This window comes from Cellulophaga sp. RHA19 (assembly GCF_002813425.1).
GTDB lineage: Bacteria > Bacteroidota > Bacteroidia > Flavobacteriales > Flavobacteriaceae > Cellulophaga.
In genome coordinates, this window is sequence record NZ_PHUL01000001.1 from 2,402,923 (window position 1) to 2,459,386 (window position 56,464).

Genomic DNA, 56,464 nt, shown 5'->3' on the forward strand with positions numbered 1-56,464 from the left:
GTGAATTACAAGTACCCATAAATTCTACATAAAATCTGGGTTGTATTAAAGCACTTTGGTCACGATCTACATAACCTGGACCAGGAGTAATTGTTATTTGTCCGTTACTTTCTGATACAATAAACTGGCCGCCAAGACTTGAGTAAGCACCATTAAATTGAATAGAAGAAACATTACCTGTAAACCTAGCGCCTTCTGGTATATCTACAACGGTAGATTTCCACAATGTCATAGGTCTATATTCATCTCCGTGCATATCACTAGGAGCCATATTATGTTGGTAATACAATACTCCATTAGAAGGGGTACAGCCATTAGTAGACCTTGTTTGGTTACTACCATATATTCTAGGTCTAGAATAGTAAGCTCTATCTCCCCAAGTATCGCAACCAACTTTGTTAGGTTGTGTGTTAGCAGGGTAATCTGTAAAAGCAAAAAACTCTCCTCTTAAGCCACCAAGTTCAAAGTAGTCAATGTCTTTAAAATCTTTACTAAATTCAAAAGTTAATTCTATTTCTACTCTGTCCTTTTCTATAGCGTCACCTTCATAATTGTAAGAACCACTAATTAAACTTTTGTAAGAACTAAGATCAAAAGTTAATCTATGTTCAGTAGTTCCATTTGTAGTTAGTACAGGAGTAACAGTAATAGTTCCAGTTTGAGATGTTGTAGGTGAGTCATTAATTGTAATTTCTCCTTCTATAAAAGAAATAATATCCGGACCACCTGCAGCTAAACTTGCAGTATTGTATGTTAAATCAAAATATAAATTATCTAAAGAAATATTATTGATAGAAGCAGAAGTAGAAATTTTCATTCTGTCTCCAGCAAGATATTTATTAATACCATCTGTATTATCATCTAATACTACTTTGGTATCCATTGATGCGTCTGTCCAACCAGCAGTAATTCTGTTAGCATTAAACCCTTCAATAGCAGGGCCAACGCAGTTTCCTGGACAGTGAGTATAAATATCTACAGTACCACAATGTATATCTTGACTCCAGCAAACACCGCTAGTACCAGTTGCAGTATAATTAGTTTTGTAAGGAATAGATTGTACACCGTTAGGCCCACATGTAAAAGTTAAAGGAAACTCTACCCATTCTTTATATTCAGCTCCACTTATATTTGTAGTACTATATGTAATTTCATTTCCAGACTGCGTAAACTCTGAAGAGGCACCTGGTCTTAAAGACATACCTGCTGGAGCAGTAATAGTAATACTCCAAACAGAGTTAGCGTTATTAGATAACATAGGTTGGCCATTTACTAATGGAGTACCAACACCATTGGCTTGTGTAGACGGAGCTATTCTAATTTCAAAATCTTGATTATTTACAAGATCTGTAGGAGCTTCAACTTCTGTAACGCTTCTATAATCTCTAATAATATTAAAGTAATTTAAATCTATACGCTCTGGTAATCTTTCACCTTTACATTGATCTTTAAAATAAACATCAAAATAAGTATGTTCCCAACCCATGTATTCTAATCTTCCTGTTCCACAATTGTCTTTAGGTGTAATAGCAAAATCAAAAGATATTTCTGTAGAAGCACCTGGAGCTAAATCATCAAAAAAACCATCGTTATCTAAATCTTCCAGCCCAACACCAGGACCATCAGGATCTGAGGTAAAGAAGTTAGGAGGTAAAGAAAGAGTATTACCAGAACCTCGAGAAGAGTAACTGTCACTAGGCCTACTGGTAGGCGAAAAACTTGTTGTTCCTACTTTAAAGTTAGAAACATTTCTGGTATCATGATAATCAAAATCCCATAAAGGATTATTATTTGCAGTAGATATAGGGGTAGAGTTTGCGCCCATTCCTAAGTTAACACCAACGTCTAAAGCCATAGAGCCAGCTGTAAGTTTTGTGTTTTCTAGTTTAACAGTATAGGTTACCGCCTCACAAAAATCTGGTGTTGTGGTTCCTATTTTAGTTAATGTAATATCTGGCACGTTTGCACCAAAATTTAAAGATCCTGTTTGCGGTGCAGCAGCTTGGCAAGTTTCGCCAACATTACATCCCCAGTATGCGTTATGAACAATTGCAGTATCTATACAATCATCTACTCTAAAGGCTTCTTGTAAAACAATTACTTCGCCGTTATCAAAACAATTATCATTATTGCCAACATCTCCAACAAAAGGAGCTATGTTTAAATCTATATTATATGTTAAAATTTGACCAACTTTAGATATAGGAGTTAAAGGCGTGCCTTTGTATGATAATGTATAAATATCATCTACATCTTCACCTAAATCTACATAGTAAGTAAAAGTTTCTGTACAACCATTACCACCTTGTGCTATTGTAATATCTCTGGTATATGATTCTCCTACGTTTGAATTTATAGTTGAAATTGGAGAAATATTTAAGGAAGCAGCTAATAAAGCATATGAAGATATGTTGTTGTCATTATCTGTAGCAGAATTTGCACCTCCAGCATCATTAAAATTTATAGTATGCGCATCCTTAAAAAGTCCACCAGAATTTAAAAGCGTAACAGCATCACAATTTGCACTACGTTTAAATTCAAAGTATACTTCATCACCAACATTCCAGTTAAGATTTGGATTTCCATTTCTGTGTAATGTAAAAACAGGATTATTTGCTGTACCAGCAACACCTATTTCATAAGGATTTACAGTAATGGGAATTCCATTAGAGTCTACCTGAGATGTTATTACAACAGTACCGGTTTCGTACAAGACGCCGTTTGGTAAGTTAAACGTAATACTAAAATTATTACAAGATGCATTTTTACCTTGTACTAGTACACGCTCCAAAGAATTGTTTACGCCACCGCAAGTGGCCAAGTCTTCAGGAGTTAGGGAAACTTTATACCTGTTATCATCTATTTGAGCATTAAGATTTACAGCACTTAATGTTAATAAAATAATGAACAGTAAAAAGTTTTTGAATACTTTTTTCATAAAATAATGATTAGATTTTTTTCCTAAAAAGAAAGGAAATGGTTTAGTGTTTTTGTGATTAACTTATTTTTATAAGCAAAATCACGTGTTATTACTCTTTTTTTTAAAGGTATCTATGAAAAAGTTTATAAATAATAATATGTTGCCGGTTAAGACAAAAGTGTAGGTGAATGGTAGAAAAGTGTATACGAAAGAAAATTAAAAATATACTGTTTATGTTTTTATGAACTTTGTTAAGTGTTGTGTTTACTTAAAAAAATGTAATTTTTGGTTTTTTGTAAACCTGCTTTTTCACTTTTTAACATAAAATTATAAATAGCATATTAGCTATTAGGTATTTTGTTTAATGAAATTGCTCCTTTTAAGTATATTAATCATATTAAAAGGCTCTAAATTGGAGCTATTACAATTGGGTTATTAGTCTTTTTTGCTTATAAGTTTATGCAAAAACTGTATAACTATATGTTATACATGTAGGTGTATGCAACGTTGGGTAATTATTTGTAAATGGTTTAGTGCTATTTTTAATTAGGTTAAACCTAACTCTTTTCCTTTTTGAAGCATAAAATTATAAGCAGCATCATATTCATTAGGAATTGTGCCATCTAAAATAGCTTCTTTTATAGCTTCTTTTAATATACCAATCTCTTTAGAAGGCTTTAGATTAAAGGTTTTCATAATTTCTTCACCACTGACTGGAGGCTGAAAATTACGTATTTGATCTCTTTCTTCTACTTCAACAATTTTTTGTCTTACTAATTTAAAATTGTTACGGTATTTACGTTGCTTTTTAGTGTTTTTTGTAGTGATATCAGCTTCGCATAAAATCATAAGATCTTCTATGTTTTCACCAGCGTCAAAAATTAAACGACGTACAGCAGAGTCTGTAACAAAGTCTTCAGAAAGTACAATAGGTCTAGAACTCATTAAAACCATTTTTTGTACGTACTTCATTTTGTCATTTAAAGGCATACGTAAACGCTTAAATAACTTGTAAACCATTTTAGAGCCAATAAACTCATGTCCTCTAAACGTCCATCCCTTTTTTTTATGAAACTTTTTTGTTGGCGCTTTACCAATATCATGTAGTAATGCTGCCCAACGTAGCCATAAATTATTTGTATTTTCAGATATATTATCTACAACTTCTAAAGTATGCCAAAAGTTATCTTTGTGTTTGTGCCCTTCAATTTCTTCTATACCTTGCAAGGCACTTAACTCTGGTAAAATATAAGATAATAATTGTGATTTATGAAGCAGAGCAAACCCTATAGACGGTTTTGGGCTATTCATAATTTTATTTAACTCGTCAACAATACGTTCTTTAGATATAATTTTGATTCTATCTTTATTTTCTAATATTGATGCAAAAGAGTTATCTTCAATATTAAATTGAAGTTGAGTAGCAAAACGTATAGCTCTCATCATTCTTAACGGATCATCAGAATATGTAATACCAGGTTCTAAAGGTGTTTTTATGACTTTGCTTTGCAAATCATTAACTCCATTAAATGGATCTAGTAACTTGCCATATGAGCCTTTATTTAAAGAAATAGCCATTGCATTAATGGTAAAATCTCTTCTATTTTGATCATCTTCTAGCGTACCATCTTCTACAATAGGATTTCTGCTATCTGTATGGTAACTTTCTTTACGCGCACCAACAAACTCAAGTTCTAAGTCGTTATGCTTTAGCATAGCAGTACCAAAGTTTTTAAAAACAGAAACCTTTGGGGTTGTAGGTAGTTTAGAGGCTACTTTTTGAGCTAACTCTATACCGCTACCAACAGCAACAACATCTATATCTTTTGGAGTTCCTCTTTTTAATAAAAAATCTCGTACAAAGCCACCAATAACATAGCTATCTACATTAAGTTCTGCAGCAGCTTCTGCTATTACTAAAAAAATTGGGTCTTTAATTGCGTCTTTGTAGTTGTCTTGCGTCATTCCTATTTCCGAATCACCTTTACTTTACCATCATTACTTAATTTAATAATTGATGAAGGGGTGACTTTTTGTATGTTTCGCTGCAAATTTACGGCATAGTCTACACCTTTTAAAATATCAGAACTTATTTCTTTAAAACTTTTAGCTGTTGGTTCTCCAGAAAGGTTAGCAGAAGTAGAAACAATAGGTTTTTTAAACTTACTTATTAAGTATTGACAAAATTTATCTGTTGCAACTCTAATTGCTAAGCTATTGTCCTTAGCGATAAGATTTTGAGCTACATTTTTTGGATTATCATATACAATTGTTGTTGGTTTGTCTGCAATATCTATAATGTCAAAGGCTACTTCAGGTACTTTTTCTACGTGCTTTTCTAACATAAAGTCATTTGCAACCAAGCAAATCATTGTTTTAGTATTTACTCTTTTTTTAAGCTGATATATTTTTTTTACGGCATCTTCATTAGTTGCATCACAACCAATGCCCCAAACAGTATCTGTAGGATATAAAATAACACCACCATTTTGTAAAACAGTAATACATGTATTTATTTCATCAATAAAGTTCTGATCTGGTTTATTTTTGTGTGCCATTATATAATTTTTTTAGAAATTTATATCTATTTTTTGTAGAGATGGCATATAAATAACTAATAGTTATACCTTTAATACCATCTAAAATACCAAATTTTACTATGTAGTGTTCTACAAATTTTCCTATTGGTTTTATATAAAGATGAAAAGGAGTAGCTTTTTTGTTTTTAACAAAATCTTCTTGAGCTTTCATTTCTCCATAGCGAAGCATTTTAATTTTAAAAGCTTTGTAACTATTAAAAGAATAATGTAATAATTTATTTTTTAAAATACTTACAATACCATTTACAATAAGAGTTTCATGAACAATTAAACTAGGGTCAAATTTTACCTTGTTTTTTTGAAATAGCCTGTAATTTTTATCTCTTTGGGTACCACTAAAATTAATTTTTTTTCCTTTGTACATAAAAATGCGATACATAAAATATGCAGCAGCAGGATTGGAGCTATTTACTGTTGAAATAATTTCATTTTTTAATGATAAAGATATTCTTTCATCAGCATCAACAAATAAAATCCAATTGTTTTTAGCTAAAGATAAAGCATAGGACTTTTGATCTGTATAGTTTTTAAATTCTCTTTTTATAAAAGTTATGTTGTTATATTTTTTTGCAAGTTCTTCAGTTTTATCAGTACTAAAAGAATCTATAACTATAATCTCATCAGCGAAACTTATATTTTCTATAACTTCACATATATTATTTTCTTCATTATAAGTTATTAGTAATGCTGAGATTTTATTTTTTTTATTTTTTGGAGCTAAATACTCTTCCATTTGCTTGTAAATAAAAGAGTTGTTAAAGGTTGAGTTAATATAATTAAACCCATAAGTTCCTAATTCATCTCTTAATTTACTATTAGATGCAAGAAGTTCTACTTTGTTAGCAACTTTATTTACATTATTTAGTTCTACTATGTAACCACTTTTATTATTTATTACTATTTCTGGTATACTTGTAGTATTAAAAGCAATAACAGGTTTATGGCAGAGAGAAGCTTCAGCAAGTACATACCCAAAACCTTCCCATAGTGAAGGGTGTATAAATATATGGCTAGATTTTATAAACTTTTTTATATCATCTATAAAGCCTAAAAAAATAACTTCGTTATGCACATTAAGTTCTTTAGATAATTTCACTAATTTTTCTTTTAGAGACCCATCACCTCCTATATAAATTTTATGTTTAATGTTTCTGTCTTTTAATTCTTTAGATAAATGAATTAAAAACTGATGATTTTTTTCATACTCTAACCTTCCCAAACTTGTTATTATAAGTTCATCGTTAGAATTATTATTATGTAGAATTTCTTTAGAATTATTAGAACAATCAATGGCGTTGTAAATAATCTTAATTTTCTCTTCAGGAAATAATTTTTTGTTATTTGCTAACACAGATAGTTTTGTAGCATTAGAGTTGGTAAGTACATCCGTAATTACATTTTTAAAATAATATCGATTTAAAAAACTATTTTTTATTGGAGTTGCGCTTCCTCTTCTATAAACAATTCTTTTAACACCAGCTTTTTTTGCTGCCAAGCCACCTATTTTTAAATCTTCTGAAATATTGATAACAATACAGTCTATGTTATTTTCTTTAAGAACCTTATTTAATTTCCTTATTTTAAAAGGGTTTAAAAAGCTAAGATTATTTATGTCAAGATTTACATATTGAATATCTGTTTTTTTTATTTTTTTATATAGTTCTGATTGATTATTAGTAACTAGTATAACATTATGACCTTTGCTGTGCATATGTAAACAGGCTTCATAATGCCATTTTTCTCCACCACCCCAAGTCTTTGTACTGTTTAAAAAACAAATATTTGCCATTATAATATAGATTTATAAACACTATACATATTGCTAGCCGTGACATCATCATTAAAATTTTGGGCATAGTCTAACCCTTTTTTAGCTATATTTTGTCTTATTTCTGGATTAGAGAATAGGGTATTTATTTTTAATTTCAAATCTTTATCATCATTAGGCTTAATATAAAAAGAATTAGGTCCGCCAGCTTCAGGAAAGCAGTTGCCCATTGTAGTTATAACAGGTGTTTTGCTATATAAAGCTTCAATAATAGGTATTCCAAAACCTTCACATAATGATGGGTAGCAAAATACTGTTGCCAATTGGTATATAATAGCTAATTCTTTTAACTCTACATTTTTTAAAAAATAAACTTGATCTTCAAGATTATGTTCTGTGATAAACTCTCTTATTTTTTTTGCGTGTGCTTCTTCGTTTCCTATTAATACTAATTTGTTTTTAGTACCATTTATAGCTTTAACTATTAATAACGCATTTTTTCTTTCTTGTATAGTACCTACGTTTAATATAAACTGGTTAGGTAAATTATATTTTACTTTAACCTTTTCTTTTTCACTAGTGCTATATTCTTTTTTAAAAACAGAATTACAACCTTGATAAACAACAGTTATTTTGTCAGAACTTACATTTGAGTACTTTATAATATCTTTTTTAGTTTGTTCACTTATTGCAACAATCTTAGTAGAATTTTTTACAGCATATTTAAATTTAAGTGTATAAATAAATTTATTTATGGTAGAGTAGTATTGCGGATGTGTGATAAAAATTAAATCATGAATGGTTACAATACTTTTAACACCTGTTTTATTTAATCCTAAAGGAATTTCTCCTGTTATTCCGTGGTAAATATTTGGGTTATCATTAATAATACTATTTTTAAGAGCAAAAACCCTCCATATTGATGAAAATTTTTTCCAAAGCCAAGAATTAGGATAAACAACAGATATGATAGGAGATTTAAAAACTCTATCTTTATTAGAGGGTTTAGTATTGTATAATATTAATTTATTAATATTAGTGTGTTGACAAATAATTCTTACTAAATCCCTTCCATAATTCCCTAAACCAGTATTGTTGTGAAAAATTCTTTTTGCGTCAAAACCTACAATCATTATAAATGTTAATTTAGCTTTCAAAGATAAATTAAAAAAAAGGATTAAATATTAATTAGGCTTAGGTATTGTTCTTTTTGAGTTTTATAATTCCATTTCACATCTTTATATGTATGATCTTTTTTTACTAATATACCATCATTGATATTTGATATAGTTTCTTTAAAATTTGTCTTTGTGTAAAAAATAGAATTTTCCATTAAATCCGGAATTTTGGTGTAAAAATCATCACTTATAATTGTTTTTTTATATGAAAAAGCAAGATTAAAAGTTCCTGTTATTTTGTATTTTAAATAATCATCACTTTCTTTTAATAAAGGCAGAATATAGTCTGACTTTTTTAAATAATTATGAAAAGTATTATTGTCAATAAAATTAGAAAATAAAATAAAGTTATTTTCAATATTAAAATCTTTAAGCTTTTTTAAGATTTTTAGTCCATTACTGGTATTAATTTTGCCAAGCAGTATAATTTTGATATTATCAGTGTTTTTAAGATCTCTTATTGTTTCAAATAAAAAATCATAATCTCTTCTATTATAATCCAATCTACCTGGAACTGTAATCCATATTTTATTTTTTTTATCTAGAGTAATATCTTTTTTAATGTTAGGAAAAAAAATAGGGTAAAAACTTACTATTTTTATTTTTTTTATATCTCTAGACGGTATAATAAAGTCGTTAAGGACAAAGTATTTTTTTATTTTCAGAGTAATAAGACTTTGAGTAAAACTTTTTTCAATTTTTTTTACATTATGTAATATGCCAATACACTCAACTTTTGAAAATTTTAATAATAAACATAAGTTTCTAACTATTTTAGAAGAGCTAGCAGTATTAAAAATTATTTTGTCATAATTATTTAATTTTTTTAGTAGTTTTTTTTGCTGGTAAATTCTCTTTAAAAATGAAGTGTTTTCAAAATCTATAATGACTATATCATTAAATAAATGTCTGTAATTTTCAATTTGAGAATTTATTTTAGGGTGAATATATAAATCAACATTATAGCCGGTACTTGTTAAAAAGGATACTTGGCTATATATACACTCTTCATGAGATTCTGATACTTCAACTATTGCAATGAGCATAAATAATATTTTTATCAAAAATAAACAATAGTACTATTGTTTGTAGTAAAGTTAATACATTTGTTTTTTAATCATAATATATGAAGCCTCTTAAATACTACTTTTACACTTTGTTTAAAAGTAAAGACGATAGTAATTTAATACGCACAAAAAGTATTACAGATTCTTTTAATTATTTAACATCAATGCTAAAAAATAATAGAAAGTTATTTTTTGTTAGATTTGGTGATGGTGAGTTTTTAACGCTTATGAAACTGAATCATAGAAATTATAATTATAATGAAGGGCTTGAGTATGAGTTGCAAAAATCTTTTAAAATAAAGGATGAAAAGTACTTAATAGCCTGTCCTATAAATTATCCTTATGATGAGTTTCATGCGAGTGGAATTTATAAAAATTTTTCATGGCAAGAAAAAATGATATCAGTAATGAACGATAATAATTTGACCAGAGATGTTGTTTTTGAAAATCCATGTATTTTTCAGTGTATGGCAGTTTTTAAACCCAAAAAGCTTAAGTTTTTTTTAGATGAAGAAATAAGACCTTTAAAAAAAATGTTTATTGGGTCTACTAGTAAAGAAATTGCAGAGAAATTATATGGTAAAATAGATTTTTATGTTAAAATCCCAGTAAAACACGCGTATGAGACAATAGACTTATGGTGGCCTAATATTGAGGAAAATGCAAAAAAAGTAGATTTGATAATTCCATCTGCGGGTAGTTCATCAAATGCTATAGCCTTGCGTCTTTGGAATAACGGAATAGATTGTAAGGTAATAGATTTTGGTTCTATTATCGATGCTGTAGATAATAGAGTATCTAGAACATGGATAAGATTACAAGGTCATAAAGTTCAAAAAGTATTAAATATTAATCATCGTGATAAACTATCATTTAAAAAAAAGTTTTTATTTTTTAGAAAAGATATTAAGTTCTATTTTAGAAATCAGATAATGTAAATATTTAAAAAAAGTAAACACAAAAGGAAGCCCACAATTGTAATTGTGGGCTTTTTGTTTCTCTAACAGACATATACTATACAGCAACATCATACTCTCTTAAAGCATCATTTAAAGATGTTTTTTTGTTGGTACTTTCTTTACGTTTACCAATAATTAAAGCACAAGGTACGTTGTATTCACCAGCAGCAAACTTTTTAGTATAGCTACCAGGTATAACTACAGAACGTGCAGGTACTCTACCTTTCATTTCTACTGGAGTATCACCAGTAACATCTATAATTTTAGTACTCATTGTTAAAACAACATTAGCACCTAAAACAGCTTCTTTTTCTACTCTAACACCTTCTACAACTATACATCTAGACCCAATAAAAGCACCATCTTCTATAATTACAGGAGATGCTTGTAAAGGCTCTAAAACACCACCAATACCAACACCACCACTAAGGTGTACGTTTTTACCAATTTGAGCACAACTACCAACTGTAGCCCAAGTATCTACCATTGTACCTTCATCTACATAAGCGCCAATGTTTACATAACTAGGCATTAAAATAGTGCCAGGAGATATGTAAGCTCCGTGCCTTGCAACTGCATTAGGTACAACACGAATTCCTTTTTCTTTATAACCTCTTTTTAAAGGCATTTTATCATGGTATTCAAAAATACCAGCTTCTAATGTTTCCATTTTCTGAATAGGAAAATAAAGAACAACAGCTTTTTTTACCCACTCATTAATTTGCCAATCGCCTTCAACAGGCTCTGCACATCTAAGTTTTCCATTATCTATTAGGTCTATAACTTCTCTAATAGCATCTTGTGTAGCTGTTTCTTTTAGTAATTCTCGGTTATCCCAAGCAGCTTCTATAGTTTTCTGTAATTCTGTCATTTTTGTAAAAATCAATTTTAGCAAAGATAATAGGTGAGGCTTAATAATTTAATCAAATGTAAACATATAACAATTTATATATTATTTTTGCCAAAAAAAACAGTTTGGGTAGATTACTAGCTTTAGATTTTGGAAAAGTACGTACAGGTATAGCTGTAACAGATGAAATGCAAATAATAGCATCTGGGCTAACAACAGTTGAAACCAAAGATCTTTTAACATTTTTAAAGGATTATATTGCTAAAGAAAAGGTAGACAAAATTATAGTAGGAGAACCTAAACAGATGAATAATACCGCTTCTGAGTCCGAAGTGTTAATTGTACCTTTTTTAGTAAAACTTAAAACTATTTTTCCTAATATGCCAGTAGAAAGAGAAGATGAACGTTTTACATCTAAATTGGCATTTAAGACAATGATAGATAGTGGGTTAAATAAAAAACAGCGTAAAAATAAGGCACTGGTAGATGAAATTAGTGCTACAATTATTTTACAGTCTTATTTAAATAGAAATTAAAATTTTAATTGTTTTATTAAAACAATGTATAAAAATTAAGTAGTAATATGATTTTACCAATAACAGCATATGGCGACCCTGTGCTAAGAAAAAAAGCAAAAGATATAAACCAAGATCATCCTAAGTTAAAGGAGCTTTTAGAAAATATGTGGGAGACTATGTATAACGCTAGTGGCGTAGGTTTGGCTGCACCACAAATTGGTTTGCCGGTACGTATCTTTTTGGTTGACACAACTCCTTTTTCAGACGATGAAGATTTGTCTAAAGAAGAACAAAAAGCTTTAAGTGGCTTTAAAAAAGTATTTATTAATGCAAAAATTACTGAAGAAACAGGGGATGAGTGGTCTTTTAATGAAGGTTGCTTAAGTATACCAGATATTAGAGAAGATGTATCTAGAAAAGAAAATATTAAAATTACTTATTTAGATGAAAATTTCAAGGAGCACACAGAAGAGTATAACGGTTTATTAGCAAGGGTTATACAACACGAGTATGACCATATAGAAGGTATATTGTTTACAGACAAACTATCATCATTAAAGAAAAGGTTGTTAAAGAGTAAGTTAAGTAACATTTCTAAAGGAAAAATTAGAGTAGAATACAGAATGCGTTTTCCTGAAATGAAAAAAGGAAGATAGATTCCTTTTTTATCGATATAAAAAATATAATATTTGTAGAAGATTTATAAAGTAAAATATGAGTTTAGATAAAATTTTATCCATTTCTGGAAAACCAGGATTACACAAGTTGGTAACACAAACACGTACGGGTTTTATAGCAGAGTCTTTAATGGACGGAAAAAGAAGTACTGTTAATATGCGTACAAATGTTAGTGTTTTATCAGAAATTGCTATTTATACGTTAGAGGAAGAAGTTCCTTTAAGAGAGGTATTTAATAAAATACAAACAAAAGAAAACGGAGAAAAAACATCTGTTAAGCATAAAGATGACAAGTTAAAATTAGAAGAATATTTCTTTGAAGTTTTACCTAATTATGATGAAGATCGTGTGTATGCTAGTGACATTAAAAAAGTAATACAATGGTATAACTTATTACATGAACATGGTATTACAGATTTTTCTGAACCAGAGGAAAATAAAGAAACAGAAGAGTCTGCTGCAGAATAACAACAGAAACTTAAGTAAAAGAAAAAGGCAACATATAATTTATATGTTGCCTTTTTTTATTTAACTAAACTATTTTACCATTGGTCTACACTTTATAGCTTTCTATAGCAACCAAACTATTATTACGTTTAATTAACCTCAAATTTGCTACAGATTACAGTTTTAACCCCAAATAAAAAACAAGTAGTATGAGTGTAGAAGTTATTAATGTAGACAGTGAGATTAAAGGAGCTTTTTTTGATATGGCGCATACGCCAAGTGTAATATTTGATAAAAATATGGTATTCTTAGATATGAATGAAGCTGCCATATCTACTCTAAATATAAAAAAGGATGATTTTATTGGTAAATCTATTTTAGAAGCTTTTCCTTATTTAGAAGGTACAGAAAGATTAGAGTCATATAAAAAAGTAATAGAGACAGGAGTACCTATTAGCTTAGACGAAATATCTTTTTACACAGATGATAAAACTTTTGTTTTTATAGTTAGAGCCTTTAAAGTAGGTGAAGGTTTAGGGGTTACTACTTTAGATGTTACAAATTTAATAGCTACAATTGATAAATTAAAAGCTACACAAAATAATTTAGAAAAAGTAAATAAAAATCTTAAACAAAAAAACAAAGAATTAGAAGAGTTCTCTTATGTTGCAGCGCATGACCTTAGAGCTCCTCTAACCAATATGCAGAGCCTTTTTGGTATGTTAGAGTCTAGTAATGTAATTACTGATGAAGTAAAACCCATATTTGATAAGCTAAAATATGTTGGTAAACTTATGTGCGATAAGTTAAAAGCATTAAACAATGTAATAGCTTTAAAGTCTAGTTTAGAAGATAAAAAGGAGGTTGTAAATTTTAAAGAAGTAGTTGCAAAGATTAAAGCAATACATTCTGAAAAAATTATAAATACTAGAGCTATAATAAAGGAAGATTTTGCGGCTTACCCTAAAATTAATTACAATGCTGTACAATTTGAGAGCATTTTACATAATTTAATTTCTAACGCAATTAAGTATAAACATCCGCGTAGAAAACCAATAATTTCGGTTACAACACAATTAGAAGATAATAAACCAGTTTTAATAGTAAAGGATAATGGTTTAGGTTTTGATACCAGTAATGACTCAACTAAAGTTTTTGGGTTATTCAAAAGAATGCATACTCACGTAGAAGGTTTAGGAGTAGGCCTATACATACTACATTCCATAGTTGTAAATAATGGAGGTAAAGTGCTAGTAGAGAGTGAGGAAAACAAAGGAACTCAATTTAAAATATATTTTTAATGGAAGAAAAATTAACCAACTTATGTAAAATTCTACTAATTGAAGATGATGTAGTAACTAACTTTATAACAACTAGTAAGTTAAATAATTTAGGATATACAAATATAACAGCTGTAGAAAACGGTAAGGAAGCTATTGATTATTTAAAAGATAATAAGCCAGACTTAATTGTTTTAGATATTAATATGCCTATTATGGATGGTTTTGAGTTTATGGAGGTTAAAGAGCAAAGTTGTATTTGTATGGGAGTTCCCATTGTTATAGTAACTTCTTCTGGGAGACCATCAGATAAAGAAAAAGCAGAAACATTTTTAGATGTAATAAGCTATTTAGAAAAACCATTAAATTATGATAAATTACAAAAAATATTAAAGTCTTTAAGAGAGAGTTTAAAATAAAAAATGCCTTGTATTACACAAGGCATTTTAAATATTATAGATTATCCTCTTCTGCGTTCTAGTAAAATCATCATCATTAATCCTAGCATTATACGGTCGTCATCATCATTATCCATTTCTCCTTGCTTACTTAGCTCAAAGTTTCTACCAAAAAAAGAAGGCTTCTTTTTTAATTTTATAATAGATTTTCCTTGGTTGTCTTTAACCATATAAGACGGATTAAATAAATAACCTGTAAAGAAATTTAAGACAGGAATTTCGCCTAGCATAGAGTCAAATACCTTAACCCAAGGGTTTTCTTCGCTTATGTTATATTGTTGTTTTTGGTTTTCATCAATAATATTGTAATGTGCTTTCCAAATAGATCTCCACCCTTTACGAGCTACTTTACCAAATTCTTTTCCGTTTTCATCTTTAAAGGCATATGCTGCAGAAAAATCTAACCATTTATCTGCTTTTATGCTATAATTTACTTTTGTTTTAGATTCGTCATTGTAAATTTTAATCTCTTCTTTAAATTTAAACATCTTTTGTTTTACATAGGCAATAGTTTTACCAGTAGCATCTGTTGCTGTAAAATCATTAGAAAAAGTAGATATTTTAAACTGAAAAGTAACAGGAAATTGAATGTTTTGCATAAATTAAATATTCTAGGTTTATGATGTTGTAATGTATGTAATATAACTCTTACCTGTATTTCTTATTGCATAAAAAAACTAGACTTATTGTTTTGGTAACAAACTAAATCTAGTTTTTATAATAAATTTTATTTTTTTAATCTTTATCTATCTCTTTAAAAGTATGTTTGCTTTTTTTCCAATCTATTAATTTTGTTGGATAATATTTTACGTTCATCCTCTCTAAATAAGGGGCTTGGTTGGCTAATCTTATTTTATAGTCTTTCCAATTTCTATTTTCTTTTATGGTCCAGTTAAGCTCAGAGTAACCAATAATTCTAGGAAAAGCTAAATATTCTAACTCTTCAATATTGCTAATAGTCTCAGACCATAAAGGGGCTTCAATACCTAAAACCTGTTCTTTAGGTAATTCTTTTACAAATGTTTCTGGTGTCCATATATAAGCAGAATCTACAGGAATATATGTTGCCCAGTGCAAGCCGTGTTTAGATAACGTATCATACTGCATATCTAAATAAGCTTTTTTAGCTGGTGATAATATAATTTTCATCCCTTTTCCTAATGCCAATTTTGCATTTTTTTCGCTTCTCCAGAATTGAGCAACAGAATTACTACTAATATCTGTTGTAGCAATTTCATCCCATCCTATTGGTGTTTTTCCGTGACTTTCTACAATTTTAGAAACTTTTAAAATAAACTTTTTAAAATCTTTTTTCTTTGTAACGTGACTCTCATCTCCTCCTAAATGAAAATAAGGAGCAGGGGAAATAGCAGAAATTTCTCTTACAACATCATCTACAAAGGCATAAACAAGATCTTTATCTGTATCAAGAGTACTAAAGCCAACACGCATACCTGTATAAATTTTAGGCGTTTTTCCGTTGCCATTTAATTGCGGGTAAGCAACTGTAGCAGCGTTTGTGTGTCCTGGCATATCTACTTCTGGTACAATAATAATATGTCTTTCTTGAGCATAACGCACTAATTCTTTAAAATCTTCTTGGGTATAAAAACCTCCAGGACCACCGCCAACTTCTGTGCTAGCCCCAATTTCTGTTAATTTTGGCCAAGATTTAATTTCTATACGCCAGCCTTGGTCATCTGTTAAATGTAAGTGTAGAGCATTAAACTTATAGTAAGCTAAAATATCTATGTATTTTTTTACATCATCAACACTAAAAAAATGCCTAGCAACATCTAACATAGCACCTCTGTACTCGTAATTTGGTTGGTCAAGTATTTTTCCGCTAGGTATTAACCACATTTTGTGTGCTGTAAGGGTGTCATTACTTTCTTCTGGTATAATTTGCCTTAGAGTTTGTATACCTCTAAAAGCACCAGCAGCTGTTTTTGCATTAATAATTATAGAGTCTTGTGTAATATACATTTGGTAAGCCTCTTTATTATCTAACTCTAAGCTATCTGTTTTATTTATGTATATAATTTTAGATGTTTCAGGGTTTGTACTATTTACAGGAACCTCTAAGTTAATTTTTGAGCTAATTTTATTAGATAAAAAAGAACCCACTTGTTCAAAACCAGAATTTTTAGAGGTATAAATAGCCGTATTTTTATCTAATCCAAATGCACTATTAGTAGGTGTAACTTTTAGCGGTAAGGGAACCATACTTTCTGCAGATAAATCTGTAGTTGGGTAGTTAATAATTACTCTTTTTTCTTGGCAAGCAATTATCGTAAAAATGCCAATAAGGGTTAATAAGGTTCTAAATAAAATAGAATTTTTCATTTAAATTGGTTAGTTAATATAGTTTGTAATTACACTTTGCCAAATTTGGTATCCTTTGGCGTTCATATGTAGGTTGTCTTGGGTAAAAATATCTGGTTTTAACTGTTTGCCATTTAGCATAGGTTTCCAAACATCTACATAAGTTATGTTAGGGTTTTTCTTTGCTAAGTTTTTGTATTTTCTGTTTAGTTTTTTATAGTTTCTTTTTAGGTGCCACCTAGCAATACTAGGTTTAACAGAGATTAAAACAATTTGTGTATTGGTATTGGCTTTTTTTATTTTGTTAATTATTTCTGTTAGTTGTGATAGTACTAACTTGCAACTTCTATCACCTGCAATATCATTATCACCTTCATAAATAAAAACCTGCTTGGGGTTGTAATTTAAAATTAAATCATCTGTAAATAACAGTAAATCTTCGGTTGTAGAGCCACCAAAACCTGTGTTAATAATATTTTTATTAGGAAAATCTTGTTCTATAGTTTTCCAATATTTAATACTAGAACTGCCTGTAAAAACTATAGTAGGTTCTGTGCTATTACGTTTACTTTCATATTTTTTTTGAAGCTTTTGTACTTCATTGTAAAAACGATGTGTGGTTTGACTATGTCCTAAAAAGGATACAAATAAAAAAAGTGATAATAAAATTCTCATACTTTCAAATATAATGTTAATATAAGTTCTATGTTGTTGATGTGTGTTTATTTTTCGACAGGTAACGTACATTACCCGATACAGGTATTTTGCACATACATTACAATGTACTTAGTAGAATATAAAGCATATTAATAACAAGCTCTTTTTTAATTAATTATGGTTTGCGTCTTAACATTTTCTAAAAGAAACGATTAACCATAAAAATAGCATTACTTTTGCATTTAATTTTACGAACAGACTTTATTAAAAAGTTATGGTTTATCAATACTAATTTATGACATTTAAGAACTTAGGTTTATCTAATAATCTATTAAAAGCAATAGAGAAAAAGGGGTATACTACTCCGTCTCCAATACAAGAAAAAGCAATACCGCCAGTTTTAGAAGGCAAAGATGTTTTGGCATCTGCACAAACGGGCACAGGTAAAACTGCAGGTTTTACATTACCATTATTACATTTATTATCAGAAGAGAAAACATTAAGGCATAGGCCAGTACGAGCTTTAATACTAACACCAACAAGAGAGTTAGCAGCGCAAATATTTGCTAACGTAAAAGAATATAGTGAGTTTTTAGATTTACGCTCTGCGGTAATATTTGGTGGAGTAAACCAAAAGCCGCAAATAGCAAACTTAAAAAGAGGAATGGATGTTTTGGTGGCAACACCTGGGCGTTTATTGGATCTTCACAATCAAAGGTTTTTATCTTTAGACAAAGTAGAGATTTTTGTTTTAGATGAAGCGGACCGTATGTTAGATATGGGTTTTTTACGTGATATAGAACGCGTAATGAAATTAATACCAGCAAAGCGTCAAAATTTAATGTTTTCTGCAACTTTTTCTAAAGACATTAAAAAACTAGCTCACGGTATTTTAAACAACCCTGTGCAGGTTGAAGCTACTCCAGAGAACACTGCCGTAGAAGTAATTCAGCAAAAAGTGTACAGAGTTGCAAAAGGTAAAAAAACGGGTTTAATTATCAAGTTAATATCAGACGGTAATTGGCAACAAGTTTTAGTTTTTACAAGAACTAAACACGGAGCTAATAATTTGTGTAAAAAAATGATTGCAGCAGGTATTTCTGCAGCGGCTATTCACGGTAATAAAAGTCAGGGTGCGCGTACAAAAGCACTAGAAGGTTTTAAAAAAGGAACACTACGTGTGTTAGTAGCTACAGATATTGCTGCTCGTGGTTTAGATATTCCTTTGTTACCACACGTAATTAATTTTGAGATCCCAAATATATCTGAAGACTATGTGCACCGTATTGGTAGAACAGGTAGAGCAGGAGCAAGTGGTGAGGCTGTATCTTTGGTAAGTGCAGATGAAACATCTTACTTAAAAGACATTCAAAAATTAATTGGAATGCAAATTCCTGTAGAAATAGTAGAAGGTTTTGAACCAGATCCTAATGCATCAACAAAACCCATAAAACAAGGGCAGCGTGGTGGTTCTAGAAACTCTAGTAACAGACCTAAAAAAGCAGGATCTAAAAATGGTTCTAGTAATAATCGTAAACCTAAACGTAATAACGACCGCAGGTCTAACAATAAACGCAATTAATAATAATGCAAAAGTCTAATGACCCTTTACACGGTGTAAAACTAGCAACTATTATAGATGATCTAGTAGACTTTTACGGCTGGGAGTATATGGGTAACACAGTTAATATACGCTGTTTTACCCATAGACCTACAGTAAAATCTAGTCTTCATTTTTTACGTAGAACACCTTGGGCACGTACCAAAGTAGAAGAGATGTATTTACAATTGTTGCAGGAAAAAGAGAAACAATAACCTTGTGCTTGTTTTAAGGTAAATTACTAGTCTTTTTTATGTTTTTAAAAAAGATAGTATTTGTACTTTTACCAAAACTTTTTACAGGATGAACTCCAGAAGCAAACAGTTACAAGCAATAGATAGGTTACTTACCATAATGGATGAATTGCGAGAGCAATGCCCTTGGGACAAAAAACAAACCTTACAAACTTTACGTCATTTAACCATAGAAGAAACGTATGAGTTGGGTGATGCTATTTTGGATAATAATCTGGAAGAAGTAAAAAAAGAGTTAGGAGATTTATTACTGCATATTGTTTTTTATGCCAAAATTGGTAGTGAAACTAGTGATTTTGATATAGCTGATGTAGCAAACGAGATTTGTGATAAGCTAATTCATCGTCATCCACATATTTACGGAGATGTAAAGGTAGAGGATGAAGAAGAGGTAAAACGTAATTGGGAAAAATTAAAACTAAAAGAAGGTAAAAACAGTGTTTTAGAAGGTGTTCCTAAAAGTTTACCAGCATTGGTAAAAGCAAGTAGAATACAAGATAAAGTTGCTGGCGTAGGGTTTGACTGGGAAGAGCCACAACAAGTATTTGAAAAAGTACAAGAAGAGTTAGCAGAATTACAAGTAGAAGTAGATGCTGCTAACCAAGATAAAATAGAAGCAGAATTTGGTGACGTTTTATTTTCTATGATAAATTATGCACGTTTTTTAAAGGTAAACCCAGAAGATGCTTTAGAGCGTACTAATAAAAAATTTATAAAAAGGTTTCAGTATTTAGAGGGTAAAGCTAAAGAAATGGGGAAATCTTTAGAAGATATGACACTTGCAGAGATGGATGTTTTTTGGAATGAAGCAAAAAAAGAAAACTAATAGTAAGTAAAACTAAAAAATGATTTAATTTCATTTTTTTTAAAGTATTCAAATAAATTGAAACAATACACTAAAGAATTTAAATATAACTTAAAACTGGCATTCCCTGTAATATTGGGGTTATTAGGTCACACTTTTGTTGGTTTTGCAGATAATATAATGGTAGGTCAATTAGGTACAGCACAATTGGCTGCTGTGTCTTTAGGAAATAGCTTTGTGTTTATAGCTATGTCTTTTGGTATTGGTTTTTCTACTGCAATTACACCATTAGTAGCAGAAGCAGATGGTGCCAATAATGTAAATGATGCTAAAAGTGCTCTTAAACACGGAATTGTTTTATGTACTGTCTTAGGACTTTTTTTGTTTGGTGTAATACTCTTGGGTAAACCATTAATGTACTTAATGAAACAGCCTCCAGAGGTGGTAGAATTAGCAATTCCTTACTTAGATTTAGTTGCTTTTTCGTTAGTTCCTTTAGTAATTTTTCAGGCATTCAAACAATTTTCAGATGGTTTATCACAAACCAAATACCCTATGTATGTTACTTTAATAGGTAATGCTATTAATATACTTTTAAATTACCTATTGATTTTTGGAACTTTTGGTTTTCCAAAATTGGGTATTATAGGAGCTGCCATAGGTACACTAGTTTCTAGAGTTGCAATGGTTGTTTTAATATGGATAATGCTAAAACAAACTAAAAAGTTTCATAAATACGTTACTGGTTTCAATTTTAGAAAAATAGAAAGCAAAGTAATGAACAAGATTATGAAAATTGGTTTTCCGTCTGCATTACAAATGTTTTTTGAGGTAGCTATTTTTACAGCTGCAATTTGGATCAGCGGTGTTTTAGGTAAAAACCCGCAAGCAGCTAACCAAATAGCTTTAAACTTGTCTAGTATGACGTTTATGGTAGGTATGGGACTAGGTGTAGCTGCAATGGTACGTGTAGGTAACCAAAAAGGTTTGGGTAATTTTAAAGATTTACGTAGAATGGCACAATCTATATTTTTACTAACATTTTTATTAGAGGTTATTTTTGCAGCTTTATTTTTAATATTTAGACATTGGTTACCAACAGTGTATTTAGACGTAAATGATGCCGTAAACATAGTAGATAATACAGAAGTTATAGTAATAGCAGCTCAATTATTGTTAGTAGCATCATTTTTTCAAATATCAGACGGATTGCAAGTTGTAGTACTTGGTGCATTACGTGGCTTACAAGACGTAACAATACCTACGGCAATAACATTTGTTGCGTATTGGCTAATTGGTTTTCCTATTTGTTTTTATTTAGGGTTATACACCCCTTTAAAAAGCACTGGAATTTGGATAGGTTTACTGGCTGGTTTAACTGCTTCTGCCGTTTTACTATATATTAGATTTAATTACTTAACAAAAAGATTAATACTTAATACAGAAGAATAATTATGGATTTTCCTAAGTTTTTATTGGGTGATAACACAGACTACCCAACAGCTATATTTATTATACATACAGATTACCCTAGGTTTATAATTAATTTAGAGGATGATGAAGTAGAGTGGTTAGAAGATTTTACTAAAGAAGATGAAGAGGAATTAACTGAAGAAGCAGAAAAACTAATTGCAGAGGCTACTGCTTTTTATGACAGAGAAATTGCTCGTTACGAAGAATAACAGACTATTATGCTTGAAGAATTAATACAGTACGATACTAACTTTTTTTTATATTTAAATAATCTTGGTACTTCTACTTGGGATAGTTTTTGGTTATTTATAACTAATAAAGTAAATTCTATACCATTGTATGCCGTGTTGTTATTTTTTACATACAAGCAAGTAGGTATTAAAAAAACATTAGTAATTTTAGTGTCTATAGGTATTTTAATAGGAGCAACAGACCAGTTGGCTAATTTTTTTAAATACGGAGTAGCACGTCTAAGACCTTGTCATAATCCAGAATTAGATGGTTTGGTGCGCTTAGTTAAGAGTTCTTGTGGTGGTAAATATGGTTATTTTTCTGCTCATGCAGCAAATTCTTTTGCTGTAGCTGTATTTTTTGGAAATGTACTTAAAAACAAATTTAAATACGTAAAAGTATTACTGCTTACTTGGGCAGCATTTGTTGCCTATAGTAGAATATACATTGGTGTGCATTATACATTAGATGTTGCTACAGGTATTGTAATTGGTAGCTTTTTAGGATTTGTTTTTTATAAGCTAATGCTACTTATGTCAGTAAAATTAAAGTTGTAATTAATTCTCTTTTTTAAATATGTAATCGTTTAGTGGAGCTAAAAATATTAAAATAAATATTGCTCCAAAAACAAGTTCGTAAACTTCCCAAGTTCTACCAGATGGGTTACTTATAACTAAGGCTGTTGCAGCTAAAAAAGCTATGGTATGGTGCCATTTTACAATAGGAACAGCAAACATATTTACAAGGTTTTTAAACCATTGTTGTTTTCTGTATAAAAAAGGAGATACAATTAGGTATAAAACCATAACCACCATTAGTAATTGACTAAATATTAGTTTATTTACCTTGGTTTCTCCAACGACCATATTGTGTAAGTTGGTTTCTCCTTGTGCATTATTTTCTATAAAAAACTCGCTAGACTGTACTTCAAATATTCTTTGTCCCCAAGAAACTTCTTCGCCAGCACCAAATAAAAACAAAATAGCAAATAAAAAGGTTCCTATTTTCCAAGTAATAGATTTTCCTTTAGAGATGGTAAATAACCTATAAATACAAATAAGACTTATAATAAAAAGCATTAATGCAGTACCGTATTCTACAAGTCCGTCTTCTTGAGCATAAGATTGATCAAAAAAGGCACTGTCTGTTAAACCAAAATATAGTCCAACACTACAGATTACAAATAAAACTGCGTATACTATTTTATCTCTTGTTTTCATTTTTATTTATTTAGTAATATTCAAAGGTAATAATTGGTTGTAAAAGGTGAGTTATACTTTGGTAAGATTTTAACTTTTTAGCTTAGTAGTTTCTTTTATCAACCTTATAATTTATGTATTTGTGTTTCATCCATAAATAGGCAAAACAATCTGCTAAGGGGCCTAAAGATCTGTTCCAAAAGCCAAATTTAGTTTTGCCTGCAATTCTAGGAAAGTGTTGTACAGGAACTTGTTTAATTTTTCCGTTTTGTAACAATATCATTGCGGGTAAAAACCTATGTAAACCTTTAAAAATAGGTATTTGCTTTGCGTAATTTGTTTTAATCACTTTTAAAGGGCAACCAGTATCTTCTACACCATCATTGGTAAAAGAGCGTCTTATTTTATTTGCTAGGGTAGAGGATAGTTTTTTTAAACCGGAATCTTTCCTGTTTATTCTAATACCAGTAACTAAGTCGTACTTTGGTGTGTATTCTAATAGTAAATTAAAATCTAAGGGGCTTGTTTGTAAATCGGCATCAATGTAACCAACTAGTTCTGTTGTGGCTTCATCAAAACCAGCTTTTATAGCAGCTGTTAATCCGTAATTTTTATCAAAAAGTAAATAAGAAAAATTAGAGTTGTTTGCACAAATTTGCTCTAATAGTATTTGACTATCGTCTTTTGAGCCATCGTTAATAAATAGAACACAAGTTTTTTTTGTAGCAATTTTAAGGTACTCAGTTAGCTCTTTATCTAATCTGTTAATGTTATCTTCTTCATTGTAAATAGGTACAATTATAGTAAACTCATACTTCATAATATACAAACTAATTGTTGGTCTTATTTACTATGTAACTTTAATAATTTGTCTGCAGCAGAAAAAGGAGATGTTTTATTGTTTATAACGGCATTTATAGCGCCTTTTAATTCTGCCTTTACATTTTTATCATCATAAAACTGTTGCTTTAGCTGGTCTTCTATAGTTTGCAATAACCAATATTTGTTTTGCTGTTGTCTTTTTGTATCAAAAAAGCTATTTTTAGTATTGGTGTCTACGTAGTCTTTAATAGTTTCCCAGACCTCTGTAATACCTATATCTTCTAAGGCAGAACAGGCAAGTACTTTTGGTACCCAACCATTATCTTGTGTTTTTAATAAATGTAATGCTCGTGCAAATTCTACTCGCGCTTTTTTGGCACGTTGTACATTATCACCATCAGACTTATTAATTACAATAGCATCTGCCATTTCCATAATACCACGCTTAATGCCTTGCAGCTCGTCACCAGCACCAGCTAATTTTAACAAAAGAAAAAAGTCTACCATACTATGTACGGCAGTTTCACTTTGGCCAACACCAACAGTTTCAATTAAAATAACATTATAGCCAGCAGCTTCACAAAGTACAATGGTTTCTCTGGTTTTACGGGCAACACCACCTAAAGAGCTACCAGATGGCGATGGTCTAATAAAAGCATTTTCGTCTTTTACCAGCTCTTCCATACGTGTTTTATCACCTAAAATACTACCTCTAGTAACAGTGCTTGTAGGATCTACAGCTAACACAGCTACTTTGTTTCCTTGGGCGGTAAGTCGTTTTCCAAAACGTTCTATAAATGTACTTTTACCAACACCAGGAACTCCTGTAATACCAATTCTAACACTTTTTGTTTTGTGAGTTAAACAGCGCTCAATAATTTCATTAGCCTGTTTGGTATGCTCACTATTGGTACTTTCTATAAGTGTTATAGCTCTGCTTAAAGCGGTTTTGTCACCTTTTAAAATACCATTGGTTAAACTATTTGTAGACGGTAACTCTCTTCTAAATTTTTTAATTTTAGAAGCACTCTTGGAACTTATATTTTTATGTGTGCTCAATATTATTTGCTAATAGGTACGTTAACTTTGGTTTTATCCCAAGCTAAAGTTAAGTATGGTTGTTCTTTGTCTTCAAAGTTAATAGTAAATCTTTCTTTAACCGAATCTAATTTTGTTACAGGTACAGAAACAGTCACAAGATCTTCTGAAGCATTTCTGGTAGTTTCTGCACCACCACTTAAAATAGTAACTCCCCAATCTGGAACCTCTTTATTAAAAATAATATCCCAACTATCTTTATTGGGTCTAGACCATATAGAGTAAGTACCTGCGGGTAGTTGTTTGCCACCTACTTTAATTGCAGAAGAAGTTTTAAATATAGTAGGTTCATTAGCGCCAGTTCTCCAAACTTTATTATAGGGAACAAGAGAACCAAAAATTTGGCGGTCTTTTTTAGACGGACTACAATAAACTACATTTAAATTATAACCGTTTTTAGTATAGGTGGCAGTCTCCTCTGGACTAAACTTTTTTGTTTGCTCTTTCATCATAGGCATACCAACAAATACAGTAAGTAAACCAAGTACAGTTACTGTAATTATCATCCATTTTATAACTTTCATATTGTGGTTATTTTTTTAGATTTTTTCTAAGTTACTAAATCTTGCTTAATTAAGAATCCCCAAAATTGTACTTTAACTTGCGTTTTATATAAAGTGTAAAATTGCTATAAATTTATAGTGATAACTATAAAAATCTAAAAATAATTTATGTTTTTGCAACATCTGTTATTTTATGTCGTCCTTTAAGCAACAAACAAAACCAAACCCAATAAATAATTAATGTTTACGTCTGATATTATTAAAAAATGCAAGGCAAACAACCGCAAAGCTCAAATGCAGCTTTATAAACAGTACTGTAATGGTATGTATTGCGTGGCTATGCGATTTTTAAAGAACGAAGGTGATGCAGAAGACGTAGTACAAGAAGCTTTTATTAATGCTTTTGAAAAAATAGAACAATTTAGTGGAGATGTAACCTTTGGAGCTTGGTTAAAAAAAATTGTTGTACATAAATGTTTAGATTTTATTAAAGCGAAAAAAGACAAGTATGTAGCTTTAACAGAAACTAATTTAAGAGTAGTAGAGGATGATGATTGGGTGGTTGAAGATACGGTAACACTACAACAAATAAAATTTGCAATAACGCAATTACCAAATAACTACCAATGTGTGGTGCAGTTGTATTTAATTGAAGGGTATGATCATGCAGAAACATCGGGCATATTAAACATAACGGAGTCTGCTTGTAGAACTCGGTTATTAAGAGGTAAAGGGTTATTAAAAGAACTTTTAAAAGAGAAAAGATATGGGACAGGATCTTAGAAAAATATTTAAGGAAGAAAGAGCTAAAGAAAAGCACACCTTAAACAAAGGGCATATCTCTAGGTTTGAAGATAAGTTAAACGCTGCTATGCCTGTACCAAAACAAAATAAATGGTTTGTTTACAAAATTGCAGCAAGTGTAATTGTATTGCTTACTATTTCTATTTTGGTTTATAACAATCAATCTAAAAAAACAACAATAAAAAGTACAGTAGTAGACATAGATAAACCATCTAAAGACCAAGAGGGTATAACACTTGGAGCTTTATCTCCAGATTTAAAAAAGATTGAAGATTATTACAAAGTAAACATCAACTTAGAGCTGTCACAATTACAAGTTTCTAATGATAATAAAACATTGGTAGATAGTTATATGGAGCGCCTAGCGGAGTTACATAAAGAATACCAAGACCTTAATACAGAGTTAAATACCATTGGGCCTAATGATCAATTAATTTCTGCTTTAATTAATAATTTGCAATTGCGATTGCAGTTGCTACAAAAACTAAGAAAAAAGTTAAACGAATTAAAAAGCAATAAAAATGAGACAATTAGTGTGTAAAAGTATAGTGGCGGTAGCAATATTAGCTAGTGCAAGCATATATGCCCAAAAGCAAACAAAAGTATTTAAAGAAGTGTTTAATGTAGATAAAAATGCTGTTCTAGATTTAGATACCAATAATGCAGATATAGAATTTGATACTTGGAACAAGAGTGTTATACAGGTAGAAGCTACAATTGAAGTAGAGGGTATGTCTGCAGATGAGGCAGAAAAATACTTTATACGTAATAAGATGGATATTTTAGGGAATTCTGCTAAAGTTACTGTGTCTACAGGCGGGAATAATTTTTTTAGCAAAACAGATACTTTTGCTAATGCCCATCCAATACATTTTAATACGTCTAATTTTCCTACTCGTTTTTCTTTTAATATGGATACCATAAGTATAGATACCATAATGGTAGACTATGACTTAAAAGATTTAAAATTTGCAGACTTTGATTATGAAGAATATGAAAAAGGAGGTAAGGAGTACATACAAAAGTGGCAGAAAGAGTTTCAAAAAGATATGGGAGCTAAAAACGAAGCCGAAATACAAAGATGGGTAGCAGAAGTAAAAAAGAAAGCTATATTAACTCAAAAACAATCTAAACTTTTAGCAGCGAGACATAAGGTGCTTGCAGAAAAGGTAAAAGCTAAAGTGTTAAAAGCGCATCACAAAGGAGATGTAATTTATATAGATTCTAATGAGTTTTACACTAGTCCAAATACATTTTATATTTCTAAGGATGGTGGTACAAAGAGTTTAAAGGTTAAAAAAACAATTAAAATTAAAATGCCTAAATCTGCAACCATAAAAATGGATGTACGTCACGGTAAAGTAAAACTAGCCGAGAATACTATAAATATAAACGCAAACTTGACTTACTCAAGTTTACTAGCTTCTACTATAAACGGAGATAAGACGTATGTAAATGCGTCTTATTCTCCTATTTATGTAAGTAATTGGAATGTTGGACAATTAAAAACCAGTTATGCTAAAGATGTAGATCTAAAAATGGTAAAAGAACTTACTCTAAGTTCTGTATCATCTAACATTACTATAGACCAGTTGTTAAAATCTGCTTTTGTAAAAAACGATTTTGGCAATGTGCAAATAAACGCTATATCTTCAGACTTTAAAGATTTAGATATTAGCATTACTAACGGTGAGTTAGAAGCCGCTTTACCAAAATCTTCTTACACTATATATGTAAAAGGTAAATCTTCTAAAATAGCAACGCCAACGTCTTTATCTTTAACTAAATCTTTAAATCAGAATATAGTAGTGCATAAAGGATACAATACCTCAAAAAACACAGCAAAGTCTATTAATATAGATGCATCATATAGTGATGTTGTTCTAAAGTAACCTTGCTTTAATGAGTACCTTTTTTTAATAACTCAGGAAACTTACTTTTAAATTTATTTAACCTAGGTACAGATACATTTTTTATATAAGAGTTATTAGGATGTTTTTTTTCGTAATCTTGGTGGTAATCTTCTGCCTCGTAAAAAGTTGTAAAAGCAGTAACCTCCGTAACAATTTTAGAACTGTACACTTTTTCTTTTGTCAGTTTAGCAATGTAATCTGTAATAATTTTTTTCTCTTCTTTATTCTTGTAAAAAGCAATAGATCTGTATTGTGTACCTCTGTCTGGTCCTTGACGGTTAAGCGTAGTTGGGTCTTGTGAGCCAAAAAACACTTTTACTAAACTAGCATAAGAAACTTCTTTAGGATTATAATATACAACCACAGCTTCTGCGTGTGTGCTATTACCGCTACCAACTTGCTCGTAAGTAGGATTTTTTTCTTTACCACCAGCGTAGCCAGACACCACTTCTTTAACTCCTTTAACGCTTTCAAAAACAGCTTCTACACACCAAAAACAACCACTAGCAAAATAAGCGGTTTCGTATGAGCTTAAATCTTGATTTAGGATTTCTGTATTAGCTTTTGTTTCATCCTTAGTTTTATTTTTAGATGAACAACTTGTAGATATTAATATAGTACATAGTACAAATGCAATTTTTACTGTTCTCATAAATTTCCTTTTTATAAATTAGTGCGCTGCTTTTAAAAATACTTACAAAGGCATAACTATTTTAAAGATAGATTAACATTTTACCTATGCAAAATATAGAGAGTTTATTACAGTCAGTAACAACTGGTTCTACATCAATATTAAAAACAACTAATAACAAAGATAGTTATGCAGCTTTAGATTTGTCTATAGATAATAAAGAATTAGCTACAGTAGATATTACAAATGCAACTGATTGTGAATCTTATATTCAGCAAATTTTAAATAAAACAAATAGCACAATTGCATTTGGAGGCTATTTGGAGAAAAGAAATTTGTATGCTAAAAATGCAAATTTCTCTAAACTAGAAGAGGCTGCTCGTAACATACATTTAGGTGTAGATTTTTGGGCAGATGCAGGAGCAAAAGTTATAGTTCCTGTAAATGGAGTAGTGCATAGTTTTAAAAATAATGCTGTGTTTGGAGATTATGGACCTACTATTATATTAAAGCATACTGTAGATGGTCAAACATTTTACACCTTGTACGGACATTTAGCACTTTCTTCTTTAAATGATATGTATGTTGGTAAAGAATTTACAAAAGGGGCTGTTTTAGCAACTTTGGGAACAGCTGAGGTTAACGTAGGTTATGCGCCACATTTGCATTTTCAAATAATTATAGATATTAAAGATTATATGGGTGATTATCCTGGCGTTTGTACTACAAAAGATTTAGATTTTTATAAGAAAAACTGTCCTAATCCTAATTTGTTACTTAAAATGTAGCTTCTTTTTTAAGATAAAATGCACCTTAGATCGATTAGCAGTTTTTTGCTTTTTTACAGTTATCGATGTTATTTTACCGTTTATCATAAATTTTGTCAGACACCGAAAAATAAGTCGGTTTAAGCGATTTAGATTTAGTAACCCTAAGCTTGATAGTAATTTTACAGTATCAAAACTAAGTTACTATGAAAGCTATTATCGCTTTATTATTTGTTCTTACAGTAAGCGTTGCAGCACAAGCACAAGAAGCTAATGTTTCTACTGTATTAAAATCAGATACTAAAGAGGTTAAAGCAACTGTAGTAAAGGAAGCGGTATTACAGCAAGAAGCTAAAGTTGCTCGTTTGTACAAGTTTAAAAATTCTAAAATTAAAAAAGCTTTAGCTTTTACTACAAAAAAAGCTGCATCTAAAATAGCTTAATAAATTTCTTACTCCTTATAATTCTCTTTGTTTTTAAGATGATAGATATTTCGTTTATCTAAAAAAACCTCCACAATACTACTAACAGGTTTTACTTTGTATTTGTAAAATTTAAGATGAATGTTAACAACATTTATTTTATTACAATTCATCTATAGTTAAGTGTTACTCATCCACAATCATCAATTTAAGTTGTTTTTGGTTGGTAGCTTTGTAAAACAAAACAAAAGTATTATGAAAACTGTTATCACTTTATTATTCGTTATTGTATTAGGATTAACTGCACAAGCAAAGGAAACTAAAACTACACCTGTTTTAAATGTAGAAAACACGGAAGTAAAAACAGGAGAAGTAAAAAAAGAGGTAATTAAAAAAGAGGTAGTTAAGAAAAAAGTTGAGGTAGTACGTTTGTATATGTTTAAAAATGCAAAAATTAAAAGAGCTTTAGCATTTACAATTAAAGATGTGGTAACTAAAACAGCTTAATTAAATATACTATAACTTTTGTTTTACATAAATATGTCTTACCCTAAACTGCATATTTATTTTCTTTGTTGCACAATATCTGTTGTAATGCACATAATTTTCGATTAGCAGATTTTACCCAATTTACAGTCATCGACGATTTTTTACACTTTATCATAATTTTTGTTAAACAGCGAAAAATATGGGGGTTTAAGCGATTTAGATTTCTATAGCTTTATGTTGGTAGTAATTTTACATCAACAAACAAAGTTACTATGAAAGCTATTATCACTTTATTATTCGTTATTACAGTAAGCATTACAGCACAAGCACAAGATGCTAATGTTGCTCCTGTATTAAAAATGGATAGTAAAGAAGTAAAAGCTGCTGAAGTTAAAAAGGAAACTTTAAAAGAAGAAAATCAAGTAGCACGTTTGTATAAGTTTAAAAACTCTAAAATTAAAAAAGCATTAGCTTTTACAACTAAGAAAGCAAAAAGTAAAATAGCTTAATATCAGTTAGATAGTTGTTTTTTAGTGAATTTATGATTACTTTTTAGTTAACAGTTGTAATGTTTGTTTTTTTGGATAAAGTGTTAGTTAACATAAATACTACTATTTTTTAATAGGTAGTTCATCTAAGTTATTGCAGATCAACGATAAAAAAGTGTTTTTAAACGAGTTTGAAAATAGATGAGTGAGCTTGGGTTGTAATTTTATAGTAAATAAAACCTATTTATGAAAACTCTAGTAACCTTATCTTTTATACTCTGTGTTGGTTTTTCTTTACAAGCACAAAAAGCTAAAAAGTCACCTCTTAATAAAGTTGAAATAGTAAAGGTAGCTTCAATAGTAAAAGAGACTACAGTTAATAAGAATATTAAAAAGAATAGCGTAGCACGTTTGTATATTATAAAAAATGCAAAAATTATAAAAGCGTTATCTTTTGAAACAAAAGCAAATAAAGCAAAATTAGTTTAATTATGATATATATAACTTTAATTACCGTAGCAGCTATAACAATTGGCTTATTATCTAAAAATAAACCAGCTATGCGTGCTATTAAAGTTCCTGTTCGTAATAAACATATTAAAAAGTAACTAACGACGACAGCAGTTTTACACTGCATATAAATAAAAAAGCAGCTCTAAAAGAGCTGCTTTTTTTATGACTATTAAGTACTAGTTTATTCTTCAACTAGTACCCATTCACCTCTTGTTAATAAAGGTTCTGCTTGTTTAAATTTAACAACTTTAGATTTGCCATTCATTACATTTTTAATTGTAACTCTGTCGTTTCTACCAATTTTTGGTCTTTCTCTAGTAATTGTTTCTGTTACTTGTGGTCTATTACCTTGTGTTTGGCTAGCAGCTCTGTTCTGTGCAGCTAACTCATCACTGTTAGGTATTTCCTCTTTTGTAGTTTGTAAATTTGCTTGTGGCTTTCTTACGGTTCTTGCTTCCTGTATGTCTGATGTGTCACCAGTAGGTAATTCAGCTTTAAACAAGAATGATACTACATCTTTATTTACAGTATCTACCATAGATTTAAAAAGCTCAAAAGCTTCAAACTTATAAATTAATAGCGGATCTTTTTGTTCGTGTACAGCTAGTTGTACAGATTGTTTTAACTCATCCATTTTACGTAAATGAGTTTTCCAAGCGTCATCTACAATTGCAAGTGTAATATTCTTTTCAAAATCGTTAACCAATTGCTTACCGTTACTTTCGTAGGCTTCTTTAAGGTTGGTAACTATTTTAAGAGCTTTAATACCGTCTGTAAAAGGAACCTCTATACGTTCAAAATTGTTAGCCGTGTCTTCATAAACATTTTTAATTACCGGAAATGCAGTAGCTGCATTACGCTCCATTTTGTTTAGATAGTGCTCGTAAACAACTTTGTAGGTTTTACTTGCTATATCTTGACTGGTCATTTTTGCAAAGTCATCTTCAGTAATAGGAGATGTTACAGAGAAATACTTAATTAATTCAAACTCAAAGTTTTTATAATCACTAGCACCTTTGTTACCTTCTGCGATAGATTCACAGGTATCAAAAATCATATTAGCAATATCTAACTTTAAACGCTCTCCTTGTAATGCATGTCGTCTTCTTTTATAAATTACCTCTCTTTGGGCATTCATAACATCATCATACTCTAACAAACGCTTACGAACTCCAAAGTTATTTTCTTCAACCTTTTTCTGTGCGCGTTCTATAGATTTTGTCATCATAGAATGTTGAATAACTTCACCATCTTCTAAGCCCATTTTATCCATCATTTTTGCAACTCTATCAGAACCAAACAAACGCATAAGGTTATCTTCTAAAGAAACATAAAACTGAGAACTTCCTGGATCTCCCTGACGACCAGCTCTACCACGTAACTGTCTGTCTACACGTCTAGAATCGTGACGCTCTGTACCAATAATAGCTAAACCACCAGCATTTTTAACATCTGTAGATAATTTAATATCGGTACCACGACCTGCCATATTGGTTGCAATAGTTACAATACCTGCATTACCAGCTTGCGCAACTACATCTGCTTCTTTCTTGTGTAACTTGGCGTTAAGTACATTGTGCGGTACTTTACGTATAGTTAACATTCTAGATAACAATTCTGATATTTCTACAGAAGTTGTACCAATAAGTACTGGTCTGCCAGAGTTAGATAGTTGTGTAACTTCCTCTATAATGGCATTGTATTTTTCTCTTTTTGTTTTGTAAATTAAATCGTTTCTATCATCACGAGCAATTGGTCTGTTAGTTGGTATTTCCATAACATCTAACTTGTAAATCTCCCAGAATTCACCAGCTTCAGTAATGGCAGTACCTGTCATACCTGCAAGCTTATTGTACATTCTAAAGTAGTTTTGTAATGTAACTGTAGCAAATGTTTGTGTCATTGCTTCAATTTTTACATTCTCTTTAGCTTCAATAGATTGGTGTAAACCGTCAGAGTAACGACGACCGTCCATAATACGACCTGTTTGCTCATCTACAATCATTACTTTATTATCCATTACTACATACTCTACATCTTTTTCAAAAAGAGTGTAAGCTTTTAGTAATTGGTTCATAGTATGAATACGCTCACTTTTAATAGAGAAATCTTTAAATAACTCTTCTTTAAGTTCAGCTTCTTTTTCTATGTTTAGATTTTGGTTTTCTATTTGAGCAATCTCATAACCAATATCTGGCATTACAAAGAAATCACTATCTACATCTCCAGAAATGTGTTTAATTCCTTTGTCTGTTAGCTCTATCTGATTGTTTTTCTCATCAATTACAAACAACAACTCTTCGTCTACCGTAGGCATTTCACGGTTGTTGTCTTGCATATAAAAGTTTTCAGTTTTTTGTAATAACTGTTTAATACCTTCTTCACTTAAAAATTTAATAAGTGCTTTATTTTTAGGTAAACCACGGAATACACGTAATAATTGAAAACCACCTTCTTTAGTGTCGCCACTAGCAATTAATTTTTTTGCTTCTGCTAAAACGCCGGTTAAATATTGTTTTTGTAATTGTACAATATCTGCAACTTTAGGTTTTAACTCGTTAAACTCATGTCTGTCTCCTTCTGGTACAGGACCAGATATAATTAATGGTGTACGTGCATCATCAACTAAAACAGAATCCACTTCATCTACAATAGCAAAGTTGTGAGGGCGTTGTACTAGGTCTGTTGGTTTGTGTGCCATATTATCACGCAAATAATCAAAACCAAATTCATTATTTGTACCATAAGTAATATCTGCGTTGTAAGCAGTTCTACGTGCATCAGAATTAGGTTGGTGATAATCTATACAGTCTATAGTAAACCCGTGAAATTGAAATATAGGTGCCATCCAAGCACTATCTCTTTTTGCAAGGTAATCGTTAACTGTTACAAGGTGTACGCCATTACCAGTTAGTGCATTTAAGTACACAGGTAATGTTGCAACTAAAGTTTTACCTTCACCAGTATGCATTTCTGCAATTTTACCTTGGTGTAGAGCAATACCACCAATTAGCTGTACATCATAATGTATCATATCCCAGGTTACTTGCTTACCAGCAGCATCCCAAGAGTTTTGCCATACGGCTTTGTCTCCTTCTAGGCTAACATAGTCTTTAATTCCAGATAATTGTCTGTCATACTCAGTAGCGGTAACAGTAAGGGTAGTATTATTTGTAAAACGTTTAGCAGTTTCTTTTACAACAGCAAAAGCTTCAGGTAAAAGGTCTGTAAGCGAGTTTTCTAATGTTTTATATACTTCTTCTTTTAAGCGGTCTATTTCTGTATAAAGATCTTCGTTCTTATCTATATCTGTAGACGCTTCTACTTCTAGTTTAAGAGCTTCTATTTGTTCATTTAAGTCTTTAGTATCTGCCTTTAGCTTTTCTTTAAACTCTACTGTTTTTGCTCTTAACTCATCTAAGCTAATAGCCTCTAAACTTTGTTCAAATGCTTTAATTTTATCAACTAATGGTTGTAATTGCTTAACGTCTTTTTTGGCTTTATCACCAACAAAGGCCTTTAGCACGGAATTAATGAAACTCATATATTTTATAATTTATAAAGTCTGTTGTTTACAATGTAAACACACTCAACTATTTAGATTAATGTTCCGTAAAACTGCGGAATGTAATTTCTTACGCAAAAGGTATTCCAGTTTTTAAAAATGTACAAATAGCCACCTGCGTCTGCCAAAATTACATAAAAAAAAAGCCTCCGAGGAGACTTTTTTGTGTATTTCTTTATTTAATATTCATCCTCGTTCCAGAGGTAATCTTCTTCTGTAGGATAGTCAGGCCATATCTCCTCAATAGATTCGTAGATTTCTCCACCTTCTTCTTCCATAGATTGTAAATTTTCTACAACTTCTAATGGTGCACCAGTTCTAATGGCGTAATCTATTAATTCATCTTTGGTCGCTGGCCAAGGCGCATCACTTAAATAAGATGCTAGTTCTAATGTCCAATACATGGTAATAGTTAATTTTAATTTTTTGCAAAAATAAATTTTTAAACAAGAAAAGCAAGTTTTTTTGTAGTTTTTTAATTTATTTTTTTAAAATTGTTGATATTCAATATGTTGATAACGTTGTAAAAAAGTAAATATTAGACTTTTTTCTCAGGAATCCATTTTATTTCGGTTGCATCCAAGTCTTTTGATAGTTTTCTTGATAATACAAATAAGTAGTCGGATAACCTATTAATAAATGACAAAACATTTGCTTCAAAAGGTTCGTTCTCATTTAAATGTGATGCTAAACGTTCTGCTCTACGACAAACAGTACGCGCAATATGACAGTATGACACGGTTGTGTGTCCGCCAGGTAAAATAAAATGTGTCATCTGTGGTAAAGATTCGTTCATTTTATCCATTTCTAACTCTAGTAACTCTATGTCTGTATTACTAATTTTTTCAATATTTAGGCGTTCTTTACCGTTTTTAAGCACCATTTTTTCTGGATCTGTAGCTAAAACAGCACCAACAGTAAATAACTTGTCTTGTATGGTTGCAATAACATCTTTATAGTGGTTGTGTATCTCTTGGTCACGTATTAATCCCATCCAAGAATTTAACTCGTCTACTGTACCGTAAGACTCTATACGTAGGTGGTGTTTAGGAACTCTGGTGCCACCAAATAGGGCAGTAGTACCTTTATCTCCTGTTTTTGTATATATTTTCATTTATTATTTTCTTTAAATTTTGAGTCTATAGCTTTTTCTACCTTTAAAATTAAAGTAATAACACTTGTAAGTAGTAAAACTATACCTATTAAAATACTTATTTCTTTATTAGGTTGATATATAATACTTAATAAAGAGAGTAAAACAAGTATAAAACCAATTTTTATAAGTTGTATTGATGCATATTTTTGTGCAAAATTCCACCTGTTTTGGTTTAACATAGACTTGCTAGTTCTGTAACCGTAAATACTATTTATTTTTTTAGGAGGAAATTTAAGTTGAAAAAGTCCTAGAAGCATAAAAATACAACCAGAACCAAACGGAATATGAAATAAAGGGTTACTAAAATCCAAATAGCTTATTCTTTACGTTTGTAATTGTCCATAAATTTACGTGACTTTCTCTCTTTGCTTTTCTTTTTGTTTTTAAAGTTTATAACAAGAAAAATAACAAGTACAATTCCGCCAACAATAAAAGTAGTATAGTCCATTTTATTTTTTTTCTAAATTTAAAAATACAGTATTATAATCTAATTTTAAAATGTTCTTTTGCTTGCTCTTTTCTAAAAAATACAGCAGCGCCATAAAAAACATCTACGGTAACAGTAACATTTTTAAGTAATTTTATTTGTTCCCAAGTTTCTTTTGTCTGTTTGCTACTGTAAATATTATCAACAAAAACCATAGTGTTGTTATGGTAGTTAATAGCGGTAAACTTATCTAGATCAGGATAATTTAAATATCCAAAATCTACACTAGTTTTTGTATAGTTTAAATTAGTTGTTATATTTTTTTTAAGCTTTTCTGATGCTACAAAGGCCGTTTTTATTTTAAAATAGGCAATACTTTTAAGTACAACATTATAGCTTTTATCAGGGTGTGTCTTTTCTTTACTATATAAACATTTGGTTACGTAATTATATATAAAAGGCGAGTGTACTCCGTGCTGATTTGTTGCTTTTAGCAAAAATTGTAAATGAGCAATAAACTGAAACATAAAATTAAAATCTAACCTTCAACAATTGCAGAAAGCTCAAACCAACGTTCTGTTTTTGTCTCAATTTCGTCTATAACAAGTTGTAAATCTTTAGATAAAGCATCAATTTCATCACCACTAAGGCTAGCGTCAGAAAACTTATTTTGAAGCTCAGTTTTTTTCTCTTCTAGCTTCTTTATTTTATTTTCTATGTTGTTGTATTCTTTTTGCTCTTGAAAAGATAGTTTATTGGTTTTACCTTCTGTCTTCCAAGATTTTTTTTCTGTTTTAGCTTCCTTCTCTTTATTTTCTCTGCTTTCTAATACAGCGCTATCCTCATAAGATCTAAAGTCTGAATAGTTTCCAGGAAAATCTTCAATAACCGCATTGCCTCTAAATACAAATAAGTGATCTACAATTTTATCCATAAAGTACCTATCATGCGATACTACCAATAAGCAACCAGGAAAGTCCATTAAAAAACTTTCTAAAACGTTTAGCGTTACAATATCTAAATCGTTTGTAGGTTCATCTAAAATTAAGAAATTAGGATTTTGTATAAGTATTGTACATAAGTATAATCTTTTACGTTCTCCACCACTTAGTTTCTCAACAAAATCATACTGTTTTTTTCTATCAAACAAAAAACGTTCTAACAGTTGCTGTGCAGAGATTTGGTGCCCTTTTTTAAGCGGAATATAATCTCCAAACTCGCGTATAACGTCTATAACTTTTTGGCCTTCTTTTATTTTTATTCCCTTTTGCGTGTAGTACCCAAACTTAATAGTTTCTCCTACGATTACTTTACCGCTGTCTGGTTGGTCTGTGCCTGTAATAATATTTAAAAAGGTAGATTTTCCGGTACCATTTTTACCAATAATTCCAATACGTTCTCCTTTTAAAAAGTTGTATTCAAATTTATCTAAAATAGGTTTATTTGGATAGGATTTAGAGATTTTAACAAGCTCCATAATTTTACTACCCATACGTTCCATATTAATCTCTAGCTCTACCTTGTGTTCTTTTCTTCGTTGGTGAGCTTTGGCTTTAATATCGTTAAAATCGTCTATTCTAGATTTAGATTTTGTAGTTCGTGCTTTAGGTTGTTTACGCATCCAACCTAGTTCTTTTTTATATAAAAGTTTAGATTTATGGTGTTCTACAGCTTCTTGCGTTAAACGAGCTTCTTTTTTTTCTAAATAATAAGAGTAATTACCTTTGTAAGGGTAAAGAGTATTATTATCTAACTCTATAATTTCGTTACAAACACGTTCTAAAAAATAACGGTCATGCGTAACCATAAATAAAGTAATATTTTCTTTTGCAAAATACTCCTCTAGCCATTCAATCATTTCTAAATCTAAATGGTTGGTAGGCTCATCTAAAATTAGTAAATCTGGTCTGTTTATAAGCGCATCTGCCATAGCTAAACGCTTTTTTTGTCCTCCAGAAAGTAAACCAACCTTTAAGGTAACATCATCTAACTTAAGTTTAGATAAAATTTGTTTGTATTGTGTTTCAAAATCCCAAGCTTCAAACCTGTCCATAGCATCAAAAGCTAATTGGTATTTGTCTGCATCTTCAGGATTAGCTAATGCTTTTTCGTAATCAGCAATTACCCTTAAAACTTCATTGTCAGAGGCAAAAATAGTTTGTTCTATAGTTAAGTCTGGATCCATATTAGGCTCTTGCTCTAAAAATGAAACTCTAGTTCCTTTTCTATAGTTTACTTGTCCGCTATCTGGAGTGTCTTTACCAGATAAAATATTTAAGATAGATGTTTTTCCACTTCCGTTTTTAGCAATAAGAGCAATTTTTTGGTCTTTGTTTACACCAAAAGAAATGCCTGAAAATAGAGCGTGTTCTCCGTAAGATTTTGATATGTTTTCAACCGTAAGTAGGTTCATTTGCGAGTGTTATTTATTTTGTTTTTTGCCAAATAAATATATATCTAGTGGCAAGAGATAGCAGTATAGGAATAAATACTGGATGAAATTTTTGAATTCCGATTAGTTGCACAACAGGTACAATTAATAATAATATAAGTAAAAATATGCTGTATTTGTGTAGTTTAGATGCTGTATTTTCTTTTTTAAATAGAAAAAGTAAAGCAATTAAATTAAATGGTACAACCCATAGTAAATTAAAGTTATTGGCTGTTGCTGTGTGGTCAGTGGCAAACCAAAGTAAACTTAAAACAATACCTGTTATGCCAGTAACAAACAATAAAAATCCGTCTAACCATTTAGACCATAAATGGTTTTTAAAATCTATATAAGTTATAAATAGGACTAAGGCAAAAAGTAAAATAGACCAAAACATTGGGGTTACTAAAAAATTAATACTGTCTACTTTTTTGTGTTCCTTTAAAATTATTCTGTTAGACAATACCAAAGGGTTACCTTTAATAGTGCTGTTATTTAGTTGAGACCATACATAGTCTGGTAAAAATGTATGCTGTAAAGCTGTAGCTTCTTTGTCTATTTTAGAGCCAAGAGCTAAATCAATACCAAAGCTAGACCAAGTATTTGTACTTAGCTTTTGATCTAATAATTCTCTAAACGTATATTTTTTTTCTAAATAATCTTCTTTAAAATTAATGTCTTTACCAATAGATATGTTTAAAACATCAACAATTTTAGTAGCACAATTGTTATACAAATAATCATATAAATAGTCTCTGTTCTCTGGTTTTACGTTTTTTTCTAAATAATTATAAAGCTGTTTTTTTTGATCGATATTTAAATTTAAAACCTGTTCTTTAACACCTCTTTTGTCATATTGATATTCATATAAAAACCTTGAAAAGTCTTGTTTGCTAACCTTAAAAAGTAACCTTCCTTTAACAAAGTTTAGGTAAAAATTAGGAGCATTAAAATCAAAAATACCATAATTATAAACCTTATCTGTTCTGGTAACAGGGTCCCAAACTCTAATGGCACTATGGCCAAAAATAGAATACAACTCACTACCAGGAGCACAAGTTAATACACTAATTTGAGCGTTCTTAGATATTGAGCTATTTTGCGAATATCCAAAAGCAGAGCAACTCAATAAAAGTATAAAAACGATAGATTTAATGTAATTTTTCAAGCTCATTATTTTTTAGAAGTAACAAATATCGAACAAATTAGCAGAACTGCCGTATGGATTTTAAAAAAGCAGCTTTTTAAATTGTTTTTTTTAAAGAAATACTATTTTTACCAACGCAACTAATATTACCGTATTTTTGATGACTACAGAAATACTATTAAATAAATTAGAATGAAAAAGCATATACCAAACTTAATTACCCTTTTAAATTTATTTTGTGGCTGTTTAGCGGTTCTCTTTGCTGTACACGGACTTTTTGAGATGGTAGCTCTTTTTGTGTTTTTAGGTATATTTTTCGATTTTTTTGATGGTTTTGCGGCTCGTATGTTAAAAGTACAGAGTGAGCTTGGTTTGCAATTAGACTCTTTAGCAGATATGGTTACAAGTGGTGTTGTACCAGGTGTAGTTATGTATAAATTGTTGTTAATGGCTACTACTGGCGGATGGAGTTCATCTATGTTTACAGCTACAGAAAGTGGTTTTCATACTTCTGTTTTTACAGTTTCATCTGTAATTCCCTTTTTAGGATTTATAATAACTTTAGCATCTGGTTATAGATTGGCTAAATTTAATATAGATGAAAACCAAACAGAGTCTTTTATAGGAGTGCCAACACCAGCAAACGCGTTATTAATTATATCATTACCATTAATATTAGTTTATCAAAACTATCCTGTTTTAAACGATTTAATTTTAAATCAATGGTTTTTATTAGCGGTAACAGCTTTAAGTGCATTTTTACTAAATGCTAATTTACCTTTATTTGCCTTAAAGTTCAAAACGTGGAATTTTAAAGACAATGCAATACGCTATATCTTTTTAATACTTTGTATTGTATTAATAACAACACTAAAGTATTTAGCAGTACCAATTATAATAGTAGTTTATGTGCTATTATCTATGTTTAGTAAATTGGCAATTAAAAAAGCCTAAACTAAATAGAGTAGTGGTTTAGAAATCTATTTTAGTTTTACGTAGTTCAAAGTTTTGACCAAGGTATACTTGCCTTACCATTTCATCAGCGGCTAGTTCTTCTGGTTCTCCAGATTTTAAAATACCACCTTCAAACATAAGATAAGACCTTTCTGTAATAGCAAGAGTTTCTTGTACGTTGTGGTCTGTAATTAGGATACCGATGTTTTTGTTTTTTAACTGAGCAACAATGCGTTGTATATCTTCTACCGCAACAGGATCTACACCTGCAAATGGTTCATCTAGTAATATAAATTTTGGATCTGTGGCTAAAGCGCGTGCAATTTCTGTACGTCTACGCTCTCCACCAGAAAGCAAATCTCCTCTGTTTTTACGTATGTGTCCTAAACTAAACTCTTCAATAAGAGACTCCATTTTCATATGTTGCTCTTTTTTACTCAGTTTTGTAAGTTGTAGTACACTTAAAATATTTTTTTCAATACTAAGTTTTCTAAAAACTGAAGCCTCTTGTGCCAAATAACCAATTCCGTTTTGTGCTCTTTTGTACATAGGAAATTGTGTAATATTCATATCATTTAGATAAATATTACCTCCATTTGGTTTAACAAGCCCAACAATCATATAAAAAGAAGTTGTTTTACCTGCACCGTTAGGGCCTAGTAAACCAACAATTTCTCCTTGGTTAACTTCCAAAGATATACCTTTTACTACTTGTCGTCCTTTATAGGACTTCATAATATTGTCTGCTCTAAGCTTCATTTTTTCCATAGAATATCCAAATCTAAGTTATTCTTCTTGTAAACAGAGAAGATTTACCGTTTTTTTAACCTTCTTGGTTAGCCTCTATAGCTTCCCAATACTCGTGTGCGCGTCTTAAATGTGGAATAACAATACTGCCACCAACAAGAGTTGCAATACTAAGGGTTTCCATAATTTCTTCTTTATTGGCACCTTCTCTGTGCGAACTCTCTAAATGATATTTTACGCAATCATCGCAACGTAAAACCGCAGAAGCAACAAGTCCAAGTAACTCTTTAGTTTTTACATCTAGAGCTCCTTTACTATATGCGTTAGTATCAAGATTAAAAATTCTATTGATAACCTTATTTTTATCTGCTAATATTTTATCGTTCATTTTAGAACGATATTCGTTAAACTCTTTAACTGGATTTTGTGACATTCTTACCTAACTTTTTTGCTTCATTTTTTAACACTCTTCTAGAAATATAAATACTAATTTGATATAGTATTATAACGGGTATTGTTACTACAATTTGACTAGCAACATCTGGTGGTGTTATAACAGCAGCAACTATTAATACTACAACCAATGCTATTTTTCGGTGTTTTTTAAGTACCTCTGGAGTAACCAAGCCTACTTTAGTTAAAAAGTATATAATTATAGGAAGCTCAAACATAATACCACATGCAATTACGGATGCTTTTACGGTAGATATAAAAGAGCTTAAATCAAATTCATTTAATACCTCTTTACTAACTTGGTATGTACCTAAAAAGTTAATAGAAAAAGGAGTTACAATGTAGTAACCAAATAGCACACCAGAGAAAAATAAAAATGATGCAGCAAAAATAAATCCTTTAGAGTTTTTTCGTTCTTTTTCGTATAAACCTGGGCTAATAAAACGCCACATTTCATATAAAATATACGGAAAACCAAGTATAAAACCAGCCCATATAGATGTCCATATGTGAGCAGAAAATTGCCCAGCCATAGTTCTACTTTGTATAGTAAAAGGTAAGGTTTCTGCACAAAAGCTAGATTCCATTCCAAAATAAGTAGCTAAAGAACAAAAGAATTTATAGGTAGGAAAATCCATTTTCTTAGGACCTAGTAAAACCGTGTCAAAAATAAATTCTTTCATTGCAAAAGCAACAACACCAATAATTACTACGGCTAATGTAGATCTTATTAAATGCCATCTAAGTTCTTCTAAATGGTCTAAAAAGGACATTTCGTCCGGACTTTTTTTATTTTTTGCCATTATAAAATGCCTTCGTTTACTAAGTTATGTAAATGTAACAAACCAACATATTTGTTATTTTCTAAAGCTACTAACTGTGATATTCCTTGCTGTTGCATTAGTTCTAAAGCATCAACCGCTAAAACGTCTGTATTTACTGTTTTTGGACTTTTAGACATGATATCTTTAGCAGTTAAATTACCAATATTATCATACTTGTTAAGCATACGTCTTATATCACCATCAGTAATAATACCAACAACCTCATTGTTTTCTATAACAGCTGTAGCTCCAAGCATTTTCTCAGAAATTTCTACAATAGCTTGCTTTACAGGAGTATTTGAAGTAACCTCTGGTTTTTGGTTATTTTTTACAATGTCATTTACACGTAAATATAGTCTTTTACCCAAAGCTCCACCTGGATGATATTTAGCAAAATCTTTACTTGTAAAACGTTTTAGTTCTAAAAGAGATACTGCAATAGCATCACCAATAACCAATTGTGCAGTTGTACTAGTGGTAGGGGCTAAATTATTTGGGCAGGCCTCTTTTTCTACATATGTGTTTAGTACAAAGTTAGACTGTTGCGCTAAAAAAGAATCTGTATTGCCTGTCATTCCAATTAATATATTACCACCTCTTTTTATTAATGGAACCAAAACTTTAATTTCTGGTGTGTTACCACTTTTAGAGATGCAAATAACCACGTCATCTTTTAAAACAGTACCAAGGTCACCGTGTATTGCATCTGCAGCATGCATAAATATAGATGGTGTACCTGTAGAGTTTAAAGTAGCTACTATTTTTTGTGCAATAATAGCGCTCTTTCCAATACCAGAAATTATTAATCTGCCTTTAGAATTGTAAATGGCATTTACAGCATCTGTAAAATTGGAATCTAGTAGGTTAGATAAATTTTTTATGGCATCAGCTTCATTAGAAATTGTACGCCTTGCAATATCTAGAATTGTTTTGGAGTTGCTCAATGTAATCTTAAATTATGTGTTCTTTTAAAAAAGATGTATTATCTTTAAGAATACAAAATTACGTAAACTTATTTTTATGTGATACAGTAATTTGATGGAAATTAAAATTGACTTAAATTTTGTTTGGATTCCTAAAATTTGAGTATCTTGAAATTTATTTTATAAAAACAGGAATACAACCATTATAATATACTATGAGTAATTCTAAGATTGATTTGCATGCTTCCTTAAAAAAGTTTTTTGGCTTTAATAAGTTTAAAGGTCTTCAAGAAGATGTTATCAATAACTTGCTTCAAGGTAATAATACATTTGTAATAATGCCTACTGGCGGAGGGAAATCTCTCTGCTATCAATTACCTGCTCTAATGCAAGAGGGTACTGCTATTGTAGTTTCTCCCTTGATTGCCTTGATGAAAAACCAAGTAGATGCCATTCGTGGTATATCTTCTGAGCACGGTATAGCACACGTTTTAAACTCCTCATTAACCAAAACGCAAGTAAAAGAGGTTAAAGAAGATATTGTAAATGGTGTAACTAAAATGTTATATGTAGCTCCAGAATCTTTAATAAAAGAAGAGTATGTTGAGTTTTTAAGATCTGTAAAAATTTCTTTTGTTGCAGTAGATGAAGCTCATTGTATATCTGAGTGGGGACACGATTTTAGACCTGAGTATAGAAACTTAAAAAGCATTGTTGGTAGGTTAGGAGATGATATTCCTATGATAGGTTTAACAGCAACAGCTACACCAAAAGTACAAGAAGATATTGTTAAAAACTTAGGTATTACTGATGCTAAACTTTTTAAAGCTTCATTTAATAGGCCTAATTTGTTTTATGAAGTACGACCAAAGACATTAAATATAGAGGCTGATATAATTCGTTTTGTAAAACAAAACATTGGTAAATCAGGAATTATTTATTGTTTAAGCCGTAAAAAAGTTGAAGCATTAGCGCAAGTGTTACAAGTTAATGGTATTAGTGCAGTGCCTTACCATGCTGGCTTTGATGCAAAAACAAGATCTCGTTACCAAGATATGTTTTTAATGGAAGAGGTAGATGTTGTGGTTGCAACTATTGCCTTTGGTATGGGTATAGATAAACCAGACGTACGTTTTGTAATACATCATGATATTCCTAAAAGTTTAGAGAGTTACTACCAAGAAACAGGTAGAGCAGGTAGAGATGGAGGAGAAGGGCATTGTTTGGCTTTTTATTCTTATAAAGACATAGAAAAGTTAGAGAAGTTTATGTCTGGTAAACCGGTTGCAGAACAAGAAATTGGTAATGCACTACTACAAGAAGTTGTTGGTTTTGCAGAAACATCTATGTCTCGTAGAAAATTTATTCTTCATTATTTTGGAGAAGAATTTGACGAGGTAAATGGCGAAGGTGCAGATATGGATGATAATACCCGCACACCAAAAGAAAAAGTAGAAGCTAAAGAAAATGTGGCTAAACTTATAGGTGTTGTACAGGGAACTAAAGAAAAATTTAAGTCTAAAGAAATAGTAAATACTTTAATAGGTAAAAAAAATGCATTAATATCATCTCATAAAACAGATGAAAAACCATTTTTTGGCATAGGTAAAGATAAAGATGCTGGTTACTGGATGGCTTTAATACGCCAAACATTAGTAGCTGGTTATTTAAAAAAGGAGATAGAACAATACGGTATTTTACGTGTAACTCCAGCCGGAGCAGATTACGTTAAAAACCCTACTACTTTTTTAATGACAAAAGATCATGTGTACAGTCAAGAGAATGATGATGCTATTGTTAGTGCAGCAAAAAGCTCAGGCGGTGTAGCAGATAAAGAATTATCGTTGTTATTAAAGCAATTAAGAAAATCCGAAGCTAAAAAACACGGTGTACCTCCGTTTGTAGTATTTCAGGATCCATCTATAGAGGATATGGCGCTTAAGTATCCAATTAATATGGAGGATATGCTTAACATACACGGTGTAGGTGAAGGTAAAGCAAAAAAATATGGAAAACCATTTTTAGCACTTATTACAAAATATGTAGATGATAATGATATTGTTCGTCCAGATGATTTGGTTGTTAAAAGTACAGGTGCAAATTCAGCTTTAAAATTATACATTATACAAAATGTAGACCGTAAGTTGCCATTAACAGATATAGCAGACGCTAAAGGTTTAGAGTTAGCAGAGCTGATAAAAGAGATGGAACAAATAGTATATAGTGGTACAAAACTAAATATTACTTATTGGGTAGATGAAACTTTAGATGAAGACCAACAAGAGGAAATACATGATTACTTTTTAGAAGCAGAGTCAGATAATATAGATACTGCTATAGAGGAGTTTGATGGTGACTATGAAGATGAAGAGTTACGTTTGTACAGAATAAAATTTATTAGCGAAGTAGCTAACTAGTTTAAGAATAAGTTTAAAGTAAAAAATCCCAAAACCTAAGTTTTGGGATTTTTTTATAATTAATATTTAAGAATAATTTAGTATTGCACACCATCCATACTTCCTGCTGTTATAGCAGCAATTATTACTCCAAAGTAAAGAATAGTAAATAATAATATTACGCAAGCTAGTACTAAGCCAACTATAGATAGTATTCTACCAGTATTGGCACTATCTACGCTTATATATTTGTCAGGATTTTCTTCAAATAATTTTTTTGCAGATTTTGCTTTTGCAAAACCAATAAATGAAAATATAGCACCAAAAGGTCCACAACAAAAAAGTGTTAATACAATACTTAATATTCCCATTGTTAAGGCGCTACTAGCACCTGGTAATTCTTCTTTCATAATTTTAATTTATTGTCCAGCTTCCATTTGGTCCATAACATCTTGCCATTGGTTCATACCTTCTTCAAGACCGCCAGTTGCAATAACATAAACCCATCTAATAATCATTAATACGTTTAAAATAACAGCTATTAATGCTACAATCTTACCTGTTTTAATTTGTCCGGCATTGTCATATCCGTCAGGGTTTTCAGCATAAATTTTTTCGGCTTTAGTTGCCATAAAGTAAGCAATAGCAGACGGTATAATACCCAAACCTGCTAAACAACAGCATAAGTAACCTAGTACGCCTAATACTATAATCATTGTGCCATTTGGTAATTTTTCTTGTTCCATAATTTTAAAAGTAATTGGTTAAATAAATTTATATATATAATTAGTCAATATTAATAAGACATTAATAATGGCTAAGGCAGTTATTATTCTGCTTGCATTCTTTATTTTGTAAAAATAGTTTACTGCTACAAACGCAAATAAAAATAACAGAGAATAGATTGCTGGGTACATTTGAAAAGCACCACTAAAATCTCCTTGTAATATTAATGCTATAGATCTTTGTATACCGCAACCGGGGCAGTCTACACCTAAAAGCTTCTTGTTCATACAAGGAAGCATGTATTCATTAATATTAAATTCTAGTCTTGGTAGCAGCATTTAGGCTTGTAATCTATTTTTGAACTGGAAAAATACTACTATTTTTGTGGAAAGAAAATAAACGTCTTATTATTTTTTAAAAATTAAAGGATAAAAGATGTAAATATTAGGTATGAAAAATTTTAACATTGGTGATAAGGTAGAGGTTTTAGATGACACTATTTCTGGGGTAGTTACTGCTGTAGTTGGTGGTAATATTACTATTGAAACTGATTTGGGTTTTGAAATATCTTATCTAGAGAAAGAGCTAATTAAAATTGCAAATGCAGATACAATAAGAGTATCTAATTATGAAGTAGCTAAAATTAAACAAGAAAAGGAACAACCAAAACGTAAAAATAAGCCTGCTATAAAACCAAAAGAGCGTAATATTCCCAAGATGGAAGTTGATTTACATATTAATCAGCTTGTAAAGTCTAGCAAAGGAATGGGTAATTTTGATATGCTTAATTTACAGCTAGAAACTGCTAAACGCCAATTAAACTTTGCTATTCAAAAAAGAATACAAAAAGTTGTTTTTATACACGGAGTGGGTGAGGGAGTGCTTAAGGAAGAATTGCAATACCTGTTTAATAAATATGATAATTTAAAATTTTACGATGCAGATTATCAAAAATACGGATTAGGAGCTACCGAAGTTTATATTTATCAGAATTAAAATTTATTATTGAGGAACAGTAGTTGTTATCACTGCAAAATCTTCAATATTTAAATTTGTAATACGTGATCCATCACCTGTATCTAATGTAATGTCTTTAAGTTTTATGGTGTGTACAAAAGTACCAGCTGTTTCTCCGGCGACAGTATTTATAGTAACAGTACCTGCTGTGGCATTAATTTCTTCAGCTACACTAGGTGTTGCAGGTGGTGGAGAATCACAAAAGTAATTGCTGGTAACAGTTCCAGAAAAAGTTCTGTATGCTAGTTTAGATGCTGTTGGTATGGTACTTGTTATTTCCTCGGTAGAAGCTTCATTTTTTAATAAGCCAGATGCTAATGTTAGTATTAAAGCCTCATTGCTATTTATTTTAAAAAATAAATTAGTATCAACAGTTAGTGTACCACAGTTTTGAGCAGCAACAGTACTAAAGTCTAAAGTTTCAATTTGCAAGTCACCATCACTACAAGATAATAATATAAAAAGTGCGCTAAAAAGGAAATATTTCTTCATACTCCAAATGTAAAAGTTTTTCTTTTGATTAGTTGTAGTTTTTAACGTTTTTTAGAATTATTTAATTTTAAATCCCCTATTTTTGGGGGATTATAATTTTTGATAAATTCTGATGCAAAAAGTTTATTTAGATAGCGCAGCTACAACACAGGTTAGAGAGGAAGTTATTGCAAAAATGCAAGATGCTTTAGGAGAATGTTACGGAAACCCATCTTCTACACACAGTTTTGGTAGAACAGCTAAAACTGCTATAGAAAAAACGCGTAAAACAATAGCAAAGTACTTAAATGCTCATCCGGCAGAAATTATTTTTACTTCAGGTGGTACAGAAGCAGATAATATGATTTTACGTGCAGCAGTTAGAGATTTAGAGGTGCGTACTATTATTACATCAAAAATAGAACACCATGCCGTTTTACACACAGTAGAAGAATTAGAAAAAGAGTATGGTATTGCTTTACATTATGTGAATTTAGATGCCAGTGGTAATCCAGATTTAGAACATTTAAAAACATTACTAATACAAGATGATACTAAAAAAATAGTAAGTCTTATGCACGTTAATAATGAAATAGGTAATAAATTAGATATAGATATTGTATGTGTATTGTGTAAAGAACATAATGCACTTTTTCATTCAGACACAGTACAATCTGTAGGTCATTATACTTGGGATGTGCAACAAACTCCAATTGATTTTTTAACAGCAGCAGCACATAAGTTTCACGGACCAAAAGGTATTGGATTTGCTTATATTAAAAAGGATAAAAATATTAAGCCTTTAATTTTTGGTGGTTCTCAAGAACGTGGATTTAGAGCAGGTACAGAACCTTATCATAATATAGTTGGTTTAGAAGAGGCTTTTGTTAGGTCTTATGATAACTTAACAGAAGAAAAAGCATACGTAACAGAGTTGAAGCAATATTTTATAGATAAAATTAAAACTGAAATTCCAGAAGTAAAATTTAACGGGTTATCTGGTGATATAGAAAAAAGTACCTATACATTGGTAAATGTAAACTTACCTGTAGATGAGAAAAAAGGGGTAATGCTTTTGTTTCATTTAGACTTAAAAGGTATTGGTTGTTCTAAAGGTAGTGCTTGCCAATCTGGTAGTAGCTTAGGGTCTCACGTGTTAACAGAGGTTTTATCTGCTGAAGATTTGCAAAAACCATCAGTACGTTTTTCTTTTTCTAAGTACAATACTAAGCAAGAGTTAGATTATACAATACAAGTTTTAAAAGAATTTATAGAGAGCTAGTTTTTCTTGCTCTTTTTAATTCTTTCTTTATCATAAGGAAATTTACGAGTAGCTTTTTTCATCATACCATCAATTAGATCTATGGTGTTTTTACCAGTCTTCTTGTTAATTTCCTTTTCGTATTTCCAAAGTAATTTACCAGAATCTCCGTCACTGACTTTTATTCCAATACGCCCGTAATTGGCGTTTCCATCAAAATAATCAAAGAAATTAAAAGATGTAGAAACACCATTAGATAGTAGTACGTTTAAATCAATATTACCGCTTATAATTCCGTCTACATTTAAAAGTTTAGCTAATTCTTTTGTAGTGTGTATATCTATGTTTTTAAATGTAATGTTGTTTTTGGCTAATAGGGCGTTAGTATTTTTTATGTTCTGAAACTCTACTGCGTACTTCTTTTTCTTTTTACCTCTTAAAAAATAAGTTTCTAATGCATTTTGTACTGCATAGCCTTCTTTTTCTTTTAAAGCATTTAGCTCTTCATCTGTAATGTCATCTTTTAACTCTAAATTGGCTAAAAAAGGTATAATGGCAAGTATTTTATGGTCTTTACTAATGGCGTCAAAATGCTGATTCTCATAAATGTTTTTTTGTGCATTAACTCCACAAAAAGATAATAATAGTATAAAAAGTAATGTTTTTTTCATTTTTGTATTCTCTAAAATTGCATTCCTGTATATTGAGTTTAAAAAACTCTATTTTTATAATCAGAAATGACTAGTTGCTTTACGTATCTCTAGTTTTGGTTTGAGTAATTGTATGTTAAAAGGCTTAAAATTTTTGTGATAACAGTGTTTTTTTAATCAATTAAACACACTCTTTTTATAATTGAGTTTCTGCTTGCAAAAATATATGAAATTCCTAAATCTACACGCTTATACTAATTTAATCTACTGTTATATTTATGCTAATCTGTTTAATTATTGGTTTAACTATGTTTAAAGTTGGTATTAGGAAGTTTATTTTCTGAAAAAAGTAGTTTCATAAGTTTTAGAGTTGCCTACATTATCTGTTACTACTACTTTTAAATTACACTCTTTTTTATCAAGAATTTTATCATCAAAATTATATGTAATTGTATTTGTTTTATACTCGTAGCTCATTAAAATCCACTCTCCGTTTAAGTAAGCGTTGTAGGTGTCAATTCCACTTAAGTCATCAACAATTTTAAGGCTTAAATATTTGTAATTATTAAGCCATTGTTTTGCTTTAAAGTTTTTAGGAGTAATTACGGGTGCTATTGTGTCTTTAGCAAGTGTGTATGTGCCCAAGTTTTTTGTTCTTGTTGTAAATGTATTTCCTCTTTTGTATGTTGTAGCGTGTATTGGTTGCTTTCTGCTATTTAGTCTTGCTATAAAAAGTTTTTTTCTTTCTGATGCAGAATATTTACTAACATCAAAAGTAATTGTAAAGTTACGGTGAGCAGGAACTTCACCATTATGAATTTTTACAGTATCTGCACCTTTTTCTAAATCTATATAAAAATCTTTATAAAATGTATTAGCAGGGAAATATACTTTGGCGCCATCTAAATTGTAGTTATTTGGTTTTTTTGCAATTAGATAGTTATCTGTAATTTCTATTTTTTTAGGTGATTTTAATTCTTGTACTTTACCTTCAACCGGAATAATAATTTTAGTTGTGTTATCTTCCCAGTCCTTTAAAAGTAATACTACATTGTAGCTAAGACCATTATTTACAGTTATTTTTCCATCATTATGTAAGTCAGAGTAAATGCTAAGTTTATTACTAGGCTCTTTAAAACATTTTACAATACGTTGACTGTATTTTCCGTAGTGTTGGTAGTCTATTAAAGTGTTAATATATCTAGACTCTGCAAACGAGAAAGTGTTAAATTTAAACTTAGAATAGGTTTTACCATTTACTTGTTGTTCTATAGAATAAATACCGTTTTTATTTGCAGCCATATCTTGCCTGTCATATCCATTAAAGCCAATTCCTATGGTACCAGCAGCATACACTTTATCTGCTAAATAAGACCCATCTGCTTGCCTTTTAAATTTTAACTGTGTTTTGTCTGCGTTGCGGTTTATTTGTGCATTATCACTTAAAGGATAGGCGTAAAGGTTTAATATTGTAGGGTCTGTTGCATCTCTAATATCATAGCCATACAAAAGCGGATTTGTAGGTTTACTGGTTGTGTTGCTTCTAATTTCAAAATGTAAATGTGGTCCAGAAGAACCTCCCGTATTACCAGAATAAGCTATAACTTCACCTTTTTTAACTTTTAGCTCACCAAAATCAGGAAAAGTTTCTACTTGGTAAGACTGTTTTTTGTATTGTATTTTTTTTATATACTCTTCTATTTTTGGAGAAAATTTTTGCAAATGAGCATACACAGATGTGTAACCACTAGGGTGTGTAATGTATAGAGCTTTGCCATAGCCCCAATGTGATATTTTAATACGTGTAACAGAGGCATCATCTATGGCGTAAACAGCTAAACCTTCTCTTTGTTGGGTTTTAATATCTATACCAGAATGAAAATGATTAGAGCGTAACTCACCAAAATTACCAGCTAATATTAAAGGAATGTCTAAAGGAGATTGAAATTTGTTCTGTGGATATTTTTCTTGTCCGTTAACAGAAGTAAGTAAAAATAATGCAGCTATAAATGCGTAAATTCTCATATGTATTGTTAAAGTTGATACGAAAATAACCAATCCCGCTTAATTGAAAAAGACTAATACGTCTTAAAAATTACAAAACACCTTATTACAAGAGGTTAAGTGCTAAGATTTAATTCTTTACAAGAATAATTGAAAAAAGTATTGCGAAGTAGTTTATTCTATGTTAACTTTGTGATAAATGCATCGATTTTTGTAAATGAGCGAATTAGTTGAAATTGTTGATTCTTTAGAAAACAAAGTTAGCAAGCTACTTCATAAAATGGAGTTATTACAGCAAGCTAATAGTAGGTTGTATGGAGAATTACTATCGCTTAAAAAAGAACAAGCTGCTACTTCTAATTTAGTTTTAGATTGGGAAGAAAAGTACAATGCTCTTAAACTTGCAAATTCTATGCTAGGCAGTAATAAGAATAAAACAGAAGCAAAGCTTAAAATAAATACATTAATTAGAGAGTTAGATCATTGTATTGCTCAACTAGCTGAATAGTGTAATATTAATACTTATGGCAGAAAAGCTAAAAATTAAACTTTCTATTGCAGACAGGGTTTACCCATTAACTATAGATCCTAGTCAGGAAGAAGGTTTACGTAAAGCTGCAAAAAATATAGAGCAGTTAGCAAAAAAGTTTGAGCAAAACTATGCCGTTAGAGATAAACAAGATGTTTTGGCAATGTGTGCCTTGCAGTTTGCCTCTAAAATAGAACAAAAAAGTATTGATAAACAAGAAGATACAACAGAGGTGACAGAGCGTTTAAAAGCTTTGGAGAGTATTGTAGATTCTAAGCTAAGCTCTATATAGTACAAATACGTTCATTACATAACATTAAGTTACTGCCCACATTGGTATTTTTTTGACAAACTCAACATTAATTTGTTTTTAAAGGGTGAGTTTAGTTTGTAAAAGCAAGCCTTACTAGTATAAGGATCCTTGATCATGCTGTTAGCCCTAATCCTGTTTTATAGGAGTTTGTACAAAACACCCCCAATGTGGGTTTTTTAATATATATAAACAACCATGGAGAATATTACATTTATAATTGTAGGAGCTATAGTAGGTTTAGCAATTGGTTTTATGATAGCCAAATTTTTAGAGAAAGGCAAAGCCTCTAAAACAATAGCAAGTGCAAAACTAGAAGCAGAGTCAATCTTAAGAAATGCTAAGACAGAAGGTGAAAGCATAAAAAAAGATAAAATATTACAAGCAAAAGAAAAGTTTTTAGAACTTAAAGCAGAACACGAAAAAGTTATTATTGCAAAGGACAAAAAAATGTCCGAAGCAGAAAAGCGTACAAGAGATAAAGAGTCTCAAGTAAGTAATGAGCTTGCAAAAGGGAAAAAATTAAATGATCAATTGCAGTCTAAATTACAATCTGTAGATCATAAAAATGACTATTTAGAAAAGAAACAGTCTGAGTTAGATAAACTACATAAAAATCAAGTGCAGCAATTAGAAGTAATTTCTGGTTTATCTGCAGATGAAGCAAAAGAGCAATTGGTAGATTCTTTAAAAGAAACTGCAAAGTCAGATGCTATGGCGTTTATGCAAACTGCAATGGAAGAAGCTAAGCTTACTGCAGAACAAGATGCTAAAAAAATTATCATAAATACCATACAACGTATAGGTACAGAAGAGGCTGTAGAAAACTGCGTATCTGTTTTTAACCTTGAGTCTGATGATGTAAAAGGACGTATTATTGGTAGAGAAGGAAGAAACATTAGAGCCTTAGAAGCTGCAACAGGAGTAGAAATTATTGTTGATGATACACCAGAAGCAATTATACTTTCTTGTTTTGATTCTGTGCGTAGAGAAGTAGCACGTTTATCTTTACATAAATTAGTAACAGATGGCCGTATACACCCAGCACGTATTGAAGAGGTTGTGCGTAAAACAGAAAAACAAATAGAACAAGAAATTGTAGAGGTTGGTAAGCGTACAATTATAGACTTAGGTATTCACGGTTTACACCCAGAGTTAATTAGGGCTGTAGGTCGTATGAAATATCGTTCTTCATACGGGCAAAACTTACTGCAACACTCTAGAGAAGTTGCTAAGCTTTGTGGTGTAATGGCAGCAGAGTTAGGTTTAAACCCTAAAACAGCTAAAAGAGCAGGTTTATTACATGATATAGGTAAAGTACCAAATACAGAAGTAGAGGTAGAAACTCCACACGCTATTTTAGGTATGCAATGGGCAGAGAAATACGGGGAAAAGCCAGATGTGTGTAATGCAATTGGTGCTCACCACGATGAAATTGAAATGAAAACATTAATTGCTCCAATTGTACAGGTTTGTGATGCTATTAGTGGTGCTAGACCAGGTGCAAGAAGACAAGTTTTAGACTCTTATATACAGCGTTTAAAAGATTTGGAAGAAGTTGCCTTTGGGTTTGTGGGTGTACAAAAAGCATATGCCATACAAGCGGGTAGAGAGTTGCGTGTTATTGTAGAGAGTGAAAAAGTAAATGATGACAAAGCAGCTGAATTATCTTTTGAGATTTCGCAAAAAATACAAACAGATATGACATATCCAGGACAAGTAAAAGTTACTGTAATACGTGAAACTAGAGCTGTTAACGTTGCTAAGTAATTTTTTAACTACATAGTATAATATTAAAAAAGCCTCCTAAATGGAGGCTTTTTTAATGCTTAATATTTTAGATTTTAATTATTCTTTTTATTGCCAAAAATGGCATGCATCATTAAGCGTAAACTGTATAAAAATAAACCCATAGCAGCTAAAGACAATATAAAGCCAAGTATAAGCACAGGTAAATATAAAGGGTGATTTTCATTTTTAAAAGCTTCGTATATTGCTCCAGGGCCAGAAAACATAAGTAATATTGTTAACCCAAAAAACTTAATGCTTTTGTAAAAAGAGTCAGACTGTGTTGTGGGCATATGTATAATGGTATTTATTAATTTATAGTAATTGTATATTCGTATGTTTCAGATAAATTAAAATATCCTAAGGCGTAATTGTCTTCATTTGTGGTATTAATTATGTTGCCTCTAATAGTAGCTGGTGTTGTTTGAAATGGTCCTCCAGAGCTTTCTCCACTCTGAGCTAAAATTAAATCCATATAATTATAAAATTGTTCATCTGCGCCATTTAACTTTATAACAACTTCCTTGCCAGAAGATAGATCATCATAAAAATAAGAGAATTTAAATGTCTCTCCCTGAAAAAATTCATCTGAAGTGGTTAAAAATTCACCAAAATCTAAATCAAAAACATAAAAATCTTCTCTGCTAGCATCATCTGTAAAAGAAACAATTAACTCTGTATCGTTTTCATCAAAAAGTGTAGCGTCTCCTTGTTCAACATTGTCAATAGCTACACTGGGTATTAGGGTTGTTTCTGCAGTATATGTATTGTTGTTGTACACAACATTTAGTTGGTATGTTTTGTTAAACTCGGGAGTAAAGTTATTTGTTGTAGATTGGTAATAGCCTGCGTTACCATTGGAGGTAAATGGATATAAAGTACCAGAATTTAAATCTGTAATTGTAACATTTGCATCATTTACTGGTTTGTTTTCATTAGCAAAATAATCTGTTGTTAAAGATAATTTT

62 protein-coding genes and 1 other RNA gene (2 of these 63 running past the window's edge) are annotated in these 56,464 nt (G+C 30.6%); 28 read left to right on the top strand and 35 right to left on the bottom strand.

What is annotated here, in order from left to right; genetic code table 11:
• The 6 genes from AX016_RS10485 to AX016_RS10510 form a co-directional block, all read right to left on the bottom strand.
• On the bottom strand, positions 1 to 2,938 hold the beginning of the coding sequence (locus AX016_RS10485) for a gliding motility-associated C-terminal domain-containing protein (RefSeq protein WP_100895560.1). Its footprint begins 7,598 nt before the window's first position; the window shows 2,938 of its 10,536 coding nt (coding positions 1-2,938); the start codon lies at positions 2,936 to 2,938; its stop codon lies off the left edge, out of view.
• Positions 2,939 to 3,466: 528 nt separating this feature from the next.
• The gene (locus AX016_RS10490) at positions 3,467 to 4,885 is read right to left on the bottom strand and encodes a CCA tRNA nucleotidyltransferase (RefSeq protein ID WP_100895561.1); all 1,419 of its coding nucleotides are present in this window, start codon (positions 4,883 to 4,885) and stop codon (positions 3,467 to 3,469) included.
• Between the two features lie 2 nt (positions 4,886 to 4,887).
• Positions 4,888 to 5,478, bottom strand: coding sequence for an L-threonylcarbamoyladenylate synthase (locus tag AX016_RS10495; protein WP_100895562.1), 591 nt, complete (start codon positions 5,476 to 5,478; stop codon positions 4,888 to 4,890).
• A complete protein-coding gene (locus AX016_RS17435) occupies positions 5,462 to 7,309 on the bottom strand; it encodes a glycosyltransferase (protein WP_100895563.1) in 1,848 nt (615 codons plus the stop codon). The genes AX016_RS10495 and AX016_RS17435 overlap by 17 nt, the downstream gene beginning before the upstream one ends.
• A complete protein-coding gene (locus AX016_RS10505) occupies positions 7,309 to 8,421 on the bottom strand; it encodes a glycosyltransferase family 4 protein (protein WP_100895564.1) in 1,113 nt (370 codons plus the stop codon). Before AX016_RS10505 ends, AX016_RS17435 begins: the two co-directional genes overlap by 1 nt.
• Before the next feature lie 44 nt (positions 8,422 to 8,465).
• Positions 8,466 to 9,512 (bottom strand): glycosyltransferase, encoded by a 1,047-nt coding sequence (locus AX016_RS10510; RefSeq protein WP_100895565.1) that lies wholly within the window; start codon positions 9,510 to 9,512, stop codon positions 8,466 to 8,468.
• A gap of 80 nt (positions 9,513 to 9,592) precedes the next feature.
• On the opposite strand from AX016_RS10510, the gene AX016_RS10515 reads away from it, so the two are divergent.
• Positions 9,593 to 10,471 carry a GT-D fold domain-containing glycosyltransferase gene (locus AX016_RS10515; RefSeq protein ID WP_100895566.1) on the top strand — a complete coding sequence of 293 codons (879 nt, stop codon included), beginning with the start codon at positions 9,593 to 9,595 and terminating at the stop codon, positions 10,469 to 10,471.
• Positions 10,472 to 10,547: 76 nt separating this feature from the next.
• Here AX016_RS10515 and AX016_RS10520 read toward each other — a convergent pair whose 3' ends face one another.
• Positions 10,548 to 11,363 (bottom strand): 2,3,4,5-tetrahydropyridine-2,6-dicarboxylate N-succinyltransferase, encoded by an 816-nt coding sequence (locus AX016_RS10520; protein WP_100895567.1) that lies wholly within the window; start codon positions 11,361 to 11,363, stop codon positions 10,548 to 10,550.
• A gap of 104 nt (positions 11,364 to 11,467) precedes the next feature.
• Between AX016_RS10520 and ruvX the strand changes: the two genes are divergently transcribed.
• From ruvX to AX016_RS10545, 5 genes are all read left to right on the top strand, one after another.
• Positions 11,468 to 11,878: a Holliday junction resolvase RuvX gene (gene ruvX, locus AX016_RS10525; RefSeq protein WP_100895568.1), complete on the top strand. Its 411-nt coding sequence runs from the start codon at positions 11,468 to 11,470 to the stop codon at positions 11,876 to 11,878.
• A gap of 47 nt (positions 11,879 to 11,925) precedes the next feature.
• A complete protein-coding gene (gene def / locus AX016_RS10530) occupies positions 11,926 to 12,516 on the top strand; it encodes a peptide deformylase (protein WP_100895569.1) in 591 nt (196 codons plus the stop codon).
• A 58-nt stretch (positions 12,517 to 12,574) separates the two neighbouring features.
• Positions 12,575 to 13,006 carry a DUF5606 family protein gene (locus tag AX016_RS10535; RefSeq protein ID WP_100895570.1) on the top strand — a complete coding sequence of 144 codons (432 nt, stop codon included), beginning with the start codon at positions 12,575 to 12,577 and terminating at the stop codon, positions 13,004 to 13,006.
• 188 nt (positions 13,007 to 13,194) lie between these two features.
• A complete protein-coding gene (locus AX016_RS10540) occupies positions 13,195 to 14,286 on the top strand; it encodes a PAS domain-containing sensor histidine kinase (RefSeq protein WP_100895571.1) in 1,092 nt (363 codons plus the stop codon).
• Entirely contained in the window at positions 14,286 to 14,684 is a 399-nt protein-coding gene (locus AX016_RS10545; protein WP_100895572.1) for a response regulator, read from the top strand. Before AX016_RS10540 ends, AX016_RS10545 begins: the two co-directional genes overlap by 1 nt.
• 41 nt (positions 14,685 to 14,725) lie before the next feature.
• Here the strand turns inward: AX016_RS10545 and AX016_RS10550 are convergent, their stop codons facing one another.
• The 3 genes from AX016_RS10550 to AX016_RS10560 all read right to left on the bottom strand — a co-directional run bounded on the left by AX016_RS10550 (position 14,726) and on the right by AX016_RS10560 (position 17,723).
• Entirely contained in the window at positions 14,726 to 15,322 is a 597-nt protein-coding gene (locus tag AX016_RS10550) for a hypothetical protein (RefSeq protein WP_100895573.1), read from the bottom strand.
• 136 nt (positions 15,323 to 15,458) lie between these two features.
• Positions 15,459 to 17,069, bottom strand: coding sequence for a family 20 glycosylhydrolase (locus tag AX016_RS10555; protein ID WP_100895574.1), 1,611 nt, complete (start codon positions 17,067 to 17,069; stop codon positions 15,459 to 15,461).
• 9 nt (positions 17,070 to 17,078) lie between these two features.
• Positions 17,079 to 17,723, bottom strand: a complete 645-nt coding sequence (locus AX016_RS10560) for an SGNH/GDSL hydrolase family protein (protein WP_100895575.1) — start codon at positions 17,721 to 17,723, stop codon at positions 17,079 to 17,081.
• Positions 17,724 to 18,000: 277 nt separating this feature from the next.
• On the opposite strand from AX016_RS10560, the gene AX016_RS10565 reads away from it, so the two are divergent.
• From AX016_RS10565 to AX016_RS10590, 6 genes are all read left to right on the top strand, one after another.
• Complete coding sequence (locus AX016_RS10565; RefSeq protein ID WP_100895576.1) at positions 18,001 to 19,287, top strand: DEAD/DEAH box helicase; 1,287 nt, start codon at positions 18,001 to 18,003, stop codon at positions 19,285 to 19,287.
• A gap of 5 nt (positions 19,288 to 19,292) precedes the next feature.
• Positions 19,293 to 19,520, top strand: coding sequence for a VF530 family DNA-binding protein (locus AX016_RS10570; protein ID WP_100895577.1), 228 nt, complete (start codon positions 19,293 to 19,295; stop codon positions 19,518 to 19,520).
• An 88-nt stretch (positions 19,521 to 19,608) separates the two neighbouring features.
• Positions 19,609 to 20,385, top strand: a complete 777-nt coding sequence (gene mazG, locus AX016_RS10575) for a nucleoside triphosphate pyrophosphohydrolase (protein WP_100895578.1) — start codon at positions 19,609 to 19,611, stop codon at positions 20,383 to 20,385.
• Between the two features lie 57 nt (positions 20,386 to 20,442).
• A complete protein-coding gene (locus tag AX016_RS10580; protein ID WP_100895579.1) occupies positions 20,443 to 21,816 on the top strand; it encodes an MATE family efflux transporter in 1,374 nt (457 codons plus the stop codon).
• A 2-nt stretch (positions 21,817 to 21,818) separates the two neighbouring features.
• A complete protein-coding gene (locus AX016_RS10585) occupies positions 21,819 to 22,046 on the top strand; it encodes a hypothetical protein (protein ID WP_198519426.1) in 228 nt (75 codons plus the stop codon).
• Between the two features lie 9 nt (positions 22,047 to 22,055).
• Positions 22,056 to 22,625 (top strand): phosphatase PAP2 family protein, encoded by a 570-nt coding sequence (locus AX016_RS10590; protein ID WP_100895581.1) that lies wholly within the window; start codon positions 22,056 to 22,058, stop codon positions 22,623 to 22,625.
• Here the strand turns inward: AX016_RS10590 and AX016_RS10595 are convergent, their stop codons facing one another.
• The 4 genes from AX016_RS10595 to AX016_RS10610 all read right to left on the bottom strand — a co-directional run bounded on the left by AX016_RS10595 (position 22,626) and on the right by AX016_RS10610 (position 25,711).
• Entirely contained in the window at positions 22,626 to 23,288 is a 663-nt protein-coding gene (locus tag AX016_RS10595; protein ID WP_100895582.1) for a hypothetical protein, read from the bottom strand.
• A gap of 82 nt (positions 23,289 to 23,370) precedes the next feature.
• Positions 23,371 to 24,087 (bottom strand): glycosyltransferase, encoded by a 717-nt coding sequence (locus tag AX016_RS10600; protein WP_100895583.1) that lies wholly within the window; start codon positions 24,085 to 24,087, stop codon positions 23,371 to 23,373.
• A gap of 23 nt (positions 24,088 to 24,110) precedes the next feature.
• On the bottom strand, positions 24,111 to 25,148 hold the full coding sequence (gene meaB, locus AX016_RS10605) for a methylmalonyl Co-A mutase-associated GTPase MeaB (RefSeq protein ID WP_100895584.1): 1,038 nt from the start codon (positions 25,146 to 25,148) through the stop codon (positions 24,111 to 24,113).
• 2 nt (positions 25,149 to 25,150) lie between these two features.
• Complete coding sequence (locus AX016_RS10610; RefSeq protein WP_100895585.1) at positions 25,151 to 25,711, bottom strand: DUF2911 domain-containing protein; 561 nt, start codon at positions 25,709 to 25,711, stop codon at positions 25,151 to 25,153.
• A 219-nt stretch (positions 25,712 to 25,930) separates the two neighbouring features.
• On the opposite strand from AX016_RS10610, the gene AX016_RS10615 reads away from it, so the two are divergent.
• The 3 genes from AX016_RS10615 to AX016_RS10625 are packed head-to-tail and all read left to right on the top strand — an operon-like array spanning position 25,931 to position 28,386.
• Complete coding sequence (locus AX016_RS10615) at positions 25,931 to 26,473, top strand: RNA polymerase sigma factor (RefSeq protein ID WP_100895586.1); 543 nt, start codon at positions 25,931 to 25,933, stop codon at positions 26,471 to 26,473.
• Positions 26,457 to 27,035, top strand: a complete 579-nt coding sequence (locus AX016_RS10620; RefSeq protein ID WP_100895587.1) for a hypothetical protein — start codon at positions 26,457 to 26,459, stop codon at positions 27,033 to 27,035. The genes AX016_RS10615 and AX016_RS10620 overlap by 17 nt, the downstream gene beginning before the upstream one ends.
• On the top strand, positions 27,016 to 28,386 hold the full coding sequence (locus AX016_RS10625; protein WP_100895588.1) for a hypothetical protein: 1,371 nt from the start codon (positions 27,016 to 27,018) through the stop codon (positions 28,384 to 28,386). Before AX016_RS10620 ends, AX016_RS10625 begins: the two co-directional genes overlap by 20 nt.
• A gap of 7 nt (positions 28,387 to 28,393) precedes the next feature.
• On the opposite strand, the gene msrA is transcribed toward AX016_RS10625, so the two are convergent.
• Entirely contained in the window at positions 28,394 to 29,059 is a 666-nt protein-coding gene (gene msrA, locus AX016_RS10630) for a peptide-methionine (S)-S-oxide reductase MsrA (protein ID WP_100895589.1), read from the bottom strand.
• 86 nt (positions 29,060 to 29,145) lie between these two features.
• Between msrA and AX016_RS10635 the strand changes: the two genes are divergently transcribed.
• From AX016_RS10635 to AX016_RS10655, 5 genes are all read left to right on the top strand, one after another.
• Complete coding sequence (locus AX016_RS10635; protein WP_100895590.1) at positions 29,146 to 29,826, top strand: peptidoglycan DD-metalloendopeptidase family protein; 681 nt, start codon at positions 29,146 to 29,148, stop codon at positions 29,824 to 29,826.
• Positions 29,827 to 30,011: 185 nt separating this feature from the next.
• Positions 30,012 to 30,248 carry a hypothetical protein gene (locus tag AX016_RS10640; protein ID WP_100895591.1) on the top strand — a complete coding sequence of 79 codons (237 nt, stop codon included), beginning with the start codon at positions 30,012 to 30,014 and terminating at the stop codon, positions 30,246 to 30,248.
• A 234-nt stretch (positions 30,249 to 30,482) separates the two neighbouring features.
• Positions 30,483 to 30,734, top strand: coding sequence for a hypothetical protein (locus tag AX016_RS10645; RefSeq protein ID WP_100896848.1), 252 nt, complete (start codon positions 30,483 to 30,485; stop codon positions 30,732 to 30,734).
• Positions 30,735 to 30,988: 254 nt separating this feature from the next.
• On the top strand, positions 30,989 to 31,225 hold the full coding sequence (locus tag AX016_RS10650; RefSeq protein ID WP_100895592.1) for a hypothetical protein: 237 nt from the start codon (positions 30,989 to 30,991) through the stop codon (positions 31,223 to 31,225).
• A 225-nt stretch (positions 31,226 to 31,450) separates the two neighbouring features.
• The gene (locus AX016_RS10655; RefSeq protein WP_100895593.1) at positions 31,451 to 31,693 is read left to right on the top strand and encodes a hypothetical protein; all 243 of its coding nucleotides are present in this window, start codon (positions 31,451 to 31,453) and stop codon (positions 31,691 to 31,693) included.
• Positions 31,694 to 31,898: 205 nt separating this feature from the next.
• Here the strand turns inward: AX016_RS10655 and secA are convergent, their stop codons facing one another.
• The 8 genes from secA to AX016_RS10690 form a co-directional block, all read right to left on the bottom strand.
• Positions 31,899 to 35,261, bottom strand: a complete 3,363-nt coding sequence (secA, locus tag AX016_RS10660) for a preprotein translocase subunit SecA (protein ID WP_100895594.1) — start codon at positions 35,259 to 35,261, stop codon at positions 31,899 to 31,901.
• A 200-nt stretch (positions 35,262 to 35,461) separates the two neighbouring features.
• The gene (locus AX016_RS10665; protein ID WP_013551418.1) at positions 35,462 to 35,686 is read right to left on the bottom strand and encodes a DUF2795 domain-containing protein; all 225 of its coding nucleotides are present in this window, start codon (positions 35,684 to 35,686) and stop codon (positions 35,462 to 35,464) included.
• A gap of 134 nt (positions 35,687 to 35,820) precedes the next feature.
• Positions 35,821 to 36,396, bottom strand: a complete 576-nt coding sequence (locus tag AX016_RS10670) for a cob(I)yrinic acid a,c-diamide adenosyltransferase (RefSeq protein WP_100895595.1) — start codon at positions 36,394 to 36,396, stop codon at positions 35,821 to 35,823.
• Positions 36,393 to 36,749, bottom strand: a complete 357-nt coding sequence (locus AX016_RS10675) for an SdpI family protein (protein ID WP_100895596.1) — start codon at positions 36,747 to 36,749, stop codon at positions 36,393 to 36,395. Before AX016_RS10675 ends, AX016_RS10670 begins: the two co-directional genes overlap by 4 nt.
• A gap of 5 nt (positions 36,750 to 36,754) precedes the next feature.
• Positions 36,755 to 36,886, bottom strand: a complete 132-nt coding sequence (locus tag AX016_RS17395; RefSeq protein ID WP_286142029.1) for a hypothetical protein — start codon at positions 36,884 to 36,886, stop codon at positions 36,755 to 36,757.
• A gap of 32 nt (positions 36,887 to 36,918) precedes the next feature.
• The gene (locus AX016_RS10680; protein ID WP_100895597.1) at positions 36,919 to 37,392 is read right to left on the bottom strand and encodes a hypothetical protein; all 474 of its coding nucleotides are present in this window, start codon (positions 37,390 to 37,392) and stop codon (positions 36,919 to 36,921) included.
• 11 nt (positions 37,393 to 37,403) lie between these two features.
• A complete protein-coding gene (locus tag AX016_RS10685) occupies positions 37,404 to 39,278 on the bottom strand; it encodes an ABC-F family ATP-binding cassette domain-containing protein (protein ID WP_100895598.1) in 1,875 nt (624 codons plus the stop codon).
• Positions 39,279 to 39,291: 13 nt separating this feature from the next.
• Positions 39,292 to 40,464, bottom strand: a complete 1,173-nt coding sequence (locus AX016_RS10690; protein ID WP_198519427.1) for an Lnb N-terminal periplasmic domain-containing protein — start codon at positions 40,462 to 40,464, stop codon at positions 39,292 to 39,294.
• A 171-nt stretch (positions 40,465 to 40,635) separates the two neighbouring features.
• Between AX016_RS10690 and AX016_RS10695 the strand changes: the two genes are divergently transcribed.
• On the top strand, positions 40,636 to 41,397 hold the full coding sequence (locus tag AX016_RS10695) for a CDP-alcohol phosphatidyltransferase family protein (protein WP_100895600.1): 762 nt from the start codon (positions 40,636 to 40,638) through the stop codon (positions 41,395 to 41,397).
• A gap of 18 nt (positions 41,398 to 41,415) precedes the next feature.
• Here AX016_RS10695 and lptB read toward each other — a convergent pair whose 3' ends face one another.
• From lptB to AX016_RS10715, 4 genes are all read right to left on the bottom strand, one after another.
• Positions 41,416 to 42,156 carry an LPS export ABC transporter ATP-binding protein gene (gene lptB / locus AX016_RS10700; RefSeq protein WP_034645320.1) on the bottom strand — a complete coding sequence of 247 codons (741 nt, stop codon included), beginning with the start codon at positions 42,154 to 42,156 and terminating at the stop codon, positions 41,416 to 41,418.
• 64 nt (positions 42,157 to 42,220) lie between these two features.
• Positions 42,221 to 42,577, bottom strand: coding sequence for a carboxymuconolactone decarboxylase family protein (locus AX016_RS10705; RefSeq protein ID WP_100895601.1), 357 nt, complete (start codon positions 42,575 to 42,577; stop codon positions 42,221 to 42,223).
• On the bottom strand, positions 42,558 to 43,400 hold the full coding sequence (gene tatC / locus AX016_RS10710) for a twin-arginine translocase subunit TatC (protein ID WP_100895602.1): 843 nt from the start codon (positions 43,398 to 43,400) through the stop codon (positions 42,558 to 42,560). The genes AX016_RS10705 and tatC overlap by 20 nt, the downstream gene beginning before the upstream one ends.
• A complete protein-coding gene (locus AX016_RS10715; protein ID WP_100895603.1) occupies positions 43,400 to 44,365 on the bottom strand; it encodes a KpsF/GutQ family sugar-phosphate isomerase in 966 nt (321 codons plus the stop codon). The genes tatC and AX016_RS10715 overlap by 1 nt, the downstream gene beginning before the upstream one ends.
• A 194-nt stretch (positions 44,366 to 44,559) precedes the next feature.
• Between AX016_RS10715 and recQ the strand changes: the two genes are divergently transcribed.
• Positions 44,560 to 46,761, top strand: a complete 2,202-nt coding sequence (gene recQ, locus AX016_RS10720) for a DNA helicase RecQ (protein ID WP_100895604.1) — start codon at positions 44,560 to 44,562, stop codon at positions 46,759 to 46,761.
• A 77-nt stretch (positions 46,762 to 46,838) separates the two neighbouring features.
• Here the strand turns inward: recQ and AX016_RS10725 are convergent, their stop codons facing one another.
• Genes AX016_RS10725 through AX016_RS10735 form a run of 3 tightly spaced genes read right to left on the bottom strand, consistent with a single transcriptional unit; the run spans position 46,839 to position 47,804 of the window.
• Complete coding sequence (locus AX016_RS10725) at positions 46,839 to 47,150, bottom strand: CCC motif membrane protein (RefSeq protein WP_330400351.1); 312 nt, start codon at positions 47,148 to 47,150, stop codon at positions 46,839 to 46,841.
• 9 nt (positions 47,151 to 47,159) lie between these two features.
• Positions 47,160 to 47,486, bottom strand: coding sequence for a CCC motif membrane protein (locus tag AX016_RS10730; protein WP_100895606.1), 327 nt, complete (start codon positions 47,484 to 47,486; stop codon positions 47,160 to 47,162).
• A gap of 18 nt (positions 47,487 to 47,504) precedes the next feature.
• Positions 47,505 to 47,804 (bottom strand): DUF2752 domain-containing protein, encoded by a 300-nt coding sequence (locus AX016_RS10735; RefSeq protein ID WP_100895607.1) that lies wholly within the window; start codon positions 47,802 to 47,804, stop codon positions 47,505 to 47,507.
• 112 nt (positions 47,805 to 47,916) lie between these two features.
• Between AX016_RS10735 and AX016_RS10740 the strand changes: the two genes are divergently transcribed.
• On the top strand, positions 47,917 to 48,462 hold the full coding sequence (locus tag AX016_RS10740) for a Smr/MutS family protein (RefSeq protein WP_100895608.1): 546 nt from the start codon (positions 47,917 to 47,919) through the stop codon (positions 48,460 to 48,462).
• Positions 48,463 to 48,468: 6 nt separating this feature from the next.
• Here AX016_RS10740 and AX016_RS10745 read toward each other — a convergent pair whose 3' ends face one another.
• On the bottom strand, positions 48,469 to 48,975 hold the full coding sequence (locus tag AX016_RS10745; RefSeq protein WP_100895609.1) for a hypothetical protein: 507 nt from the start codon (positions 48,973 to 48,975) through the stop codon (positions 48,469 to 48,471).
• 112 nt (positions 48,976 to 49,087) lie between these two features.
• Between AX016_RS10745 and AX016_RS10750 the strand changes: the two genes are divergently transcribed.
• Entirely contained in the window at positions 49,088 to 50,236 is a 1,149-nt protein-coding gene (locus AX016_RS10750) for a cysteine desulfurase family protein (protein ID WP_100895610.1), read from the top strand.
• Here AX016_RS10750 and AX016_RS10755 read toward each other — a convergent pair.
• Together AX016_RS10755 and AX016_RS10760 are read right to left on the bottom strand one after the other, a co-directional pair.
• Positions 50,233 to 50,886 carry a hypothetical protein gene (locus tag AX016_RS10755; protein ID WP_100895611.1) on the bottom strand — a complete coding sequence of 218 codons (654 nt, stop codon included), beginning with the start codon at positions 50,884 to 50,886 and terminating at the stop codon, positions 50,233 to 50,235. The two genes, AX016_RS10750 and AX016_RS10755, sit on opposite strands and share 4 nt — an antisense overlap.
• A 312-nt stretch (positions 50,887 to 51,198) precedes the next feature.
• Positions 51,199 to 52,890: a M23 family metallopeptidase gene (locus AX016_RS10760; protein ID WP_100895612.1), complete on the bottom strand. Its 1,692-nt coding sequence runs from the start codon at positions 52,888 to 52,890 to the stop codon at positions 51,199 to 51,201.
• 196 nt (positions 52,891 to 53,086) lie between these two features.
• Here AX016_RS10760 and AX016_RS10765 point away from each other — a divergent pair, with 196 nt between their 5' ends.
• The 4 genes from AX016_RS10765 (at position 53,087) to rny (ending at position 55,478) form a co-directional block, all read left to right on the top strand.
• On the top strand, positions 53,087 to 53,377 hold the full coding sequence (locus AX016_RS10765) for a hypothetical protein (protein WP_100895613.1): 291 nt from the start codon (positions 53,087 to 53,089) through the stop codon (positions 53,375 to 53,377).
• Between the two features lie 16 nt (positions 53,378 to 53,393).
• On the top strand, positions 53,394 to 53,690 hold the full coding sequence (locus tag AX016_RS10770; protein WP_100895614.1) for a cell division protein ZapA: 297 nt from the start codon (positions 53,394 to 53,396) through the stop codon (positions 53,688 to 53,690).
• Positions 53,691 to 53,749: 59 nt separating this feature from the next.
• Positions 53,750 to 53,860, top strand: a non-coding RNA gene (ssrS, locus tag AX016_RS10775) — 6S RNA.
• A 46-nt stretch (positions 53,861 to 53,906) separates the two neighbouring features.
• Positions 53,907 to 55,478 (top strand): ribonuclease Y, encoded by a 1,572-nt coding sequence (gene rny / locus AX016_RS10780; protein WP_100895615.1) that lies wholly within the window; start codon positions 53,907 to 53,909, stop codon positions 55,476 to 55,478.
• 74 nt (positions 55,479 to 55,552) lie between these two features.
• Here rny and AX016_RS10785 read toward each other — a convergent pair whose 3' ends face one another.
• Positions 55,553 to 55,789, bottom strand: a complete 237-nt coding sequence (locus AX016_RS10785; RefSeq protein ID WP_100895616.1) for a DUF6095 family protein — start codon at positions 55,787 to 55,789, stop codon at positions 55,553 to 55,555.
• Positions 55,790 to 55,806: 17 nt separating this feature from the next.
• On the bottom strand, positions 55,807 to 56,464 hold the 3' portion of the coding sequence (locus AX016_RS10790) for a DUF4249 family protein (protein ID WP_100895617.1). Its footprint extends 155 nt past the window's final position; only the last 658 of its 813 coding nucleotides appear in the window; the start codon falls outside the window, past its right edge; the stop codon is at positions 55,807 to 55,809.

What these genes read in the sequence shown, in the direction of transcription:
- AX016_RS10490 (WP_100895561.1), bottom strand. Translation starts at nt 4,885, where the DNA reads ATGACGCAAGACAACTACAAAGACGCAATTAAAGACCCAATTTTTTTA.
- AX016_RS10495 (WP_100895562.1), bottom strand. Translation starts at nt 5,478, where the DNA reads ATGGCACACAAAAATAAACCAGATCAGAACTTTATTGATGAAATAAAT.
- AX016_RS17435 (WP_100895563.1), bottom strand. Translation starts at nt 7,309, where the DNA reads ATGGCAAATATTTGTTTTTTAAACAGTACAAAGACTTGGGGTGGTGGA.
- AX016_RS10505 (WP_100895564.1), bottom strand. Translation starts at nt 8,421, where the DNA reads ATGATTGTAGGTTTTGACGCAAAAAGAATTTTTCACAACAATACTGGT.
- AX016_RS10510 (WP_100895565.1), bottom strand. Translation starts at nt 9,512, where the DNA reads ATGCTCATTGCAATAGTTGAAGTATCAGAATCTCATGAAGAGTGTATA.
- AX016_RS10515 (WP_100895566.1), top strand. Translation starts at nt 9,593, where the DNA reads ATGAAGCCTCTTAAATACTACTTTTACACTTTGTTTAAAAGTAAAGAC.
- AX016_RS10520 (WP_100895567.1), bottom strand. Translation starts at nt 11,363, where the DNA reads ATGACAGAATTACAGAAAACTATAGAAGCTGCTTGGGATAACCGAGAA.
- def (WP_100895569.1), top strand. Translation starts at nt 11,926, where the DNA reads ATGATTTTACCAATAACAGCATATGGCGACCCTGTGCTAAGAAAAAAA.
- AX016_RS10535 (WP_100895570.1), top strand. Translation starts at nt 12,575, where the DNA reads ATGAGTTTAGATAAAATTTTATCCATTTCTGGAAAACCAGGATTACAC.
- AX016_RS10540 (WP_100895571.1), top strand. Translation starts at nt 13,195, where the DNA reads ATGAGTGTAGAAGTTATTAATGTAGACAGTGAGATTAAAGGAGCTTTT.
- AX016_RS10545 (WP_100895572.1), top strand. Translation starts at nt 14,286, where the DNA reads ATGGAAGAAAAATTAACCAACTTATGTAAAATTCTACTAATTGAAGAT.
- AX016_RS10550 (WP_100895573.1), bottom strand. Translation starts at nt 15,322, where the DNA reads ATGCAAAACATTCAATTTCCTGTTACTTTTCAGTTTAAAATATCTACT.
- AX016_RS10555 (WP_100895574.1), bottom strand. Translation starts at nt 17,069, where the DNA reads ATGAAAAATTCTATTTTATTTAGAACCTTATTAACCCTTATTGGCATT.
- AX016_RS10560 (WP_100895575.1), bottom strand. Translation starts at nt 17,723, where the DNA reads ATGAGAATTTTATTATCACTTTTTTTATTTGTATCCTTTTTAGGACAT.
- AX016_RS10565 (WP_100895576.1), top strand. Translation starts at nt 18,001, where the DNA reads ATGACATTTAAGAACTTAGGTTTATCTAATAATCTATTAAAAGCAATA.
- AX016_RS10570 (WP_100895577.1), top strand. Translation starts at nt 19,293, where the DNA reads ATGCAAAAGTCTAATGACCCTTTACACGGTGTAAAACTAGCAACTATT.
- mazG (WP_100895578.1), top strand. Translation starts at nt 19,609, where the DNA reads ATGAACTCCAGAAGCAAACAGTTACAAGCAATAGATAGGTTACTTACC.
- AX016_RS10585 (WP_198519426.1), top strand. Translation starts at nt 21,819, where the DNA reads ATGGATTTTCCTAAGTTTTTATTGGGTGATAACACAGACTACCCAACA.
- AX016_RS10590 (WP_100895581.1), top strand. Translation starts at nt 22,056, where the DNA reads ATGCTTGAAGAATTAATACAGTACGATACTAACTTTTTTTTATATTTA.
- AX016_RS10595 (WP_100895582.1), bottom strand. Translation starts at nt 23,288, where the DNA reads ATGAAAACAAGAGATAAAATAGTATACGCAGTTTTATTTGTAATCTGT.
- AX016_RS10600 (WP_100895583.1), bottom strand. Translation starts at nt 24,087, where the DNA reads ATGAAGTATGAGTTTACTATAATTGTACCTATTTACAATGAAGAAGAT.
- AX016_RS10610 (WP_100895585.1), bottom strand. Translation starts at nt 25,711, where the DNA reads ATGAAAGTTATAAAATGGATGATAATTACAGTAACTGTACTTGGTTTA.
- AX016_RS10615 (WP_100895586.1), top strand. Translation starts at nt 25,931, where the DNA reads ATGTTTACGTCTGATATTATTAAAAAATGCAAGGCAAACAACCGCAAA.
- AX016_RS10620 (WP_100895587.1), top strand. Translation starts at nt 26,457, where the DNA reads ATGGGACAGGATCTTAGAAAAATATTTAAGGAAGAAAGAGCTAAAGAA.
- AX016_RS10625 (WP_100895588.1), top strand. Translation starts at nt 27,016, where the DNA reads ATGAGACAATTAGTGTGTAAAAGTATAGTGGCGGTAGCAATATTAGCT.
- msrA (WP_100895589.1), bottom strand. Translation starts at nt 29,059, where the DNA reads ATGAGAACAGTAAAAATTGCATTTGTACTATGTACTATATTAATATCT.
- AX016_RS10635 (WP_100895590.1), top strand. Translation starts at nt 29,146, where the DNA reads ATGCAAAATATAGAGAGTTTATTACAGTCAGTAACAACTGGTTCTACA.
- AX016_RS10640 (WP_100895591.1), top strand. Translation starts at nt 30,012, where the DNA reads ATGAAAGCTATTATCGCTTTATTATTTGTTCTTACAGTAAGCGTTGCA.
- AX016_RS10645 (WP_100896848.1), top strand. Translation starts at nt 30,483, where the DNA reads ATGAAAACTGTTATCACTTTATTATTCGTTATTGTATTAGGATTAACT.
- AX016_RS10650 (WP_100895592.1), top strand. Translation starts at nt 30,989, where the DNA reads ATGAAAGCTATTATCACTTTATTATTCGTTATTACAGTAAGCATTACA.
- AX016_RS10655 (WP_100895593.1), top strand. Translation starts at nt 31,451, where the DNA reads ATGAAAACTCTAGTAACCTTATCTTTTATACTCTGTGTTGGTTTTTCT.
- secA (WP_100895594.1), bottom strand. Translation starts at nt 35,261, where the DNA reads ATGAGTTTCATTAATTCCGTGCTAAAGGCCTTTGTTGGTGATAAAGCC.
- AX016_RS10665 (WP_013551418.1), bottom strand. Translation starts at nt 35,686, where the DNA reads ATGTATTGGACATTAGAACTAGCATCTTATTTAAGTGATGCGCCTTGG.
- AX016_RS10670 (WP_100895595.1), bottom strand. Translation starts at nt 36,396, where the DNA reads ATGAAAATATATACAAAAACAGGAGATAAAGGTACTACTGCCCTATTT.
- AX016_RS17395 (WP_286142029.1), bottom strand. Translation starts at nt 36,886, where the DNA reads ATGGACTATACTACTTTTATTGTTGGCGGAATTGTACTTGTTATTTTT.
- AX016_RS10680 (WP_100895597.1), bottom strand. Translation starts at nt 37,392, where the DNA reads ATGTTTCAGTTTATTGCTCATTTACAATTTTTGCTAAAAGCAACAAAT.
- AX016_RS10685 (WP_100895598.1), bottom strand. Translation starts at nt 39,278, where the DNA reads ATGAACCTACTTACGGTTGAAAACATATCAAAATCTTACGGAGAACAC.
- AX016_RS10695 (WP_100895600.1), top strand. Translation starts at nt 40,636, where the DNA reads ATGAAAAAGCATATACCAAACTTAATTACCCTTTTAAATTTATTTTGT.
- lptB (WP_034645320.1), bottom strand. Translation starts at nt 42,156, where the DNA reads ATGAAGCTTAGAGCAGACAATATTATGAAGTCCTATAAAGGACGACAA.
- AX016_RS10705 (WP_100895601.1), bottom strand. Translation starts at nt 42,577, where the DNA reads ATGTCACAAAATCCAGTTAAAGAGTTTAACGAATATCGTTCTAAAATG.
- tatC (WP_100895602.1), bottom strand. Translation starts at nt 43,400, where the DNA reads ATGGCAAAAAATAAAAAAAGTCCGGACGAAATGTCCTTTTTAGACCAT.
- recQ (WP_100895604.1), top strand. Translation starts at nt 44,560, where the DNA reads ATGAGTAATTCTAAGATTGATTTGCATGCTTCCTTAAAAAAGTTTTTT.
- AX016_RS10725 (WP_330400351.1), bottom strand. Translation starts at nt 47,150, where the DNA reads ATGAAAGAAGAATTACCAGGTGCTAGTAGCGCCTTAACAATGGGAATA.
- AX016_RS10730 (WP_100895606.1), bottom strand. Translation starts at nt 47,486, where the DNA reads ATGGAACAAGAAAAATTACCAAATGGCACAATGATTATAGTATTAGGC.
- AX016_RS10735 (WP_100895607.1), bottom strand. Translation starts at nt 47,804, where the DNA reads ATGCTGCTACCAAGACTAGAATTTAATATTAATGAATACATGCTTCCT.
- AX016_RS10740 (WP_100895608.1), top strand. Translation starts at nt 47,917, where the DNA reads ATGAAAAATTTTAACATTGGTGATAAGGTAGAGGTTTTAGATGACACT.
- AX016_RS10745 (WP_100895609.1), bottom strand. Translation starts at nt 48,975, where the DNA reads ATGAAGAAATATTTCCTTTTTAGCGCACTTTTTATATTATTATCTTGT.
- AX016_RS10750 (WP_100895610.1), top strand. Translation starts at nt 49,088, where the DNA reads ATGCAAAAAGTTTATTTAGATAGCGCAGCTACAACACAGGTTAGAGAG.
- AX016_RS10755 (WP_100895611.1), bottom strand. Translation starts at nt 50,886, where the DNA reads ATGAAAAAAACATTACTTTTTATACTATTATTATCTTTTTGTGGAGTT.
- AX016_RS10760 (WP_100895612.1), bottom strand. Translation starts at nt 52,890, where the DNA reads ATGAGAATTTACGCATTTATAGCTGCATTATTTTTACTTACTTCTGTT.
- AX016_RS10765 (WP_100895613.1), top strand. Translation starts at nt 53,087, where the DNA reads ATGAGCGAATTAGTTGAAATTGTTGATTCTTTAGAAAACAAAGTTAGC.
- AX016_RS10770 (WP_100895614.1), top strand. Translation starts at nt 53,394, where the DNA reads ATGGCAGAAAAGCTAAAAATTAAACTTTCTATTGCAGACAGGGTTTAC.
- rny (WP_100895615.1), top strand. Translation starts at nt 53,907, where the DNA reads ATGGAGAATATTACATTTATAATTGTAGGAGCTATAGTAGGTTTAGCA.
- AX016_RS10785 (WP_100895616.1), bottom strand. Translation starts at nt 55,789, where the DNA reads ATGCCCACAACACAGTCTGACTCTTTTTACAAAAGCATTAAGTTTTTT.